At 44.1% G+C, this 57,671-nt stretch carries 41 protein-coding genes (1 of these 41 running past the window's edge); 25 read left to right on the top strand and 16 right to left on the bottom strand.

The window, feature by feature from the left end; all coding sequences use genetic code 11:
• Positions 1–101: 101 nt before the first annotated feature.
• From E0E36_RS11460 to E0E36_RS11480, 5 genes are read left to right on the top strand one after another with little or no spacing between them, the layout of a single operon-like run.
• A complete protein-coding gene (locus E0E36_RS11460; protein WP_130856064.1) occupies positions 102–941 on the top strand; it encodes a hypothetical protein in 840 nt (279 codons plus the stop codon).
• 18 nt (positions 942–959) lie between these two features.
• Positions 960–4,340 (top strand): RHS repeat domain-containing protein, encoded by a 3,381-nt coding sequence (locus E0E36_RS11465; RefSeq protein ID WP_130856065.1) that lies wholly within the window; start codon positions 960–962, stop codon positions 4,338–4,340.
• Positions 4,321–5,181 carry a hypothetical protein gene (locus tag E0E36_RS11470; protein ID WP_130856066.1) on the top strand — a complete coding sequence of 287 codons (861 nt, stop codon included), beginning with the start codon at positions 4,321–4,323 and terminating at the stop codon, positions 5,179–5,181. The genes E0E36_RS11465 and E0E36_RS11470 overlap by 20 nt, the downstream gene beginning before the upstream one ends.
• Positions 5,182–5,193: 12 nt before the next feature.
• Entirely contained in the window at positions 5,194–8,745 is a 3,552-nt protein-coding gene (locus tag E0E36_RS11475) for a DUF6443 domain-containing protein (RefSeq protein ID WP_130856067.1), read from the top strand.
• Positions 8,746–8,777: 32 nt separating this feature from the next.
• The gene (locus E0E36_RS11480; protein ID WP_165446968.1) at positions 8,778–9,140 is read left to right on the top strand and encodes a DUF3997 domain-containing protein; all 363 of its coding nucleotides are present in this window, start codon (positions 8,778–8,780) and stop codon (positions 9,138–9,140) included.
• A 179-nt stretch (positions 9,141–9,319) separates the two neighbouring features.
• Here E0E36_RS11480 and E0E36_RS11485 read toward each other — a convergent pair whose 3' ends face one another.
• The gene (locus tag E0E36_RS11485; RefSeq protein WP_130856069.1) at positions 9,320–9,727 is read right to left on the bottom strand and encodes a hypothetical protein; all 408 of its coding nucleotides are present in this window, start codon (positions 9,725–9,727) and stop codon (positions 9,320–9,322) included.
• A gap of 367 nt (positions 9,728–10,094) precedes the next feature.
• Here E0E36_RS11485 and E0E36_RS27740 point away from each other — a divergent pair, with 367 nt between their 5' ends.
• The 4 genes from E0E36_RS27740 (at position 10,095) to E0E36_RS11500 (ending at position 16,730) form a co-directional block, all read left to right on the top strand.
• Positions 10,095–10,235 (top strand): hypothetical protein, encoded by a 141-nt coding sequence (locus E0E36_RS27740; RefSeq protein WP_165446969.1) that lies wholly within the window; start codon positions 10,095–10,097, stop codon positions 10,233–10,235.
• A gap of 283 nt (positions 10,236–10,518) precedes the next feature.
• Complete coding sequence (locus E0E36_RS11490) at positions 10,519–12,168, top strand: TlpA family protein disulfide reductase (RefSeq protein ID WP_130856070.1); 1,650 nt, start codon at positions 10,519–10,521, stop codon at positions 12,166–12,168.
• A gap of 15 nt (positions 12,169–12,183) precedes the next feature.
• Positions 12,184–15,381, top strand: a complete 3,198-nt coding sequence (locus E0E36_RS11495) for a SusC/RagA family TonB-linked outer membrane protein (RefSeq protein WP_130856071.1) — start codon at positions 12,184–12,186, stop codon at positions 15,379–15,381.
• An 11-nt stretch (positions 15,382–15,392) separates the two neighbouring features.
• Positions 15,393–16,730 carry a RagB/SusD family nutrient uptake outer membrane protein gene (locus E0E36_RS11500; protein ID WP_130856072.1) on the top strand — a complete coding sequence of 446 codons (1,338 nt, stop codon included), beginning with the start codon at positions 15,393–15,395 and terminating at the stop codon, positions 16,728–16,730.
• A gap of 34 nt (positions 16,731–16,764) precedes the next feature.
• Here E0E36_RS11500 and E0E36_RS11505 read toward each other — a convergent pair whose 3' ends face one another.
• The 4 genes from E0E36_RS11505 to E0E36_RS11520 form a co-directional block, all read right to left on the bottom strand.
• The gene (locus E0E36_RS11505; protein ID WP_130856073.1) at positions 16,765–17,127 is read right to left on the bottom strand and encodes a hypothetical protein; all 363 of its coding nucleotides are present in this window, start codon (positions 17,125–17,127) and stop codon (positions 16,765–16,767) included.
• Between the two features lie 289 nt (positions 17,128–17,416).
• Positions 17,417–18,412, bottom strand: a complete 996-nt coding sequence (locus E0E36_RS11510) for a helix-turn-helix transcriptional regulator (protein ID WP_130856074.1) — start codon at positions 18,410–18,412, stop codon at positions 17,417–17,419.
• A gap of 442 nt (positions 18,413–18,854) precedes the next feature.
• Positions 18,855–19,268 (bottom strand): putative toxin-antitoxin system toxin component, PIN family, encoded by a 414-nt coding sequence (locus E0E36_RS11515; protein WP_130856075.1) that lies wholly within the window; start codon positions 19,266–19,268, stop codon positions 18,855–18,857.
• Positions 19,255–19,473, bottom strand: a complete 219-nt coding sequence (locus E0E36_RS11520; protein WP_130856076.1) for a hypothetical protein — start codon at positions 19,471–19,473, stop codon at positions 19,255–19,257. Before E0E36_RS11520 ends, E0E36_RS11515 begins: the two co-directional genes overlap by 14 nt.
• Before the next feature lie 832 nt (positions 19,474–20,305).
• On the opposite strand from E0E36_RS11520, the gene E0E36_RS28175 reads away from it, so the two are divergent.
• From E0E36_RS28175 to E0E36_RS11540, 5 genes are all read left to right on the top strand, one after another.
• A complete protein-coding gene (locus E0E36_RS28175; protein ID WP_256377656.1) occupies positions 20,306–20,437 on the top strand; it encodes a hypothetical protein in 132 nt (43 codons plus the stop codon).
• Between the two features lie 57 nt (positions 20,438–20,494).
• On the top strand, positions 20,495–21,514 hold the full coding sequence (locus E0E36_RS11525; protein WP_130856077.1) for a lysophospholipid acyltransferase family protein: 1,020 nt from the start codon (positions 20,495–20,497) through the stop codon (positions 21,512–21,514).
• 68 nt (positions 21,515–21,582) lie between these two features.
• A complete protein-coding gene (locus tag E0E36_RS11530) occupies positions 21,583–22,644 on the top strand; it encodes a histidine kinase (RefSeq protein ID WP_130856078.1) in 1,062 nt (353 codons plus the stop codon).
• A 24-nt stretch (positions 22,645–22,668) separates the two neighbouring features.
• Positions 22,669–23,394: a LytR/AlgR family response regulator transcription factor gene (locus E0E36_RS11535; protein WP_130856079.1), complete on the top strand. Its 726-nt coding sequence runs from the start codon at positions 22,669–22,671 to the stop codon at positions 23,392–23,394.
• Positions 23,395–23,434: 40 nt separating this feature from the next.
• Positions 23,435–23,710, top strand: a complete 276-nt coding sequence (locus tag E0E36_RS11540) for a helix-turn-helix transcriptional regulator (protein WP_130856080.1) — start codon at positions 23,435–23,437, stop codon at positions 23,708–23,710.
• 81 nt (positions 23,711–23,791) lie between these two features.
• Here E0E36_RS11540 and E0E36_RS11545 read toward each other — a convergent pair whose 3' ends face one another.
• The gene (locus tag E0E36_RS11545) at positions 23,792–23,986 is read right to left on the bottom strand and encodes a hypothetical protein (RefSeq protein WP_130856081.1); all 195 of its coding nucleotides are present in this window, start codon (positions 23,984–23,986) and stop codon (positions 23,792–23,794) included.
• Between the two features lie 177 nt (positions 23,987–24,163).
• Here E0E36_RS11545 and E0E36_RS11550 point away from each other — a divergent pair, with 177 nt between their 5' ends.
• The 6 genes from E0E36_RS11550 (at position 24,164) to E0E36_RS11575 (ending at position 32,903) form a co-directional block, all read left to right on the top strand.
• Entirely contained in the window at positions 24,164–24,805 is a 642-nt protein-coding gene (locus tag E0E36_RS11550) for a DUF6266 family protein (protein ID WP_130856082.1), read from the top strand.
• A 318-nt stretch (positions 24,806–25,123) separates the two neighbouring features.
• Positions 25,124–25,336: a hypothetical protein gene (locus E0E36_RS11555; protein WP_130856083.1), complete on the top strand. Its 213-nt coding sequence runs from the start codon at positions 25,124–25,126 to the stop codon at positions 25,334–25,336.
• Positions 25,337–25,931: 595 nt separating this feature from the next.
• Positions 25,932–26,567 carry an RNA polymerase sigma-70 factor gene (locus E0E36_RS11560; protein ID WP_130856084.1) on the top strand — a complete coding sequence of 212 codons (636 nt, stop codon included), beginning with the start codon at positions 25,932–25,934 and terminating at the stop codon, positions 26,565–26,567.
• 248 nt (positions 26,568–26,815) lie between these two features.
• Positions 26,816–27,823, top strand: a complete 1,008-nt coding sequence (locus E0E36_RS11565; RefSeq protein ID WP_130856085.1) for a FecR family protein — start codon at positions 26,816–26,818, stop codon at positions 27,821–27,823.
• Positions 27,824–28,038: 215 nt separating this feature from the next.
• Positions 28,039–31,308, top strand: coding sequence for a SusC/RagA family TonB-linked outer membrane protein (locus E0E36_RS11570; protein WP_242627187.1), 3,270 nt, complete (start codon positions 28,039–28,041; stop codon positions 31,306–31,308).
• A gap of 14 nt (positions 31,309–31,322) precedes the next feature.
• Positions 31,323–32,903, top strand: coding sequence for a RagB/SusD family nutrient uptake outer membrane protein (locus E0E36_RS11575; protein ID WP_130856087.1), 1,581 nt, complete (start codon positions 31,323–31,325; stop codon positions 32,901–32,903).
• 66 nt (positions 32,904–32,969) lie between these two features.
• On the opposite strand, the gene E0E36_RS11580 is transcribed toward E0E36_RS11575, so the two are convergent.
• On the bottom strand, positions 32,970–33,971 hold the full coding sequence (locus tag E0E36_RS11580; protein WP_130856088.1) for a FimB/Mfa2 family fimbrial subunit: 1,002 nt from the start codon (positions 33,969–33,971) through the stop codon (positions 32,970–32,972).
• Positions 33,972–34,236: 265 nt separating this feature from the next.
• On the opposite strand from E0E36_RS11580, the gene E0E36_RS11585 reads away from it, so the two are divergent.
• From E0E36_RS11585 to E0E36_RS11600, 4 genes are all read left to right on the top strand, one after another.
• Entirely contained in the window at positions 34,237–38,292 is a 4,056-nt protein-coding gene (locus E0E36_RS11585) for a hybrid sensor histidine kinase/response regulator transcription factor (protein WP_242627188.1), read from the top strand.
• A gap of 380 nt (positions 38,293–38,672) precedes the next feature.
• Positions 38,673–41,699 (top strand): SusC/RagA family TonB-linked outer membrane protein, encoded by a 3,027-nt coding sequence (locus E0E36_RS11590; RefSeq protein ID WP_130856089.1) that lies wholly within the window; start codon positions 38,673–38,675, stop codon positions 41,697–41,699.
• Positions 41,700–41,730: 31 nt separating this feature from the next.
• On the top strand, positions 41,731–43,377 hold the full coding sequence (locus E0E36_RS11595) for a RagB/SusD family nutrient uptake outer membrane protein (RefSeq protein ID WP_207303753.1): 1,647 nt from the start codon (positions 41,731–41,733) through the stop codon (positions 43,375–43,377).
• Between the two features lie 89 nt (positions 43,378–43,466).
• Positions 43,467–45,038 (top strand): DUF4832 domain-containing protein, encoded by a 1,572-nt coding sequence (locus E0E36_RS11600; RefSeq protein WP_130856091.1) that lies wholly within the window; start codon positions 43,467–43,469, stop codon positions 45,036–45,038.
• Between the two features lie 238 nt (positions 45,039–45,276).
• Here E0E36_RS11600 and E0E36_RS11605 read toward each other — a convergent pair whose 3' ends face one another.
• The 6 genes from E0E36_RS11605 to E0E36_RS11630 form a co-directional block, all read right to left on the bottom strand.
• Positions 45,277–46,191, bottom strand: a complete 915-nt coding sequence (locus tag E0E36_RS11605; RefSeq protein ID WP_130856092.1) for a phosphodiester glycosidase family protein — start codon at positions 46,189–46,191, stop codon at positions 45,277–45,279.
• A 19-nt stretch (positions 46,192–46,210) separates the two neighbouring features.
• On the bottom strand, positions 46,211–47,509 hold the full coding sequence (locus E0E36_RS11610; RefSeq protein WP_130856093.1) for a RagB/SusD family nutrient uptake outer membrane protein: 1,299 nt from the start codon (positions 47,507–47,509) through the stop codon (positions 46,211–46,213).
• Positions 47,509–50,808 (bottom strand): TonB-dependent receptor, encoded by a 3,300-nt coding sequence (locus E0E36_RS11615; protein ID WP_242627189.1) that lies wholly within the window; start codon positions 50,806–50,808, stop codon positions 47,509–47,511. The genes E0E36_RS11610 and E0E36_RS11615 overlap by 1 nt, the downstream gene beginning before the upstream one ends.
• A gap of 249 nt (positions 50,809–51,057) precedes the next feature.
• Positions 51,058–52,206, bottom strand: a complete 1,149-nt coding sequence (locus E0E36_RS11620; protein ID WP_130856095.1) for a FecR family protein — start codon at positions 52,204–52,206, stop codon at positions 51,058–51,060.
• A 69-nt stretch (positions 52,207–52,275) separates the two neighbouring features.
• A complete protein-coding gene (locus E0E36_RS11625) occupies positions 52,276–53,118 on the bottom strand; it encodes a phosphodiester glycosidase family protein (RefSeq protein WP_130856096.1) in 843 nt (280 codons plus the stop codon).
• 225 nt (positions 53,119–53,343) lie between these two features.
• Positions 53,344–53,928 (bottom strand): RNA polymerase sigma factor, encoded by a 585-nt coding sequence (locus E0E36_RS11630; protein ID WP_013665173.1) that lies wholly within the window; start codon positions 53,926–53,928, stop codon positions 53,344–53,346.
• 315 nt (positions 53,929–54,243) lie between these two features.
• Here E0E36_RS11630 and E0E36_RS11635 point away from each other — a divergent pair, with 315 nt between their 5' ends.
• The gene (locus E0E36_RS11635) at positions 54,244–55,095 is read left to right on the top strand and encodes an ATP-grasp fold amidoligase family protein (RefSeq protein WP_130856097.1); all 852 of its coding nucleotides are present in this window, start codon (positions 54,244–54,246) and stop codon (positions 55,093–55,095) included.
• A 70-nt stretch (positions 55,096–55,165) separates the two neighbouring features.
• Here E0E36_RS11635 and E0E36_RS11640 read toward each other — a convergent pair whose 3' ends face one another.
• From E0E36_RS11640 to E0E36_RS11650, 3 genes are all read right to left on the bottom strand, one after another.
• Entirely contained in the window at positions 55,166–55,423 is a 258-nt protein-coding gene (locus E0E36_RS11640; protein WP_130856098.1) for a hypothetical protein, read from the bottom strand.
• Positions 55,424–55,732: 309 nt separating this feature from the next.
• The gene (locus tag E0E36_RS11645; RefSeq protein ID WP_242627190.1) at positions 55,733–57,418 is read right to left on the bottom strand and encodes a RagB/SusD family nutrient uptake outer membrane protein; all 1,686 of its coding nucleotides are present in this window, start codon (positions 57,416–57,418) and stop codon (positions 55,733–55,735) included.
• 15 nt (positions 57,419–57,433) lie between these two features.
• Positions 57,434–57,671 carry the final stretch of a SusC/RagA family TonB-linked outer membrane protein gene (locus tag E0E36_RS11650; RefSeq protein ID WP_130856099.1) on the bottom strand. It continues 2,765 nt past the right edge of the window, so the window shows 238 of its 3,003 coding nt (coding positions 2,766–3,003); its start codon lies off the right edge, out of view — the gene reads right to left on this strand; the stop codon is at positions 57,434–57,436.

Here is a 57,671-nt window from a genome sequence, read left to right on the forward strand (position 1 = left end):
ATACCGAAGGTATTTTCACTTATCAATAAGGCTATTCAGTAATCAAAGATTAATTAGCGGATTTGCTTATTAGTAAATAATAGTAATAAATAATTGAAACTATGAGAATGAAATTTCTTGTACTCATCTTATTGATGGGTGCTTCGGGGATATCCTATGCCCAAAATACCTTTCCCTCGACGGGGAATGTGGGGATAGGTACAAGCAGTCCAACGGCTCCTTTGGATATCAAGAAAAGTCCGGAATCCAATAGTGCAGAGCGATTTTTTAAGGCAACCGTTTCAGATGCTGTGGGTGACGAGATAACTATAGAAAATGTAACGGGAATAAATGGCGTTTTCGTGCCGGGAATCAAAGGATTGAGGTCAACAGATAATCGATTCGCATTGACTTTACTGGGTGTACTTGCCGGTTCAGACATTGATGCTGGAACTAATGCAGTAATGGCTTTTGATGCGCGTCTGACTACAAGCAAAATCGTTAACAGGCCTTTATTTGTTTGGAAGAGCTATACAACCGATTACATGACAATGTCAAGTAATGGAAATCTGGGCATTGGCACAGCTACTCCACAGGCCAAACTAGCCGTAAACGGCAATATCCTAGCTAAAGAGATCAAAATAAAAACAGATATATCCGTTCCAGATTATGTTTTCGAACCGGATTATAAAATGCGATCACTTGCCGAAATCGAAAATTATGTAAAGGAACATAAGCACCTTCCGGAAATTCCTTCAGCGAAGGAAATTGGAGAGCAAGGGCTGGATCTGGCAACGATGAACCTGCTTTTATTGAAAAAGGTGGAGGAGCTGACTTTGCATGCAATATATAATGAAAAAGCAAGGGAAGAACAGCAACTTTTGATTAAAAAACAAGAGAAGGCTATTGTTCAATTGACCAAACGTATCGAATACCTGGAATCACCAGAACAAAACAAATAAGTGCAATAAATCTTTTATATGAAGCATTATTATATAAGCGCAATTTTTCTTTTTATTTTTTCCGCATGTGTCTATGGGCAACAAGAAAACGGAGCAAATAGAGTTACCTTACCGTCCATCCAAAATCCGCAGGCGGCAAGTCTAGGAAAATTTGGGATGTACCCGGTGGCTGAATATACCGGTGTAATTCCAATAAATATCCCCCTTTTTGAAATTGATGTAAAAGGCTATAAAATACCTTTTTCCCTTTCTTATCATGCGTCGGGCATTAAGCTGCAGCAAATGGAAACCGAAGTGGGTTTAGGCTGGAGTTTATCGGGCATCGGCGTGATCAGCCGATCCGTTATCGGCGTTCCCGATGAAAAAACAATGGGTAGTTATAATATTGTTCCCAAAACTGCTCCACAGCTAATCAGTGAAGCAAGTGGCGCCACATCTCAGTCTGATATTATGACCAAGAGGGTAAGGCTACGGGCGATTACCGAAGGAAAGGGCGAGGACACACATACAGATATTTATTTTTATAACCTACCTAAAGCGTCGGGCAAATTTATTGTAAATAATAAAAACCAATATTATACGATTCCCTACGCACCTATTAAAATTGATAGGGGCACGGTTTTATCTAATCTTTATAACTCCTATCCTTTTATACTCAAAGACGATGAGGGGGCAGTGTATGAATTTAACAGTTATACTTATTCTGTTCCCGACAATTTTGAACCGTTGCAGGGAAATGCCATCATCAGCAGTTGGTACGTAGATAAAATATCGTTGCCGCATTACAATGAAGTAGTCGATTTTCAATATAATGAGGTTTTTAATTTGGAAGAAACAATGTACCAGGAGCAGAGCATCGGTTATTCCCCCAATGCTGACGGTTCTTTAACGGCACTCGGAGGATCGATTTCTTTATCGCCCGGAAATATCAACCACAAAACCTATTTAGTCAGCCAAATTACATATGGTAATGGTAAAGTAGTTTTTAACTATAAAGATTCTCCCAACCTGACTGTATCCCGCTCAAAATTCTTGGATGAAATCTTGATATACAATAAAGCAAATGAGCTGGTCAAAAAACTGACATTTAAATACGAAATACCGTCTTCCAGAGTGAAATTAACTGCCGTGACTACAGTCGATCTGACTAACCCGACCTTAAGTGGGGTTTATAAAATTTCATATAACAACCTGCATTTTCCAGGTAGAAATAACGGCTATGGATTTCAGAGCGATTACTGGGGGTATTATAATAGCGGTGGAAACACATCTTTCATTCCAAGCGTTCAAGTAAAAAAATCTTCCATCGGCGTATCTTCAGTAGCGCCTTGGGGTTATCAGCAAGAGCAAACCTATTCCGTTGGCAGTGCCAATAGGGCCGTGGACACCAACTTTAACCGGGCGGAGATGATTTCTAAGATCGTCTACCCGACGGGAGGTTATACGGAATTTGTTTTTGAATCCAATCGCATATTCGAGCAGGAAATCATAAGCCCTGACGTAACACATTGGTTTGGTGGGGGAACGAGTGGAAAGGGAAGTGCGACAAAAAGCGAGAACGTTTATTTATTCTCTTATGAAGCCGGGAACGTTGCAAAATATAACACTCAACCTAAACTTAACCTCACATTTGGTCCTCCAACACCAATAAACGGTGCTGTGCGGGACTATACGCAATTGGTAACGTTAAAAGATCTGACCACCAATGCGGTATTGTTAACAAAATGGCATGATGCTAATCCATCGTTACCTCTTCAGTTTTCAAAAGATTTAAGTTTAGAGGTAGGACACAATTATGAGCTAAAGGTAACGATTTATGGTGTAAGCTCTTATACTAATGGCTATATGACATCAACGGTAGACGCCTCTGTTAGCTGGGTCAGTAATGCCAATATCCTGGGTGACGTTGAAAAAATTGTTGGGGGGCAACGAATTAAAAGTATCAAAAGCTACAATCACGATGGTGTTCTTGTCAATAGCGAAGAATATCGGTACGGCACCAATGAAAGCGGTGTCGGAACATCACTTTTTGATCCTAAAATTTTCTATAAGAATTATCTCGATCAAAAAATGTACACCTTTTGGAGTGCGCCTGGTAATATGGCGAATCCAACAAGAAGGGTTGATTACTGGCAACGAAAATATTTTGGAATAAGCGAGTATTCCAGCGTGGGATTGAACGGGTGTCCTGCCTTTTACAGTCAGGTTACTCGATATACCCATTCAAATAATGGTACTTCGAAATTTAAGGAGGTACGAAATTATAAGCTCAATAATAGCAAAACCTATGAATCAGTTGATTACTTAAACTCCAAAAATTACGGTGCTTATTCATTTTTGCTTTTTAATCCTGTTCCCGTTAGCGAAATATCCTATAACAGCCTCAATCAGCCGGTTTTTAAAAAGGAGCGATCGTACTCATATTTCAAAGGGGCAGTTTTTACGCCTACCTTAGTGTTTGAGGATTATTATTTCGAGGTTCCCACCTATGCATTGCCGGGAGGTTATATCTTAGAACCTAATATCTCAACGGAATTTAGGTTTACAGGTTCGAATTTACGAACCGAGGTCCAACTACCGATAAAGGAACTGGAAAAAATGTACACGTTTTCAAATGGAATAATACAGGATAGTATTATTCAAACCAAGGATTTTGAGTATACAGCTGCCTATGTAATTCAGCCATCGTTGATAAAGCAGTCTGACTCTAGGTCAGGGGTTACTCAGATTAGAAACTATTATCCGGACGACATATCGTCTACGACCTTAAATGGGGGCAATTTGACTGCCGAACAGTTAAGTGCGATCCAGCTTTTGAAAAATAATAGCAGTCATCGGGTTGCCATGCCGATTCAGGCGGAAGTATATAACAATAGCAGCTTAGTTTCAATGCAAAGGAATCTTTATGGAAATTTTAGCGGCCAATCTCGCCTCAGTAAGGTAATTGAGAAAAAAGGTCTGTCTTCATCTTTTAATACATTGGCTGATTATCTGTCTTACGATACCTATGGTAATCCACTGGAAATAAAACAAAAAGAAGGAGCTAGTGCCGTCTATCTATGGGGTTATAATGGGCAATACCCGATTGCTAAAATTGAGAATGCGACCTATGCGCAGGTACTGGCTGCTCTGGGTAGTAATAGCAGTACGATTATTTCCCAATTAAATTCTGCGACAGTGTCTGAAGCGCTTGTTCGAAGTACCGTTCAGACTCTTCGCACAGCTTTGACAAATGCACTGGTGACCACTTATACCTATAAGCCACTCGTTGGCATGACTAGCGCAACGGACCCATCGGGCAGGACCACCTATTACAATTACGACGGCTTTGGAAGGTTGAAGGAAACAAAGGATACCCAGAGCAAAACGACCGGTACCTATGAATACCATTACAGATAAAAAAGAGAATAAAATTATGATCAGGTTCTTTATAAAAAGAAAAGCAATATCGCCCGATAAGATTATCGGAAGTGAAAATTCTTCAGGCCATATCCATCAATGCAGGAGGTTCCTGTTTATAGCATTCGCGCTGGGCTGTTCCTTCAGGGTTTCGGCGCAGACCAACAGATTCCCGTCGGACGGCAATACCGGTATCGGTACGGTCAGTCCCGAGGCCAAACTGCACATCGTGGAAGGGAACAATACCTTCAGGTTCAACAGGGGGGCGCTCAATGTAACACCCAATATGTCCATCGGGACCTCGGGAGGTAAATCGCTTGCGGTGCTCTCGGGCCTGAACGGGACAGCCTCTGTTTTTGACAATACGGGCACGTTCATGATCGCCGGCGATACCAGGGCCAATATAGATGGCGGTGGCAGCTCGGGAGGCACGCCCTACCTAACGGTCACGGGAGGCGGGTATGTGGGCATAGGTACGGTGAACCCACAGGAGCTGCTGACGGTGAACGGGATCATAAAGTCCAGGGAGGTAAAGGTGGAGAGCGGGGTATGGCCCGATTACGTGTTCGCGGCGGGCTATAAAATGCCCGGTCTGGCGGAAGTGGAAAAATACATAAGGGAGCATGGGCACCTGCCGGGAATCCCGGGGAAGGAAGAGGTGGCAAGAGAGGGGGTCGGCCTGGCCGAAATGAACCGGAAACTGCTGGAGAAGGTGGAGGAGATTACCCTGCTGCTGATCGAAAACGAGAAGATAAGGGAAAGCCAGGCGAGGGAAATGAAGGAGCAGGCGGCACGGATAGACCGCCTGGAAGACCTGTTAACGACCGGTAAACGAAGATAAGACTTTAGCTATATGAGATCGATCTACAAACTATACGCCGCTTCACTGCTGTTATCATTTACAGCTGTAAAGAGCCGGGCCCAGCTGGTACTGAGCAGCCCGAATACGACGGGGACCTATACGAACGGGGTGAGCATCACGCTGCGGCCGGGTTTCAGCACGACGAGCTTCCATGCCTATATAACGAGCATATTACCGCCCGTGGCGCTGGGCAGCAGCCCCAGCGCGGACCGGAACTACATCCGGACGCGGACGTACCTGAGCCCCGCTGTGTCGGCCACACCGCAGACCAATGAGATCATGGAGGATATAAGCTATTACGACGGGCTCGGACGACCTGTTCTAACAATCGGCACCAAGGCGGGCCCGAGCTACAAGGATATCATCAGTGCCCAGAGCTACGATGCCTTCGGGCGGGAGGACCGGAGCTACCTTCCGTATTCAAGCGGCTCGACGGCGAGCGGGAGCTATAAGGCCTCGGCGGTCACGGACCAGGCCGCCTTCTATAATACACCGCCGGCAGGGGTGGTGGCCATTGGCAGACCGGCAAGCGGTGTTACCCCTTCGTTCAGCCGTCCGGTGTACGAGGCGAGCCCGCTGAACCGGGTGCTGGAACAGGCCTTTCCGGGCGCCACCTGGCAGCCCGCCGCAACACGGGGCACCACTTCGGGGCGTACGGTGGTAACGGAATATACCACCAATAACACAACGGGCATTACCGACCTGGTCAATACCCGGCTGGCCAGGCTGTACACGGTCACCTATGCAGCGGGTATACCCAAGCTGAACCTTGCGGGGAACTACGCAGCGAACCAGCTCTACGTAACGGTGAGGAAGGACGAGAACTGGACCGGGGGCAGCGGCTTTGCCGCCAGGCTGAATACCACGGAAGAGTATACCGACAAGCAGGGCAGAGTGGTGCTCAGACGTACCTTCAATGCCGACGGGAACAACAGCGGCACCCCCAACGAGATCCTGAGCACCTATTACGTGTACGACGATTTCGGCAACCTCTGCTTCGTACTGACGCCGATCTCGAATGCCGATGCGGCACTTCCCGCACAGGCAACGCTGGATGCCTACTGTTACCAGTACCGTTACGACAGACGGAACCGGATGACACATAAAAAGGTGCCCGGCAAGGGGATGGAATATTTCAACTACAATCCCCTTGATCAATTGGTATTCCATATGACGGCCCGTGATTCGACGGAGGAGTACAGCGGGTTCGGCAATGCCGATACCAGCCAGCGCTACCACCGTTTCTACAAATACGACGGCCTTGGCCGGATGATCATCACGGGGTGGGAGAAAGGGCGTGTGGGCCTGCAGTCGCAGATCGACCAGTGGATATCGGCACACCCGACGCATTGGGAGGAGCGCAGCAGTGCCACGGGGAACCTGCACGGTTACACCAACAACGCCATGCCGCAGGATGCCTCGCTTTTCGATATATTGGAGGTTAACTATTACGACCGCTATGACGGTATCGGCCTGCCCGCCAATCTCAATAAGACCACGGCCGCGGGCGTCTCGGCAAAGACCCAGGGTTTATTGGTCGCCAAAAAGACGAAAGTGATCGGCTCGAACAACGTCTACCTGTGGACGGTGTACTACTATGACGAGCGGGGCGACAATATACGGACGCTGAGCCAGCACTATAAGGGCGGGGCCTATAACCTGAACAATTATGACGATGTCATCAACGAATATACCTTCACGCACAAGCTGAGTAAAAGCATCCGCAGCCATTATGCGGGCGCTGTCACGGCAGCGTTGACGGTGACCACGGAGTACCGCTATGACCACCGCGACAGGCTGATCGATACCTGGAAGACGGTAACGGGGGGCCAGCGGACGCTGCTGGCACGCAACGAATACAACGAAATCGGCCAGTTGCGGAAGAAGAACCTGCACGGGGGCACGGACGGGAACGGCTTTGCCCAGAACGTGGCCTACAGCTACAATGCGCGGGGATGGCAGACGATCCGCGAGTCGCACCTGTTCTCGGAGAAGCTGTTCTACGATGACGGTTTTTACCCGCAGTACAACGGGAACATCAGCGCACAGGACTGGTGGCGCAACGGCGGGGTATATTCGGGCAATTATGCCTATGGCTACGATTATACCAACAGATTGATCGAGAGCTTCCTTCCCAATGGCAAATGGCGCGAATGGGTGGTTTATGACAAGGTGGGGAACATCAAAGCGCTGAAACGTTACGACGGCGGGGGCGAGGTGGACAACCTGGCCTATGGCTACAATACATCCGGCAGGCTATCTACGGTGTCGGATGCGAACACGACAACGACGGCGGGGTTCATGCTGCCGGGAACGACCGGCTACACCTACGATGCCAACGGAAACATGACCAAGCGGGTGAACACGGCCAATACGGGGAACAACATCACGGCCACGGTGTACAATTACCTGGACCTTCCGCAGGCGGTGACGACCCCGACGGGCACGGTGAACTACACCTACGACGGTTCGGGCAGGAAACTGCGCAGGGTGACCGGCACGGAGACGGTCGACTATGTCGACGGCATCCAGTACCGGGGCACGGCCATCGACTTTATACAGACGGAGGAGGGACGGATCTACAACAGCAGCGGCACCTATGTGTACGAATATACGCTGACGGACCACCTGGGCAATGCACGGGCGAGCTTCGATATCAATAACGGCTCGGCACGGGAGATCCAGCACGATGACTACTATCCTTTCGGACTTACTTTCAACAGTTATGTATCGGGCGTAAAAAATAACTATCTTTACAACGGAAAGGAATTGCAGGACAGGCTGAAGCAGTACGATTACGGGGCGAGGTTCTATGATCCGATGATCGGCAGGTGGGGCAGCGTGGATCCTTTGGCTGAAAGCTTCGAATCACATTCACCGTACAATTACGGGCTGAACAATCCGATTATAATGATTGACCCTACAGGTATGGCTGCGAGTCCAATTTATGATGAAGAAGGAAAGTTTTTGGGGACAGATGATCAAGGGCTTCAAGGGAAAGCTATTGTAATGAATCAAGAGAACTTCAAACAGGGAATGAGCCATGAAGATGCGCTGAAAAATAATCTGGGAGAAAAAGGCTTGAAAGATGAAGCGGCAAAATCCAATCTTTTAGAGAATTATGCCAGTTTGAAAGATCGACCCGATTATGATGGGCATGTAACCTTAGATGAGGCAAATAAATGGTTCAGAGAGGGGAATGGAGATCCTTTATTTGTCGATTTATCGAAAATCGATTTGTCCGCAATTAGTCAAAGTGATTTCAAAAGAGCTGGTAAGGTGAATTATTTTCAGACATTGTTTAATTCTAAGGACGGGCGTGTATATGGCAATATAGGCTTGAAACTAGAGAATGGGCGTGCCAGAGGGGATTATGATACTTATGACTTCGACATAAAGAGGTTCGATTCTAAGACAACAAAAATGTCGCCAGCACAGCTGATTATCAGAAATGCTGCGACTCAAATAGGCAATGCTTATGCAGGTGAAGGTAAGGCTTATAAGATTTATTTTAATGGTACAGTATCAATCAGAAAAAAATGAAATTGGATAAAATAAAAGTTGTTTTAGGTCTAATGCTACCCGTTGTGGTGTGTTTGTCGTCGTGTTCTTATTCTTCGAGTGATTATACCGACGATTTAGGAGATGATTATTTGTTTGTGAGTGAGAGTAACGCTAATCAGATTATTAGCGGTCCAAATGATACTACTTTTCGCGGATTGATACCTTGTACAGTAATAGCTTATGAGTTCGATGGAAAGAACATTATTGCAAAACAGAAAAATAATCCGGAGTGTGATGACAGGAATCTAACCGATACTTTGATAAGTTATTGGATAATAGATAAAAAGAAAAATATCAGTTATGGCCCTTTGGACTCTATGTCTTATATTCAGAAGAGGCAAGAACTATCGGTTTCCTCATCACTGAACTTTTGATAAAACAAAATGTACAAAAATATAGCCTCGGCAACCGTCGGGGCCATATTTTTATTGCGCATAGGTCTTCCTTAGTAAGAAAGTCTGGCGGGCAATTGCCGGGCCTTCTTATTTAAAATTGCTTGCGTTTGCTTGTTAAATTTTCACTTTTTTGCCAGGATATGCGGCTATTGAGCGAGTTACTTTTGCTTATTTTTATACTCCTTGGCAAATTTCTTTAAAGCTGCAATTAGCATCGGGTTATTAACCATAACGACTTTGCCTTTCTTTTCGTCAAAATGCTCAACTTCGTAAGGTAAGCCCTCAATTTTATGGAGTCTGTTTAGCTCCTCCTCTAGTGCTTTTGCTAACCCTGTATTTATCCGTCCTTGGGGCTCTAGAAGATCCCTATTATCCTTTTCCAGCAATTCGCCAATTTGATTCAAATTATCATCAGTTGGTTGAAAATTGTTTGAGTTCCAGCTACTAACAGTTGTATAGTCTACGTCTACCCATAGCGATATAAGTCGGGATGAAGCCCCCACATCTTTTGCTACTTGTTTGATTCTGTTACTACTTTTCTTATTTGGAGTCTTCTTCTTTGCCATAAAAATCTTCTTTTAAAGTTTGTGTATGACTCAAACTTTTTATATATTTGTTTTGTAATTAGATTATAGCGACAATAGGAGAGAAGTGTTTATAAGCTTCTTTACAACGATGTTACTCACAGTAGAAAACCGCTAAAATTTCCATGTGAGTTGATCGTGGGGTCGCCTTTATTGGAATTTTATATCTTTGTAGATATTATCCAATAGGGCGTTCTCCATGTTAGACTCTGTGGAACCATGATTTCGGTCGTGGGGTTCTTAGCGGTACCACTACCAGAGCTTTGGAGTTCGTCCTATTGGTTGTTAAACCAATAGTCATATTTTCAAAGCTTCGGAGCTGACATCGTTCACATAAACTCTAAGTATTATGAGGACGATACAAACCAAACCGACCAACTATTTAAGCCGCAAATTATTTGTGATGCCAGGCATTAACAATGGCACCTTGCGGCCACGTCCCAAATCCTTACAAAACCACTTAAAGAACATTATCACTTCACCCGAATAAGGCTGTCAAAAGATAAACAGACTGCGGATAGCATAGGGAAGTAGCAAAGAAGCTCAACCCGAAGCAGGCTTTAAAAAGCCATATCCCCGTCTGTTGCCGACCCTATGTTATAAGTAAACCAAGTTTTGCTTAGGTTTTAAGATAGGCCGGTTCTTTTGGTTATCGCAATTAGTCATAAAGATACAGGCTTCCTCTTAAACCGGCAAATTTTTGCGTCTTCTTAAAGACATGTGGGTCGGTTTTTATAAGATTTTAACACCTAAATCGAATTAAATCGACCGAAATGAAAGCATTTTTACGCTTAGTGAGAGAGGTATGTGCTGTTGGGAAACTATCAGTTCAAGCCCTCTCTCGAACATATAAAATAGTAGGTACGGCGCGCAAGCGTTCGCTAATGATGCCTGCCTGCCGTAGGCAGGAGTGTGAGCGATTAGTGATGAGTGCGCTCGTTTCCTTTGGTCGGAGATTTCTCCGTTCCGCTCTGTCCACATCACTTCCCTCAGTCGAAATGACGAGAGGGAAGGTCGGGCTCGGATCTCTCGACAGGTTCGAGGTGACGTTCGGTAAACCGGCAGTGCCGCATAGTGCTAAGGCCCGGCGCGCCCTTAAACCTTACAGCTTACACCTTATACCTCTTAACTACCTTAAGCCCTACACCATATACCTTACAGCCTTAAACGTCTTGTTCTGTGTTTGTTTGGCACACGCCCGGCAGTCCTCCTCCCTGGAGGCTGCCCATGGCGTGGCTTTATCCACGGATACCATTAAACCGCTACAAATAGGAGATACCATTCCGGAAGCGTTATGGCACATGCCCTTACAAACGGTAAAAGCAGGGCGGGCGGGAAGCACTACTATAACACTCAATGATTATAGAGGTAAGCTGATTATACTGGATTTTTGGGCGACTTGGTGTGTTCCTTGTGTTAAATCTCTAAAGAAACTTGATAGTTTAAAAACTATGCTCGGACAAGACGTAATTGTCATACCTACGGGTTATGAATCAGAGGCTAAAGTTTCCAATCTCCTTCAACGGCAACATATTGAATTGCCGTCAGTATATGGAGACACTGTGTTGAAGCGATACTTTCCACATCAGATTGTTCCGCATCAGGTGTGGATAAAAGATAATAAACTCCGTGTTATTTCCGATGCAGATTTTACGAACCTGGCGAATATTAAAAAAGTACTTATGGGTGATTCCATAGAAGGAGATGTAAAGAATGATTTTCTGTATCAGCAAGCTTTCCTGCAGCTTAACAACGCTTATGGTAAAAGATTAGGCAATGCTGTTTATTACACTGCGCTCACGGGATATGTACCTCAAATGAATGCTGTTTCCAATATTGTAACGAACACGATCAATAAAACCCGAAGGATAACGTTTATCAACCATTCGCTTTATACACTCTGTAAGAATGCGCTTTCGCTGGATTGGTTATTGCCCAATCGCATGCTTTTCATCGGTGTAGATAAGAAATCAGCTTTTTATGATGAGAGTTGCGGTTTAACTATTGACGAATGGCGTAAACAGTATGCAGTAAGCTATGAAGGTGCTCTGATTCAAGGCATGGGAGCGAACGAACTGAAAGAGCGCCTGTTTCAAGATCTGCACACCTTTAAGGGAATTGTTGTGAGGATAGAGGAGCGCAAAGAGAATTGTTATCTATTACAAAAATCAAAACCTTTCAACAAAACGAATATTGGTAAAGTAGCCTTCATGACGCAAAAGCGATTGCTCAATTTATTAAATCGGCAAAGTACAGTGCCCATACTGGATGCAACGGAATTGGAGGACGATGCACCCTTCCCCAAGATCAGTGTTAGTGACGTTAAAAGTTTGGAAGATTTTAATAAAGTATTGGCACCCATTGGGCTACGCTTAAAACCGGCTAAAAGGAAACTAAGCTTTCTGATTGTGGAAAAAATCTAATCATACCTAAACCAAATGAAATTAACCTTAACAACTAACCTATGTGCTTTACTCTTGTTTTTTAGTGTCGTTGCGAATGCACAAGTGCTTATCAAGGGTAATGTCTTTTCGACTATGGAAAATGAGCCCCTTATCGGAGCAACCGTAAAAGTGAACGGAAAGGCTGTTGCCGAGACGAAGAGTAGCGACGCTTTCTTTTCATTTATGAGTGATAGCTCGGAAGTCTGGGCGGAAATTTCCTATCTGGGCTACGAGACCAAACGATTAAGTCTTTATGCAAATCAACCTAATCTTGTTACACTTGATCCTATCACAGGAACTTTGGAGGAAGTAACCGTATCCACCGGTTATCAACAAATACCGAAGGAAAGGGCGACGGGCTCTTTTGAAAAATTAAACAACGAGCTCCTGAACCGATCTGTCAGCACAAATGTGCTCGACCGGCTCGAGGGAGTAAGCAATGGCTTGGCATTTGATAACCGAAATTATAATGTGAATCAGTCCGGTGGTAATCCCGCCATACGGATTCGCGGTGTTAGCACCTTGTTTTCTTCTTTAGACCCGTTAATAATTTTGGATAACTTTCCTTATGAAGGTAATATAAGCAATATTAACCCCAATGATGTGGCATCTATTACCGTGCTAAAGGATGCTGCAGCGAGTTCCATCTGGGGAGCGCGGGCAGGTAATGGCGTTATTGTAATAACAACCAAGAAATCTTCCGCTAATCAGCCTTTGCAGGTAAACTTCAATTCGAATGTGACCATTCAGAACAAACCCGATCTTCGTCGATTGCCGCTTATGTCATCTTCGGATTACATCGATGTTGAACAGATGCTGTTTGAAAATGGATACTATAACAATAGTGAACAGAGCCTCTCGAAGCCGGCGTTTACACCTGTAATCGAATATCTGATTGCCAGGCGTGATGGAATTTACACGGAGGAAGAAGCAAAGGTTTTAATTGACGATTTGCGGTCAAAGGATGTAAGGGACGATTTCTTGAAATATGTCTATAGAAATCAGGTAAATCAGCAGTATGCATTGAATGTGAGCGGCGGCAGCGCAAGCTACACCTATATGTTTTCCGCTGGTTACGACCGTAATATCGGGAATCGGTATGGCTTAACCGATACAAGAAGAACATTGCGTTTGGTAAATTCGATCAAACCGTTGAAAGGGATGGAAATCCAAACATCGTTACAGTGGACTTTACTCGACAACGAAAATACCAGTGCATCGGGTTATGGGCAGATTCGGGCAGCGGACAAAGATCTTTACCCTTATGCCCGGTTGGCAGATGGTTTTGGAAGCCCTTTAACTATTGCTAAAGATTATCGGAAAAGTTATACGGATACAGCAGGGAGGAATAGGCTGCTCGATTGGAATTACTTCCCGCTGCTGGAAAAAGGTAGGTCAGAAACTAAAGAGCAGGACTTACTCTTTAACGTAGGGGTAAATTATGAGATTACAGAAGGCTTCAGCGCTGAACTTAAGTATCAGATGGAGCGGGGTACAAACCAGATAGACTATTTCCGTGGACTTGATACCTACTATACGCGCGACCTGATCAATCGGTTTACGCAGATAGATAATGGCGTTATCAGTTATCCGGTGCCGATGGGCGGCATTTTGGAGAATACACAAAGTAGGCTCCAGGCACATTATGCCCGTATGCAACTGAATTACAAAAAGAACTTTGGCAGTTTGCATGAATTGGTGGCTTTGGGAGGCGCTGAGTTGAGGGAGACAAATTCAAGTAGTATGCGAAGTACCATTTATGGCTATAATGATCGCTTGCTTACTTATGCGCGTGTAGATCAGGTAACGAGATTTCCAATCTATGATAACTTAGGCGGTCTCAGTACAATTCCCGGAGAACCCTTTCAGTTCAGCGATAACACCTATCGTTTTGTTTCGGCTTTCTTAAATGCGTCTTATTCCTACAAGGCACGGTATATAATTTCAGCTAGCGCTAGACGGGATGCCTCGAATTTATTTGGAGTAAAGAGTAATCAGAAGGGAGTGCCTTTATGGTCGGTCGGAATGGCCTGGAACATTGCTGACGAACCGTTCTGGCGGGTGAAATGGGTAGATGGCCTGAAGCTCCGGACAACCTACGGATACAGTGGAAATGTAGACAATTCTAAGTCGGCACTCACTACTATTAGCTACGCTCCTTCCAATCCATATAACAACTTGCCTTATGCCAATGTAGTTAACCCGTCTGACCCATCTTTACGTTGGGAGCAAGTCGGTACGTTTAATGCCGGCTTGGATTACTCCTTATTCGGAGGCAGGTTAAACGGAAGTTTTGAGTATTACGGGAAAAATACCAAGGATCTTTTTGCATCTACACCGATAGACCAGACCACCGGTTTTCTCAACTTCGTTCGGAACAGTGCAACAACCCACGGTAAAGGCTTTGATGCCCAAATGAATGGATACGGGAATATAGGCGCCTTTAAGCTAGCGGCAAACTTGTTGTTAAGCTATAACCGAACAAAGGTACTCGAATATTTTTCGGAAAGCGCCCGCGCGAGCTCTTATATTAATAATGGGGTCTTCATTTCGCCTAAGAAAAATGAACCGATCTATATGTTATACAGTTACCGATGGGGAGGTTTGGATAGCGATGGCAATCCGCAAGGGTATGTGGGTGATGAATTAACAACAGATTATCGCAGGATCAGCCGGGAAACTACTTTCGAGGATCTTGTCACAAACGGTTCATCGGTGCCTCTCTATTTTGGTTCTTTCCGACCCAGCATTTCTTGGAGGGCAACTACCTTGTCGGCAAATATTTTATTCAGATGGTCTTATTACTTTCGGAGACAATCGATCAATTACAGTGAGCTCTTTACCAACGGAAAAACGCATGCTGATTACAGTTTGCGGTGGCAACATCCTGGCGATGAGCAGCACACGAATGTGCCCGGCCTGTCTTATCCCGCCAATTCGGCACGCGATGATTTCTACGCCAAATCGGAAATCCTGGTTGATAAAGCCGATCATATCCGTTTAAGGGATATTAGGTTGTCGCAAGACTTTGGCAATCTCCGAAAATGGCATATCCGAAATATCCAGGTTTTTATCTACGCAAATAATCTTGGGATTATTTGGAAAGCTACCAAATCGACGGAAGATCCTGAATATGGTACGGCTCTTGGGCCGCCCAAAAGTCTTGCGTTCGGTATTAATGTCTCTTTGTAAACTTAACGACTATGATAAAAATCAAGCTATTACTCCTTGTTGCTTCTTTTTCAATTTGTGCCTGCAATAAATATCTTGAACTGAAGCCTGATAAAACGATGGTATTGCCTGAGACAGAACAGGATATGCAGGCACTGCTCGATAATGTCAATTTTATGAATGCCGCTGAAAGCTCGCTGGGCGAAATGGCTGCTGACAACTACTACTTGACGGATAATGATTGGCAATCGCTCGACATTAATGATAGGGAACTGTATATATGGGGCAAAGATGTTTTTGGAACGGGATGGGGAAGCAACTATCGGACTATTATGTATGCCAATACGGTACTGGAAACATTGGAAAAGAATCCCTTAATAGATATTACAGCAAGAAATCGGTTAAGAGGTAGTGCGTTGTTTTTTCGCGGTAACACCTTGTTTCAGCTGGCGCAGTTATATATGTTGCCTTACGATAAGCAGATCGCTGCTACAGCACCGGGGCTACCGCTTAAGTTCACCGCGGCAATCGATGATCCTTCGGTTAGATCGAGTATGGAAAAAACCTATGCGCAAATCGAAATGGATTTGAGGGAGGCAGCTGCTTTGTTACCCAAGGAGAAACCACTTTTTCCAACCCGTCCAGGCAAAGCTGCTGCATTTGCCGGGCTTGCTCGTCTCCATCTTGTTATGGCCGATTTTGAGCAGGCAGAGCGTTTTGCTGATTCTAGCTTGATGCTTCATGCAACGTTGATCGATTACAATCAGGTCATGAATTCTGAAACTCCTTTCGCTCCCTTTAATGGGGAAACGATTTTTTATTCACGGTTTTCGGGCGGAGGTACCCTGAGCCAATCTTACCGCAAAGTAGATACAACCTTATATACCATGTATGCAGACGATGATTTGCGCAGGACTTTGTTTTTTCGTGAACAGGATGGCCATGTCTACTTCAAGGGTAATTACGATGGACAAAATACCTCCGCACTTTTTAATGGTATCACATCTGCTGAAATGCTATTGACGAAAGCAGAGTGTTTGGCTAGAAAGGGTAAATCCTCAGAAGCATGGAATGTGTTATCCGAACTCCTTCGCTATCGCTATTCAAATAATAATTTTAACGAATTTATGCCAATTGGAGCCACCAATGTATTAAACTTTGTTTTGAATGAGCGAAGAAAAGAGCTGCTGTTTCGGGGAATTAGGTGGGTTGATCTGCGGCGGTTAAATAAGGAAGAAGATTTAGCAACTGTGTTGACCCGGAACGTTCTTGGCAAAGAATATATAATGTTACCAAACAGTAGCAGATATGTTTTCCTTATACCGGACGATGTAATCCAGCAAAGCGGAATGGAGCAAAACGTACGGTAAGGTTATGCCGGGAAATTTTTCCCGGCATTGATCGCTACTCACGTAATGATACATGAGAAGTTTCCTGTTTGCTTTGGATCGCCTCGTCGATTTCATCCAGTAAAGTAGATGTAATGTCTGGCTGTTTTTGATTGTCCGGAGCATTTGGATTACTGACGTCTGCCTGAACCGCACAAAGGTTGTTTTGACCCGGGCAATTTGGCGCGGATGAACCGATATAAGAATAATTCGTTGGATCATCCATATCCCCGCCGTTGAAGGAAAACCAAGCGGTTACACGGACTTTCTTATCCGCTGTCGGTTTTTCCTTTGCATTTAAACTGAAATATAAGAACAATGCTAAAATAGCTCCGAAGAATGCGACGACAAGTAGTCGCGCGTTAAATATACGTGCCATATGTATACATGCATTTAAGGAAAATGCTACCTTTATTTTATACTTTTATGTTTTAGAATCGGGGCATCTTCAGGTCAGCCAAACCTTTCGGCCTGTTTACTGCAAACGAAGGTCGAAATTATATGAAGTACCGGCCTACCCGGAAATACTGCAAATTTTCTGTTGTGGATGGTTAAGTAGTTCTTCATAATGAATAGTTTTCATTTTTAGGGATAAAATTAGCTTATATCGATACCGGCTGTTTGCGGAAAGCGGCTTTATGAGTTGCGGAAAGTGGCTTCGCGGCTGTCTATCCTTTCTGTATACGGTATGCGCTCGGACTAAGCCCGTAATAGGATTTGAAGGCATTTGTGAAGCTTGCTATACCGGAATAACCTAATAGATGCGCTACTTCCGAAATGGTGTAACGGCTATCGTCAAGAAGTTCCGTCGCGCGCTTCAGCTTTGTTTGCTGAATGTACTGCCCCAACGAGTTACCGTAAATTTCGCAGTGGATTTTTCGTAACCATCTTTCTGATATCTTGTAATGATGTGCCAACTGTTTTATGGTTTGCACCTGTCCATGCTGTATCTGTAGTTCAATAACGCTGCGGATAGCTTCTACTTTTTGATTACTGTATGTTGAGTCGGTCACTATGGACTGCATATCTTCTTGGCTTAGAATGAGCAAATTGAAACAGAGTTCGTATACTTTTAAATCCATAGCCAACCGTTTTAGGGGCGGTAAAGCAAAGAAGTTGAGTAACCGCAGCATAATATGTTCGCTTATGGGGAACTGTTTGTTGTACCTAACATTTCCAGCTTTTTCTTTCCAGTTTCCCAACAGTTTTTCGAAACCGCGCCACTCTTTTTTCCCATGCCGTAGAAGCCAATTTGGCTTAATCACAAAATAGAACAGCTGGTGTTTTCCCTTATCAAAATGGGTAAGGTACCGGCCTTGAGGTACGTATACCTGTGTATAGTGCGCTTCTTGGCTTTGCAGTACTTTTTGTGCCTTATTGGATGTGTGGATGCTGTACGTGCCCTTTAATTGGTAAAGCCAATACAAATCGGATAGCTTGCAATGTATGGGTACTTCTACCGGTGCCTCTGCATGCACATCAGCTAGGCAGATAAGCGCGTCGGGTGCGTCGTAATATTGCTCAAGTACGGAAAATTGATCGCTTTGCCAGTAGTTTACATCGGCTAATGTTAAACGGTACGGGGTGGTGGCGGGCACGCGCTCGCTGTAGAGTAAATATCCTTGGTTGTTGGTTGGTAAATCAATATGTACGGCTTTGAGCATAGGCCTAACGGGTTCTTTTTGATAGGCTTAAGTTCTGAATTATGAATGCTTTTTGGAGAATTAGATATTACTATGCAGAATTTGGGGTTTGGATGGCAACTTTTTTGGGATGGAAGTGTGTTTTTTAGTGATGCCCGCCTGCCGGTAGGCCGGAATGATGAATTATGAACGATGAATTTTCTTAGTTGTGAGTTGCCGGTTGTGAGTTGTGAGAAAGGTTCTTGCGACTGAAAGCTGAAAAGGAGTGATGGATAATGAATAGCTTAAAGCCTAAAGCTGACAGTCTTATTAGTAACAGTGGCCTATGTTTGTAAATGAATGAGCCGATTATTCGTAAGTGGTTGCTTTTTTCGGCACTCATGAGCTCCCTGCGGTCGGTTAGCTAATGTGATAATATAGGTTCTAACGCACAGGTTCACTTTTCACGGATTATACGTTTTTTCTAATTGATTAATAGAAACCCATTCGCATTTATAATCAATATATCGTGATAGGGGTTTAATGTAAGCAGATCTTTATCTCCGGTAATAATTGCTTTCGCCTTTACCGTCAAAGCTAATTCAAGAAATTTATTGTCTTTCTCGTCCCTACAATCGGTTATGGTGTATTTAGGGCTAATATGTTTTACCACAGATTCGAACTCCTCAATAATTTCCAGTCGTAAATCCAAGGGTATATATTTGTCAAACTTTGGCCGTACTAGAACCCCATTAAGTTCGTCTAATGTCTCTTTTGAAACAATAATCTGACCTGATTTTCTAGCTTTATCAAATGCTTTCCGAGCAACGGAATTAGGAAGTATAATGGCACTAATTAATGTATTTGTGTCTAGAATATAAAAATCAGTCTTCTTCATTCAATAAATTGTTCAACTCATCTTCTGTGAGTCCGTTTTTTGCTGCAATTTTTCCAACCTTATTTAAAAGTCTTTCGAACTCAACTTCTTTCATTTCCTTCAATATTGACGCAATCTTTTTTTCATATTTGGCCTTTAAGGATGGAGTAGTGTTTCTCCAAACTTTAGCTAAAGATGAGTCGACTTCTAATACTATCCTATCCATAATCTTCTACTTTTAATATAAACAAACTTAGATAAATTTCCTATTATATGCAATATAATCGTGTTGCATATAATAGGAAATTATCGATCTCTCCTCTGCCATCAAGAACTTCTTTTTATAGAGGAAATATACTCAATTCTTTTTAATAGGTAATAGTTATTCGGGAGTAGTTAATAGTGTCTTGTTCCCAGCTCCCAGGCTCCTATATTCACTGAGGAGTTGTGAGTAGGGAATAGGGAGTAGTGAGTATGACAGGTTCCCATGCTCACAATTTCCCTTGTTCACTATTTAGGGAGTAGTTTTTTAGCGATGCCCGCCTGCCTGTAGGCCGGAATTAGGAATTATGAGCGATGAATTTTCTTAGTTGTGAGTTGCCGGTTGTAGGTTGTGAGAAAGGTTCTTGCGACTGAAAGCTGAAAAGGAGTAATGGGTAATAGCTTAAAGCCTAAAGCTTATGGCCTTATTAGTAGCAGTGGCCTATGTTTGTAAATGATCTAGCTAATGCGATAATGGGGTTCCCAGCTCACAAGTTTCCATGTTCACTATTTGTGAGTAGGGAATAGGGAGTAGTGAGTATGACAGGTTCCCATGCTCACCTGTTCCCCTTTCACTAATTAGTTGACGGTTTTTGCCGATTAGATGGGAGAATTTTGGCCTTTTATGTCAATTGGCTTGCAACAACGGTAAGGTAAAAAAATTCTTTTCGTTTCTTTCTCCGAAGCCTCACTTTTGGATTGTGATCACCAGAAAAACCTTCTGCTTGGCCAGACAAGAGGTCGGAAGTACCCTCATCCGTAAATAGGGTTATGTTTAAAATTTAATGGTAGTTAACATGTCACAGTTACAAATTGAACTGATCAGTCGGGTATTGCCTATTCTAGGAGCACCACTTTCATTAAACCAGCTCATCGAGCGGAATGAGTTGAACGATGATGAAAATAAATGCCCGTTTGAAATTTTTTAACTAAACCGGAGGATGCCCACGCATCCTCCTCTGTTTCAATTTTTAAGAACTAAAATTATGAATACTTATCTGGAAAAAATTCAACCTCTTGTTGCTAAATATGCAAATGAAGAACTATTCAATAATGACGCCATCATTCGTTCTTTTGCTTTCTTCGGTGCGCAATTGCAGGCTTTTGAAGCGGGTGTGGAGCCGAAAAAATTGCTTCAACTGTTCCGTTGTGCACGCCTCCATCAGGCCCTGAATTTGTTTGATCAGGAGAAACGGGAAGCCTTAGCGCTATTTGATCAGCCTGCTTGGCATAAACTGCGTAAGTACCTAGCCAAACCGGGTATTGTAGCAACGTATCATGTTGGTTCTTATCGTTTAATAGGCCGGTGGTTGATGCAACAAAAGCTTCCCTTTGTTTTGCTTGTAGCAACGCGCGTGACTAAGCAAACGGCTTTTTCAACTTACCTGCAAAGGAACAAACGACAGGGTTTTCAATTGCCGCCTATTTTACTGGCGGAAGATCCTCACGTAATCCGTAAAATGTGTAACTATATTAAGCAGGGTTTTTACATACTGACTTATGTGGACGGTGGGCGTGGATGTTTTACGGATATTGACTTGGATAGGCTGGCCCCCGTTCCCTTCTTCAGCGGAAAACTTTATATTCATCGCGGCATCCCCTTGCTGGCCAGACTGGCCGAATGCCCTGTTTATCCCATCGTTGTCCCTAGGACGACGGCACATGTACCAAAACTGATCGCGCATGATCCGATATATGTGGCATGGGATGAGAATACATTGGATCATTTGAATGCCGTTTTATGTAAACTTTTCGGCATATTGCAAGATACGTTAACACAAAGTGTTTATTTACATCAATGGGAGCATTGGCTCTCGGGGCAACCGACGGGAAGATATCGGAGAAATAAGAAATTGAGGATCGAGGAAGGCAACGCCTACCGGTATTTCCCTTATCGCAGCACGAAACAATGTTATATGTTATGCGCCGACACCTTGATGAGCTACCGAATTAGTGAAGATCTGTACCGCGATTTTGTAAATCTCCTCAAATACTTATATATTTAAAGTCCATACTACCTAAATAATTATAGAAGGTTACTGACCTGGGAGCTTAAATCTAACAAACACAGCTTATGATGAAATGGTTACCCAAAGTAAGCGCTAAGACTGTTTATGCTCATATAGCAGCATGGCTCGTTTACGTTCCGATTATGTACCGATATAACCTGAAGGCATATCCTGATCCGTCTATCGGCCGTATCATTGCATTGGTGATTTTGTTGGCGTTCACGTTTTACCTGATCTTGGCGCTGCTCTTTTGGTTGTTTCAACGAACGCGCAAGCGTCTCTTGCTTATGCCGTTGCTGGGTGCTGTTGGCCTGTTTATCTTATTTGCATGGGGCTATATTTATGTATTGGCCCCTGCTTTCGGCTGGAAAATTTATCGTGAGGATATTCCCTACTCACACAAACAGTTTGTGGCTAATGCTGGGCGCGTATTGAAAGAAATGGGTAAGTATGCGGCCATCTACTTTCTGTTTTATCATAATGTGCTAAAGAAAAGAAGATTGACTGCTTTGATGTTGCGGTTACGCAACTTACGTCGTGGTCTGCATCGTTATCGGTTAAAGGGAGAGGTTTCTAGGCTTTCGCCTCATTTTTTAATGAATGCTTTTAACCACTGCTACTCGCTCGTTTGTGATTTGAGTGAGGCCTTGGGCCGTCGGATTTTCTACTTGGCAGAGATTCTTAAATATGGCATGAGCGAACAAAATAGCCGAGTGCTGCAAACGGTTACCTTAGAACGGGAAGTATCGGAGACGGCGAAATTATTGAAGGCTTATTACGGTGATGATAGCAGGAATGCACCAATCCGTTTGCTCTGCGCGGGCAATTATCGTGCTTTTCGCTTGCCTGCTTTTACGTTGATAAACTGTGTGGAGAATTTGCTGAAATATGCCGTACTTGATCACAGCCGACAGCAAGCGGTTCTTCGGGTGGTAACAGCAGGCGATACCTTACTGGTGACGGCAGTCAACGCAGTTAAGCAGGTCGAATCAAAAACGGTATCCAGCGGTTCGGGGCTAATTGACTTGAGAAATCGGTTACGGTACTTGTTGGGGGTGCATTTTACGCTAAGCTATTGGCGCGAAGGTGATCTTTTTATTTTATTTCTTGTTATTGAACGTCATTGATACTAAAGCAAATACAGAACAAACATGGACATCTTAACATGCGGTATTGTGGACGATGATCCCCAAGCGGTACACCTGCTAAATACATACCTCAGCAAAATGCAGAACGTTCGGCTGCTTTTTAAAACGAATGATGCTACGGAAGCTCTTGCTAAACTACGGAAATACCAACCGGATATCTTATTTCTGGATGTGGAAATGCCTGAGTTAACTGCTTTTGATCTGATTAAATGGGTAAATCCGGGTACAAAAGTGGTGCTTTGCACGGCTCATCGACAGTATGCTTACGATGGCTTCGAGCATCGGGTAGCGGACTTTCTGCTTAAGCCGGTCGATTTTGCGCGATTCTTCGACGTGGTTACCCGCTTACGTGAGTCGCAATTTCATGCCATTCTAAACGGTACACGGATTGCACAGGATTATTTTCTCGTGAATGCGAAAGATAAGCTAAAAAACTATAAAATCCTTTTTGAAGATATCCTTTATATGGAAGCCGTTGAGGGTGGGGTAAAACTTGTACTGCGGGAAGAGGAGATTATGGTGAGCGAATCCTTGACGCGGGTTTATCGCGCTTTGCCCAAGAACCTTTTTGTCCGTATTTCCAATGCTTTTGTTATTGGTACGGAATATTATAAAAACTATGCAAATGCTAAGGTTTATTTATATCACGTAGCTGAACCTTTTCCGATTTCTCGGATGAAACATCTTGCAAAAGATTTTTTTGACTGGCTAAATGAGCATAAGCTCTAGCTCCTGGGTTTTGCCTTTCTAATTTTAACCTTAAAACCATATGAATAAGATAGACCTATTGATTCAAAGCGTTGTGCAAATTCATAAGTTTCTGGAAAGCCTCACTGAGCAGTGTTTATCGCCTCGTCAACATTTGCCCGAACGTTTGTTAAGTGCACAGGATGTAATGAATAAATTGAATATCAGTGAAGCTACTTATTATCGCTTTGTGAAGAAGGGGGCGCTTAAACCAAGGATGAAGGGGAGCCGACATTACTTCTATGAAGCCGATTTGGTGGAAGCGTTGGAAGAAAGCAAAAGACGCGGTAGAATTTAGTTCACGGTTCTTCGAGTTGCCGTCGACAGATGGTCGGGACTGCCTCGACACTGGCTTGAGACTGCTTCGGCAATCCGTTGCTTAGGCTTCGGCTACACTTCGCTTTTCCGTTGAATTTGTTCCTTGTGCTGTTCGGCAATTTATTGAGTTTTCTTCGAGCGGTTTCGACAAGGCTTCGGGAGCCTTCGAAGACCTTCGATTTTTTGCCGAACTTGCTTGGTTCCCGTCTGCTCCAAGACCGCCGTTTCTTTGCTTAAAATAAAAAATAAATCCCATTATTAAATGATTGTATGTTGTCATCTACGATCACCTGCTATCAATTCCTGTCATCTCCAATCATTAATTGCCGAGGCTGTTCTGTCGACCTATGTTTGCGTCAAGGATACAGAAATACCGGTATATACATGTGTCTGAATGAGTTGAAAATTTGTAAAACGTTTAAAAAGAAAACAAATGGGAAAATTTTTAAAGGGAATCAATGGTGCTTTTTCAGGTAAGGTAGGTAACAACATCGGCGCGAGATGGCGTTCGGTTGATTACATGCGAAGTTTGCCACGACCTTCGAATAAACCGGCAACGGATGCGCAGTTATCGCAACGAGCGAAATTTGGGATGGCGGTCGCTTTCTTAAGTCCGATTAAGGACCTGCTGAACATCGGCTTCAGCGATTTGCAGCAGACGAAGGCGACCGGTTACAACGTTGCCCTTAGGCAAATGTTGCAACACGGGGTAGTAGGAGATTATCCGAATTTGGAAATTGCCTATGAGCAAGTGAATTTGAGTCGTGGACGTCTGGCACCTCTTTTTGGTCTGGAACTCGCGGAAACAAGCCCTGGCGAAGCTACCTTAACCTGGCAACCTAAAATGAACAGATTCACGGCCTTTGCCGATGATGAGGTGATTGTACTGGTATACAACAAAAACAAAGCTTTTTTTGATATCATGGAGCAGTCCACACGGGCCGATGGCAACCTAAGCATCGAACTGCCAACGGTCTTTTCCGGCGATGAACTCGCTGTGTGGGTAATTATGGCACACCGTGAAGGTATTGTAACGTCCAACAGTCAATACGCAGGATCGATCACTGTGTCCTAAACTGCGCATAAGCGAACCGACCTCGGTCGGTTTGCTTTCGCTGACGAGTTTAGTTGTGCTTTGCGAGCGCCTACCGCTTATAGCCTACCGCATAAGGCTGATAGCTGACATCCGAAAGCCTGAAATAATTAGCCAATGTGATGATGAGCCAATGTGATGGCTGGATAGTAGCAGTGGCAGTAGCAGCAGTGCTTAATAGCGTCTAACGCTTATAGCCTACAGCGTAAAGCCGACAGCTGACATCCGAAAGCCAACAACCAATAACCAACAACCAATAACCAACAACGAACAACCAATAACGAATAACCAATAACGAAAATGGACGAAATAACAAAAAGAATCAAATCCCCAACACCGAAGTTCTTTAAAAAAATTAGAACGATCGGATTAACTTTAGGAGCGATAGGGGGGGCACTATTGGCTGCTCCGATCGCTTTACCGGCAACGGTAACTACCATTGCGGGTTACCTCGCTACGGCCGGTATTGTGGCTTCGGCGGTATCAAGCGTTACAAAAGAAGATAGGCCTTAGAAGTGAACACCCGGTTGCACAACCGGGTGTTTATTTTCTGTCTGGTGGTTATGGTTATATGCCCGCTTTTTAGTTATAAGTTCTAAGTGATACGTTTTAAGTAGGAGCTTGTGCTACTGCAACTGCTTGTGCCACTGTAATAATACATTATTAAAGCTGATAGCTGACTGCTGATAGCTTTTTAGTTATAAGTTTTAAGTGATAGGTTTTAAGTAGGAGCTTGTGCTATTGCGATTGCCCGTGCCACTGTAATAATACATTATTAAAGCTGATGGCTGAAAGCTGACTGCTGATAGCTTTTTAGTTCTAAGTTCTAAGTGATACGTTTTAAGTAGGAGCTTGTGCTATTGCGATTACCCGTGCCACTGTAATAATACATTATTAAAGCTGATGACTGAAAGCTGACTGCTGATAGCTTTTTAGTTATAAGTTTTAAGTGATAGGTTTTAAGTAGGAACTCGTGCTAGTGCAACTGGCGCGTACCACTGTAATGGCTTGTCTTGATGGCTGAATACTGACTGCTGATCGTAACTTAATCTGGAACGAGCGTGATTTTTTCATCATAAAGTGTATCTTTGACGTTCGAGAAGGATGTATGACTGACCAACCTAACGTGCAACTAAAATACTTGTGGGATCAAGTATGCTTTTCGAATGATATTAAATCGTTCGAACTCCTCTTTCATCAGTTGAACCGTAACCTCATCAATTTTTGTCATACCATCATCCATCATGAACATGCTGCGGAAGAAATTGTTTCTGATGTATTTGTTGCCTGCTGGAATAAACGGGCCGAATTGCAGCATGTCACAAACCCGAAAGCCTACCTCTTTATGGCAGTAAAAAACCGGGCGCTGAATCATGTGAAACAATACTCTCATTTGCAATTACAAACCAGTCTAACAGATGAAGTGATATTGGTAGACGCGAGTAATCCGAACAGCGAACTCGAAAAAAAAGAGTTCTTTATGAAAATGGATGGTATCATTGCCCGTTTACCTACACAGACCTTGCTCGTTTTTCGTTTGATTAAGGAAGATGGTATGAAATACCAGGAAGTGGCTGATCTGTTAGATATCTCTCCAAGAACGGTGCAAACTCACATGCGTCGGGCAATTCAAAAATTACGAGAATGGCTACAAGCTTATAATAAACGGGATTACTTTGCTACAAAGAATAAGCTTTTTACATTGCTTTTTTTATTTCTTGCCTCTTGGGGTATTAGGGGTTAGCTGTGAGTAGTTAAATAGTTGGGTCGTTGAATAGTTGAGTCGTTAAATAGTTGAATAGTTGAGTAGTTGAATAGTTGAGTCGTTAAGAAGTATTAAATAGTTGCAGTAGCAGAAATCCTACCTTAGACCTATAACCTATAACATAAAACTTATAACTTTTTTTTTCTTTCTTGTACGCATTTCCTGTCAAAAAACTGTCTGTTAAAATACGGACCGATTTTTTATTTGAATCTCTTCCATTTAATTTTATGCTGCATCAACGATTTGAGTATTTATTAGCAAAGGAACTGAGTGATCAACTGACTGTGGAAGAAGCAGCTGAGCTTAAGGGTTTATTGGAAAGTAGCAGCGAGCTGAAGGCGGAATATCAACTGCTACATCAGTATTGGAATCGTAAGGAAACGTCTAGTGATCGCGATAAAGACTTGTTTAATAAAGTACTGAGTAAGATAGAGTTGCCAGCTGCTCCTAAAAAGCTAATCCCGAGTTTTTTATGGCGTTTAACGGCAGCGGCAGCCGTGCTCGTTCTGGTTTCTTTAGCCTTTTGGTTCTATCAGATGGGGCGGAATCCGGATCAGGAGGTTTCTACAGCGAATCAGCAACGGACCTGGGTGTTGGAAGATGGCACGAGCGTTACCTTGAATGCGGCGAGCAGCTTAACTTATCCAAAGACTTTCGATTCGCTCACGCGCGAAGTTTACTTAGTAGGTGAAGCTTTCTTCAAAGTGGCGAAAGATGAGAAACGTCCCTTTATTGTGCGTACACACCATGCATATTTGAAAGTTTTGGGCACTTCCTTCAATCTGCGGGCTTATCCCGATGAAAATAAAACGGAAACCAGCTTGATTGAAGGGGTTGTAGAAGTGTCCTTGAAAGGTGAGGCAGAGAAAACGGTTCGTCTACAACCGTCGGAAAAGTTAACGATCTATAACCCGGTAGCCAAGGAGGCTGCTCCCTCCAAGCAGAAAATCGAACGGTCGAGCATCTCTTTTTTTCATCCAAAAGACACGCTTTCTGTGGAGACCAGTTGGCTGGATAATAAATTGGTGTTCAAGGATACGCCCTTTGAAGAGCTGGCCCGTACATTGGAAAGAAAATATGGTGTCGAAATTGAATTTCAGGGAAAGCGGGCGCCTGCCTTGCGCTTTAATGCCGTCTTTGAGAAAGAAGATATTGGCCAGATCTTAAGAGCGCTGAAAATGGCCAGTAATTTTAGCTATCAACAAGCATCGGATAAAATAATGATATATGACTAATTTTTAACAACCACCTAAGTATGAACGGAACGATACCCCCAACCTAAAAGTGAAAGCTGCCCCAGGCAGCTTCCACAAGATGTACAATTAAATCAAAATCGCGCCAGCTTTTTGGCGAAAGCTGGCTTTAACTTAATTCTAGTAAAAATATGATTTTTTTTTCGCACCTAAGCGGTGTTATTAGAAAGCGTATGCTTTTTCAAATCCTAATAACCATGAAACTTACTTTGATCCTGTTGCTGCTGGTGCAGCTTCAGGCATACTCAGCGGTGAAAGCGCAAAGCAGGGTATCGCTGAAGCTGAAATCGGTCAGTATTGCCGATCTGCTGAATGAACTGGAAACGAAAACGGATTTTCGTTTTGTCTTTAACCAACAGGCGATCTTCACCAAAAATGATATCAATATAACAGCCGAACAAGAGTCGGTTTTGAAAATATTGGATCGGGTGCTAGCTAAGAAGGGGATTTCTTATACCTTGTTGGAGAATAATCTGATCGTTATTAACGATCCCATGCAGCAACAAACGGTAAGCGGTGTGGTGGTAGATGAAGCGGGGAACCCGTTGCCGGGCGTGAGCGTACGTGTTAAGGGGATAAACAGGGGAGCGGTGACGGACGCTAATGGCCGTTATCAGGTCAACATAGCGAATGGTGAGGTGTTGGTGTTTTCGTATGTGGGCTATGAAACGACTGAATTGGCTTATACCGGGCAAAAGGAACTGAGAACAGGGCTGCAACTGGCAGCCGAGGGCTTAGATGAGGTAGTAGTTGTTGGCTATGGCACGCAGAAGAAAGTGAATCTGACGGGTTCGGTTGCAACCATTAAACAAGAGGATATCAGCAGACAACCCGTTGGGCAAGCATCTCAAGCCTTGCAAGGTTTGTCGGCTGGTTTAACAGTTACCACCAGTAGCGGGCAACCGGGGCGCGACCAAGGTGCATTGCGTATACGTGGCTTGGGAACCTTAAATGATAATAGTCCTTTGGTGTTAATCGATGGAGTCCGTTATGATAATACCATCAGCTTGAATGACATTGATGCCAACGATATTGAGTCGGTATCTGTTTTGAAAGACGCCGCCGCAGCTTCTATCTATGGCGTACGTGCAGCAAATGGGGTGATTTTGGTGACGACTAAAAGAGGAGCTGCGAACAAGCCTCAAGTTAGTTATGGTAATTATTTTGGATGGCAAGAGGCCATTCGCACGCCGGATTTTGTAGGTGCGCAGGATTATATGCGGTTGGTGAATCTTATGTATACAAATTCCGGTGGCTCCGAACAGTTTACGCAAGACCGTATTAATGCCTATAATGATCCTAATCGGGATCCGATTGTTTATCCGGACAATAATTGGTACCGAGATGTCTTGTCGGGCTCAGGCTTTCAACAACAACATAATGTATCGCTCAGCGGGGGAAGCGAAAAAACGAAATATCGATTTTCGGGGAATTATTTTGACCAAGCCGGGTTGGTGAAAAGCATGAATTTCGATCGCCTTACCTTGCGCCTGAATACCGATTTTCAAATTTCGGATAAGCTCGACTTCAATGCAGATCTTTCTGCCCGTATTGCCAATAGGGATGAACCGCAGGCACCTAGCGGAGATGCTGCTTGGTTTCAGTTTGGCCAGGCTTATTTAGTGACGCCGATCCAATCGAGTAAAGACGAAAATGGAAATTGGCGGGCTTTGCGGGGCGAAAATAATATGCTGCGTCTACAGGAAGAGGGTGGTTTGTATAGTTTAAAAGACCAACTTTATACCAGTAATCTTCGGCTTAACTATCGTCCCATTGAAGGCATGACGCTAAGTGCTATTGCATCGAATAATATGCAGACGATGTATAATAGCCAACATACAAAGCAGTTTACCTATGTTAATTTGGATGCACCGATCGGTCGGAACGACATCCGTAAGATTTATACGGGATACCGCAACGAGAACTACCAGGCTTTGGCCAATTATGAAAGAACCTTCTCTAAACATTATATCAAATTACTCGGTGGAGCTTCATATTTAAATCAATATACGGACAATTTGAGTGGTATGCGACTCAATTTACCGAATGGCAACTTAAGTCAGATTGATGCCGGTGCCGCCGATGGTCAGGTAGCTACCGGTAGTGCGGAGCAATATACCTTGATCTCTTATTTCGGTAGGGTCAATTATACGTTTAACGATAAGTATCTTTTTGAGGCAAACATTCGTCGGGATGGTTCTTCGCGCTTTTCGGATGGTGAACGCTGGGGATGGTTCCCTTCTGCTTCTGCCGGTTGGCGGATATCGCAGGAGAATTTCATGAAAAATGTTTCTTTTGTGCAGGATCTCAAGCTGAGAGCGTCGTATGGTATCTTGGGTAATGATGCACTCGGCGGTGGAGCCTTAGGAAGCAATATTGATGGTAATTATCCGTATCAATCCAACTACTTTTTAAATAGTTATCCGATAGGTGGTGTGCTTTATCAAACCGCGGGTTTGCGGAATTATCCGAACAGTGGGCTTACCTGGGAAACCACCAATATTGCCAACTTTGGATTGGACTTTACCTTGTTCAAAAAACTGAATGTTACCTTCGATTACTTCGATAAGAGAACAAAGGACATTTTGTTCAACTTGCCCATTCCTTCGTCGGTAGGCTTGGAGCCAACGGTACAAAACGCAGTTTCTGTCAAGAATTCGGGATGGGAGCTTGCTATGAATTATCAAGACCAGTTGGGTGATGAATTTAAATACAGCATCGGTTTGAACGTTTCGGATGTGCGTAATGAGATTACGGATCTGAAAGGGGCTGACCAAGTGACAATCAATAGCAATAATATTGCGACAGGTAATTTCGTCGGTAGGCCTATCAGTGCCTTTTACGGATATCAGGTGGCTGGCATTTACCAAACGGCTGAACAGGTCGCGCAGCATGCGGTTATTTCTCCGTCCGTTGGGCCGGGCGATTTGATCTACGAGGACCTGAATAATGATGGAGTTTTTGATATTGTGAATGACTTTACTTATTTGGGTAGCAATATTCCTCGTTATAATTACGGAATTAACTTGGGCGCGTCGTATAAGAATTTTGATTTCAGTGCCTTTCTACAAGGGGTAGGAAAGGTAGACGTCAATACCTTGAATATTGAGAAAGCCCGAGAAAACCTGGACGGTAATATTCGCAGTAATTGGTTAGATAGCTGGACACCGGAAAATACGGATGCGGCCTTCCCCCGGTTGATTACCTCTGCGGTAAACTATCAACCTTCGTCGTTCTGGGTTAAAAGTGGCGCCTATCTGCGGCTTAAGAATGTGTCGATTGGCTATCGGTTGCCTAAATCCATTTTAGCAAAAACATTTATCAGCAACTTGCGGATTTTCGCTACCGGCCAGAACCTGTTAACTTTTTCTTCTTTACCGAAAGATGTGGATCCGGAAGCACCGAATGATATTCGGTACTATCCGCAGGTACGAACAATCACTTTTGGTTTAAACGCAAACTTTTAATATCCAGCAATAACATGATACATAAAAGCTATATAAAAATACTGACAGCGGCCATTTTGTTTTGCATGGCCGGCTGTTCGAAAGACTTGGACAGACAGCCCCTGGATAACCTGGGGAATACAACCTATTGGTCGTCACAAGAAGACGCGGAACGCGCGGTAACCGAAATTTATCGCTATTTAGGTTCGAACGAACGTTTTTTTATTTCTTGTGCCACTGATGACAGTTACTCGTGGAGTAATTGGCCGGTGGATATTCAGTTTGTTGCCAATGGCAGCGCCACGCCGGGTACCGGTACCTTCGGCAATTTCTGGAAAAATCTGTATCAACAGGTGGCCCGGGCTAATGATGTGACCGACAATATTGACCGTGTACCGAATCTCGATCCGGCCATCAAGGCACGTCTGCTGGGCGAAGCAAGATTTTTACGAGCCTACGCGTATCAACAGCTGACGGGTTTATTTGGAGATGTACCCTTGATAACCCACATCCAAGCACCGGAGGAGTTTGATATCGAAAAAACACCGAAGGCTGAAGTTGTTCAATTTATATTGGATGAACTCAGTGCTATTAGTAATGATTTACCGGAAACTTATGCAGCGAGCGAGTACGGACGGATTACCAAGGGCGCGGCATTGGCCTTAAAAGCACGGGTGGAGCTTTATAACGAACGTTGGCAGGAGGCGGCTGAAACGGCCAAGCAGGTGATGGATTTAAGTGTCTATCAAATCGACAATAATTACCTAAGTTTGTTTAACGGTGATAATAAGCAAAGTAGAGAAATTATTGTCTCTGCACAGTACCTACCCAATGTGTACCCTAACCCCAATGCCACTTGGATCGGTGCACCTAGTCTTGCCGGCTGGGGGCAGATTGTGCCGTTAAAATCACTGGTAGATGCTTATGAGTGTGTGGATGGGTTGCCGATTGATGAATCACCCTTGTATGATGCCAACCGTCCTTTTGCAAATCGCGATCCTCGTTTAACGTTAACCATTGTGGTCCCCGGTACACAGGTTAACAATACGGTAATTGATATTACCAAACGGGGATCGCCGGACGCACTCGGACAGTCCAATGCTTCTTTCTCAGGCTACTACTATAAAAAATACGTGCCTACCACCATCAGTGGGGGATGGGAAACAAGCTCAGCGGCAGACGTCATGATCTTGCGCTATGCGGAAGTGCTGCTAACCTATGCGGAAGCAAAAATCGAAAGCGGCCAGATCGATCAATCGGTTTATGACGCAATTAACCAGGTAAGGCAACGGAATGGCGTTAACATGCCAGCGGCTACAACCGCTACGCATCCCGATCAAAACGCGTTAAGGGAGCTTGTTAGGAGGGAACGCCATGTAGAATTCCCTGTCGAGGATAACCGGCTATTTGACATTCGCAGGTGGCGGATTGCGGAGCAAGTTATGCCAGGTAGGGCTTTAGGAATCTTCAATAACTTCGATAGCAGTCGCAGTGATTATAATAATTATGTGTTGGTCGAAACAAGAAATTTCAACCCTTCCCGAGATTATTTATGGCCTATTCCAGCTAACGAAATTTCGTTGAATAGTGGCATCACGCAAAATCCGGGGTGGTAGTTAATTGCTATAAATTAATGTTTTTGGTGGGGTGTCTAGTAATGCCCCACCAGTTTAACTTGAGCGCTAAAATTCTTGTCTTACCGTTTCTGCCCAAACTGAATCAGCAGTGATTATAGTAAATTCACCACCTTGCGAAGCATAGCCCCCACCGGTAAGGATTACCTTAACATTGGGCTTTATCGTCACATCACCCAGGTCAGGTTCGGTGATGTCCCCCGAACGACTGGCTGGTATCTCCATTACCGGATCGCAATTAAATTGCCCACTTCTGTTTGGCAATATAAAACCGCGATAAACAACATCAACGGGACGCCCAAATTCAAGTTCTCCGGAAATTTTCGGCAATAAATAGCCAGGGTAGTTCATTCCATCAGCTGGAAATTCACTATACAGATATTGATAGCTGCCATTCGGATCAAAGGGAAAGCGACTTACGGAGTTTGCGAAAATATAAGGGAGACCAGCTTGGACATTCCTTATTGGATAGGTCCTATACCTGACTTCCAGACTGCCCACTATTCGCTCTAAATTAATCATGTTTGTGTTTACATCCGTTTCGTTCACAGTGAATTTATATTCTTTATAAAAAACATCTTCGATTTCCTGCTTGGGCTGTAAGTAAGCTGTTGCATACTTCGTAGTATCTCCATAGGTCAGTCCTCCCATTGATCCAACAACAATCATCGTATAGCTGCCTGCCTCCAGCTCGAAATAACGTTCATTGTATTTGCCTGTTAATGAGTATTCATTTGGGCTGATTAATCGCTCAACTAATTCACCTTGGCTATTATAAATAAAAAAATCTAACCGTCGGATATAGTTTTCAATCGCGTCGTCGAGCTCAGGGTTATCGGAAGCAGCCGCTACTTTGTTTTTTTTTGTTGATGCAACCTTTGGTGGTAATGGTTCTTCCTCTTGTGTGAAAGCCGTTACTTTAAACGATATTTCGTACTTTTTACCCTCTGCTTCAGGCAAGACCTCGTCTCTTCCTGAATTTTTTTCACAGCTGCTCCAAAGAACTATTAAGGACAGCGTGACTAAAAATAGTAGACTTTTTTTGTTCATAATTTTTGTTTTAGTTTCTTCTGCAATTTAATTATAGCTAAAGTTGTTTTGGTGAACAATTATATATGCATAATTGGTTATTAATGGGAAATTTAATTGCTGTTGTAAGTTATACGCAATAAGTATGGGTGCCTGCTACTGCTCCTGTAATCATTTGCGCTGATATCTGAAAGCTGACTGCTGATAGCTAATAGCTAACCGTAATATGCTATCTTTGCTTTACGTAGTCGCTACGTTTGCTAAAATAAACCTAATTGTTTCGTTTATGAGGTTGTTGATCTTCCTATTCTTCTTCTTACTGCCGTGGACCGGTTTTGCCGTTTCTCTTTCGGATTATCGATTTCATGCCATGCCGGAGACTTCTTACTACGGAGGTATCCATAGCATTACCAAAGACAGTATAGGTAGAATATGGTTTAGCGGATATGACGCCTTGTTTGTATATAATGGTCATTCTTTTATACAGATGAATGACCTCGTTACAAGCTATTCGCCTGGCGAATACTGGAACTACGGGCAAGTAATTACCGATCAGGCTAAAAGATTATACGTGGCTACAAACCACGGACTGCTACGCTTCAATTACCGAAGCCAACGGTTTGACCGCATATTGGAAGGTAATATCGGTACCTTGCTGGTTGCTGAAGATGGGATGATCTGGTTGGTCAGAAATAATAAAATCGAATCGTTCCATCCGGATCGTTTAGCTGAAATAACCGAATATCCGCTCGTATCAAAGCTCGCCATATCGGCTTTAATAAACACCGAAAATAACACCTATGTTGCTTCAAAAGGAAAAGTGTACCGGGTAAATAAAGAGACTAAACGATACCATTTATTTGCTGATCTGGGAAACACAGAGTATGTAATAAGGGATTTAATCGTGCATCAGGGGCAGACGTATATACTGACGCATAGCCACGGATTATTTGAGTGCGACCGGGAAGGGAAGGTAAAAAAACAGTACACACTCGCTCTCGGTGACGGAAAGTCAGCCACAACTAAGAGCCTTTACTTGGATGCATCAAATATTGTATGGGTCGCCACGCAATCCGGTCTCTTCTTGGTAGACCCGCTTAAAAAAGAGACACGTTTGCTTCGATCCAACTTGCATTATCCGCACTCGCTTCCAAATAATTCGGTTTGGTCTATTTATCCGGATCCGGATGGGGGTATATGGATCGGTATGTATGGAGGGAAATTGGCTTACATGACTTTTTTCGATAATGATCTCAATTATTTCAAACCGACTTTAGGAGGTTTAAATCATCCGATCGTCAGCTGCTTTGAAGAAGATACGCAGGGTAATTTATGGATCGGTACAGAAGGTGGGGGCGTAAATTACTGGAATAGAAAAACAGACCATTTTTCATATTACACGCAGGAAAATAAAAGTGGTATACGATCGAATATGATTAAAAGCCTGCACTACGACAAAAATAGTATGAGCTTGCAAAGCTCAGCATTTAACGGGGGAGTGGCCCATTTTGATGAGCACCGACATCGTTTTGTGGAATTGCCGATTAATCATCCGATAAGCTCACAACCTCTTAATGTCTACGATTTCGCCATGGAAGCTGATTCGGGTATTTGGATGACGGATCCGGATGCGGAATTGATATACAAGAATACAAAAAATGGAAAGATAGAAGTCGTCTCGCTCGTTGATGCCAAGGGGAAGGCGATGCGATTGCGGATTGAAACTCTTTTTCGGGATAAAGGTGATCAGCTATGGCTCATAACACATAGCGGATTGTATATTGTACATGTTCGCACCAGACGCATTTTAAAACACTACTATATAGCTAACGCACCTTATGCTGTAAATAATCTTTGTTCTTATGCCGTTACATCAGATTCGGTTATTTGGCTTGGAACACGTGGGGGAGGGGTTAACCGGTTGGACAGCAACGGAAGCTATGTCAATTTTGGCGAAAAGGAAGGCTTATCGGCAAAAACCGTTTTTGGCATACTGGAAGATAGCGATTCAAAGGATGTCTGGTTCGGTACCAATGACGGATTATACTGTTATGAAGACGGTAACAAACGGATTAGCAAATTTCCGGTTGATATTACAAATCTTTGCGGTACATTTTATGCACGTTCGTGTTTTAAAACCTCGACAGGCGAAATGTTATTTGGTGGAACCAATGGGTTCATTATGTTTACACCCCGCAAGATCACACGAAATAACCAAAAACCGAAAGTCTTTTTTACCGATCTATTGATTAATAACAAAAAGGCAGTTCCGGGAGACAAAAATGCACTGCTAAAGCAAGACATTGCTACCCTTTCTTATGCAGATGATAGGGACAACAAAATCGTGCTTTCTCATAAACAGTCGAATATAGAAATACGGGTTTCCACTAATAGTTACCTGCAAGCCGAAAAAAACCGATATGCTTATCGGATGTTGGGTCTTTCGGATAAATGGTTCACGCTCGCCCGAGGTCAGAAGTCGGTTCAATTTTTTAATTTACCTTCGGGAAGCTATATTTTCCAAATAAAAGCTGCCAATAACGACGGTTTATGGGGCGATGATGTGGCTGTTTTGTATTTCCGGATAAAGCCGTCTCCATTTTTGTCTGTCTGGGCGTACATCGCCTATATGTTACTCGTACTATTCATTATCTATTTTATCTGGAGGTATTTCACCAATAAAAAGATATTCGAGCATCGGCTTGAAATGGAGCAACTCAAAGAACAAAATATGAAAGAACTGACGCAGGCGCGGATTAATTTCTTTACCCATATTTCGCATGATCTGAAAACACCGCTCACCTTAGTAGTCGACCCCTTGAAACAATTGAAAGAAACCTTACAAGAAAATCGATCTGCGGCGACTTATGTACAGCTTATCGAAAAGAACGTAAATCGCATTCAACGAATGATCAGCCAATTGCTCCAGTTCAGAGAAATAGAAAGTCAAAAAATTACGGTTAATCAGCAACTGGGCGATATTATCCGGTACATTGGCGATATTTTCTCGTTGTTCGAACTTTATGCCAATAAAAAGGGAATCGAAACAGATTTGAAATCCGAAATGGAGAGTTTCTATACGAAATTTGACTACGATGTAATCGAAAAGATATTCACTAATTTATTCTCTAACGCTATAAAATACACAACCGAAAATGGCTTTGTTGGTGTAAAAATAAAGAGAGCGGGACGGGAAGAACTTGCAGCGTACGGACTAACTCCGCCATTGCACGGCGATTATATTTCAGTTGCTATTACCAATACCGGCGCGACGATTCCGGACGATAAGAAAGACGTGATATTTGAATCTTTCAACCGGTTGTCTATCGGAAGGCCGGCTTTTGAAAAAAGTACCGGATTAGGTCTGTCCATTGTAAAAGAATTGGTTAGCTATTTAGCGGGGAAAGTCAGCTTATACTCGGCCGATTCTACCGTTACTTTTACGGTGATTTTGCCATTTACTGCTAATACCGAGGAAACGGGAGATAAGCCGGGATCATATGAATATACGATAGCAGAAATAGACAATATGTTGGTTGAATCGGCAGAGACACAAGCGGTTGATAAATCAAGGCGTAAAGCGAATAGTATCGTTGTCATTGAAGATGACCCCAGCCTACGCTCTTATATGGAGCAACGATTATCGGAGCATTATAATGTATATGCTACCTGCAATGGTTATGAGGGCATCGCAAAAACCGAACGGATATTTCCGCAAATGGTGATTACCGATTTGATGATGCCCGAAGCCGATGGCTTTGCTGTCTGCCGAAAACTCCGTTCCAACATCAAAACGAGTCATATCCCGATCATTGTACTATCGGCGTTGGGTAAGCATGCGGAAAACAAAATTAAAGCACTGGAAAGTGGAGCGAATGTATTTATAGATAAACCCTTTGATATGGATTATCTGCTTAAGCAGGTAGATAACCTGATAAAAAACCAAAATGAACTGAAGGCGTCCTATAGTAAAAAATATATTGCCGAACCTGCAAACATTACCATTTCTTCAGCCGACGAAGACTTGCTTCGACGGGCGATGGAACACATCGAAAAAAATATGAGTAACATGGATTATCATGTCGAATCCTTTGTGTCTGATATGGGAATCGGACGCACGCTCTTATACCAAAAAATAAACGACATACTCGGCATGTCGATTAAGGAGTTTATTTTGGATATACGACTTAAACGCAGCGCGCAATTATTAGAACAATCCGATCTTACCATATCCGAAATTTCTTATTTGACAGGTTTTAATAGTCCCAAGTATTTCAGCATCTGCTTTAAAAAGCAATTTGAAGTGACCCCAACGGAGTTTAGGAAGAAAGTTGAGTTGTGAGATTAGTTGATTAGTTGAATCGTTGAGTAGGGGAATAGTGATGAATGATGGGTGATGAGTGATGAATTTTGTGGAGAATGTAGCACAAGCCCCACTTAAAACCTAAAACTTAAAACTTAAAACTGCCCCGTACAAAATAGAACCATTTCCGTACAAATCAATACCATCCCTATTAAGGGCTTCGCTTAGTTTTGCAGCGTAAGCCAATTATCGTAGTACCTAAACAGGTGCCGATAGTAAATTAAGTTTAACCATAAAATCTATTTGCCTATAGAAAATAATATCCAACAAAATAAACGGTCATCACGTACCTAAATATATAGGATGACATAAGAAGTAACTGCTTTTTTAACGTTAACCTTTTCTAAATCTAAATTTACATGATTAAAAAAAATCGCATCAAGCTGAAAGGCTTCTGGGCGATACTTGCTCTCTTTTTGCTGTCAGGTACGCCTCTCTATTCGCAACAACAACTGATTAAAATTACAGGACAAGTGGTTGATGAAAGCGGTGAAGCCCTTGTAGGTGTTTCCGTTCGGGTTAAAGACCAGCGTACAGGCACCGTAACGGATACAGATGGAAACTATAGGCTTCAAGCTTCGCCATCCTCCACGCTGATTTTCTCTTATATCGGCTATATCAACCAAGAAGTGGCAGTAAATCCGTCCGGCATAATGAATATAACGATGGCGGGCGAGCAGCAACTTAATGAAGTGGTGGTGGTGGGCTATGGCAGCATGAAGAAGAAAGACGTGACGGGCGGTCTTTCAGTGGTTGGCAAGGAACAATTGGAAATGGTTTCTACCAACAATTTAATGGACCGATTGGTGGGGCAGGTAGCCGGGTTTAGCATTACCACCACCAATGCTGCACCGGGGCAAGACCAAACGCTGCTCATCCGCGGAGAGAATTCACTATCAGCAAGTAATTCGCCTTTAATTGTACTGGATGGAATTCCCTATAGTGGCTCCTTAACGGATCTCGATCCCAATAACATTGAAAACCTGACGGTATTAAAGGATGCCTCGGCGGTGGCAATTTATGGGTCGAGGGGCTCTAATGGAGTTATACTGATTCAGACTAAAAGAGGTATGGAAGGAAAGCCGCAAGTGGCTTACCGAGCGCAGCTTGGAATGGCCGAACCGATGCAACGGATTGACGTGATGGGGCCGGAGGAATACATCAAACTGCAACAGGATATCGGTCGTTTAAGAGAGGGTTATACCGGCGAGCTGCTCGATCCGGTGAGCGGAAATATCATCAGTCTTACGGAGCGGGAGAACTACATCAAAGGCATTACTCACGATTGGCAGGATTACATTTTCCGGAAGGCACTGACCACTGATCACCAGCTCAGCATATCGGGTGGAACAGAAAAAACGAAGTACATGGCCGCGGCAGCTTACCTGAGTCAGGAAGGTGTAGTTTATAATTCAAAACTTACGCGCTATAACCTCTCTACAAATATCGACCAAACGTTCAACGATTGGTTGACAACCGGCATAGGTGTTCAGTTTGTACAAAGAGAGGATGGTGGTGTTACGCCGAATATCGAACATGCTATCAAGCAGAGCCCTTACGGAAAATACAAAGATGACGCGGGTAATTATGTGTACGAGCCGATGGAGTATTCACTGATCACCAACCCCATGCTCAACGTAAATGCGGATCAAGACCGAACGAATCGGAATTTTTTCCTCAGTGCCTATGCGAATATTCGTTTACCGATAGAGGGTTTGTCATTCCGTTCCAATTACGGATACAATTACCGAAGCAATTTTACAGGCACCTATTATGGACGTAATACCTTTATCGGGAGGGAGCAAGCGGGACAAGTGGGTGGAAGCGCCCGTATTAGCAATGGGCATACAACCAATTATACTTGGGAGAATCTGCTCAAATATGAACGCGAAATCAATAATCATCGTTTTGACGCAACCGCGCTGTTTAGTATACAGGAGAATAAAAGCATCAGCGCTGCCCAGAGTGGGGATGGATTCGTGACTGACAATACGAGCTATTATATGATGAATACCGCCGAACGCAATATAACCATGTCGTCCGGGTTGTCTGAAACAGCAATGTTGTCGTATATGTTCCGACTGAATTACGCCTATAAAGGTAAATATATGGCCACCTTAACGGGCCGCTCCGATGGTGCCTCGGTCTTCGGCGTGAATAATAAATACGCTTTTTTTCCTTCTGCTGCCCTGGCATGGCATATGGGCGAAGAGCATTTCATAAAGGACAATCTTGATTGGGTGAGCATGTTAAAATTGCGGGCTTCTTATGGAGCTAATGGGAATCAGGCAATCACGGCTTATCGAACGCTGGATCGCCTTTATTCGAACGTGAAATACATCTGGGGCGATGGTGGTACGGCGGTGAATACGGCGTATCTGGCGGGTGATGGGGTTGGTAACCCGAACCTGAAATGGGAAACGACTTATACGGCTAATATCGGTCTGGATTTTCAGTTATTTAACAATCGCCTAGGGGGCACTATTAACCTCTACCGATCTAAAACCAAAGACTTGCTGATGATGCGGACGGTGCCAATTATGAATGGTTATAACCGAATCTGGGACAATGTAGGGGAAACCCGCAATAAAGGAATTGAAATAGCTTTGAACTCGGTGAATATCGAAAAAAAAGATTTTCAATGGAGTTCTAATGTTAATTTTTCGCTAAACCGCGATAAAATCGTTGAACTACGGGGCGACCATTTAGATGATATTGCCAATAACTGGTTTATCGATAAACCTTTACGGGTTTTTTATGATTACAACATGGTGGGAATCTGGCAAGCAGGTGATACGTATTCTTTCACCGACGCGAACGGAAAGGAGCGCGAAATCCAGACGGGTGCGGAGCCGGGATCTGCCAGGTTGGAGGACGTAGATGGTAATGGATACATTGACGCGAATGATCGGAAAATTATCGGATCCAAAATGCCAAGCTTCACCGGTTCAATAGGTAATCGGATAAACTACAAGAATTTTTACTTTTCATGTCTGATAAACGGTGTGTTTGGTGTTTGGCGCGATGATAACCTGGCTAATTTTGGCTCGTGGACTTTTGGAATAACCAATTATGTACATGGTGCCAATTATTGGACACCTGAAAACCCAACAGCCGGCATCGTTTCTCCGGGCTATACCAATAGCTTTGGGCATGGCTATTATAAAAAGGTTTCCTATGTAGAGATTAAGAACATGACGTTCGGTTACCGGATCGGGCAAAAAACCGCTCGTAAGGTGGGCTTAAACGCCATTGATGTGAATGTGAGTGTCAATAACCTACATACCTTCTCGAATATCAGACAGGTGCTCAATTACGATAACAGTTGGATGGCCTCTTTTCCGATGGCTCGGTCGTATATGCTCGGACTGAATTTAACTTTCTAATCAATAGGAATACGGAATTAAACATATGCAAATGAAGACTTTTATAAAAATAAGCTTAGCTTTTATAACACTCATTTCCCTGAATGGGTGTAAAGATTTTCTTGAAGAAGACTTGAAGACAGAGCTGGCACCTACTAACACCTTTACCGGTACGTATGGCTTTGAGGTGGGCAGTGCGGGACTATATGCATTGACCCGTTCGGAGTATAATACCTATGGAGAAGGGGGCGCTTATATCCACAATGGTGCTTGTCCGTATGAAGCCTTGCAGGCGGCAACGGATATTGTGGATGTCATCAACAGCGACGCTTCGTTGATGCCTTTTGCTAACCTGACCTTGACGCCCTCCCAGCAGTTTGTAACAACCTATTGGAATTGGGCTTATCACCTGATCTCTTCGGCAAATGAAATACTGGTATATGCGGATCAAAACACAAACTGGGATGCGCCGACGGATAAAGCACGTTTTCAGGCTGAGGCCCGATTCTTTCGCGCTTACGCTTACCGTACGCTGGTGTACCTCTATGGAGATGTACCGTATGTAGAAACTATTTTATATGATTTTCAGCTGAATTTTACCCGGACACCCAAAGCTGAAGTGCTGGAGCATATTGTGGCTGACCTGCAATTTGCAGCGGAACATCTTCCGGAAAATCCGGATCAGGTTAAAGATGGTAAATTGACGAAATGGGCGGCTTATCACTTATTGAGTGAAATGTACCTATTACAGGGCGAATACCAACTGGCTGAACAAGCTGCCTTAGCCGTTATTAATAGCGGACGCTATGAGTTGATGAAAAATCGTTTCGGAGCCAAACAAAATACGGCCGGGGATGTATTTAGCGACCTGTTTATCGAAAATAATCAAAATAGGCAATCAAGTGGCAACCGGGAAAGCATCTGGGTATTGCAGTTTGAATTTAACACGGTAGGTGGGGGCACCAACTCGGATGATTGGACACGCAGGGCGTGGAATCCCAAGTATCAGGATGTGTTAGGTTTTGTGCTGGCCGACACCTTAGGTGGACGTGGCCTGGCGCAAATCGTTCCGATGAAATGGTGGGTAGGCACTCAAGGAACCAATGCTACAGGTAATGTTGCCGGTATTTTTGATGCAACAGACATACGCAACTCGAACTATAATATTAAACGCAATTGGTATTATAACAACGTAAATGAGGCCTCCTTGTACGGTAAAAAAGCGACTATCACGGAACAAACCTGGTTCACAACCAAGTCCTTATTCCCTGCGGTAACGAAGTTTTTCTATGGCCGGGCTGAGAACCTAAGCCTCACCGGCAGTTATAAAGACCGCATGAAATTTCGTTTAGCGGAAACCTACTTGTTGCTTGCAGAAGCTTACCTAGGGCAAAATAACCCGGCCAAAGCAGCCGAGGCGGTCAATGTAATACGGGCACGTGCGGGGGCGTCTTTAATCGACGCCGGTGCGATGACGATGGACTTTCTGTTGGATGAGCGTATCCGGGAATTAGTAGGAGAGGAAAGTAGACGATTTACCTTGGTGCGTACCAAGAAGCTGGTTGACCGCGTAAGGATGTACAACAATGCCATCAAAGGTAAAATACAGGATTATCATGCGCTGTGGCCGATACCACAGGTGATTATCGATGCGAACCGTGATGCTGAATTCCCACAGAATCCCGGATATGGCCAATAGACGCGGATAGCGAATGATACACACTTATGACGATTCGTAAATATGCTATTTCCATAAATCAATTTAATATAAATCTTTAAGTAAAAATTATGACAAAATTAGATGGTAAGACGGTCATCAAATCTGCGTTGATGCTGATTCTCGGTTTTCAGTCATTTGGCTGCTCGAAAGAAATTACTAATTATGCAACAAGCGATCATGGAGACAATACGCTTGTACAACCTAGCTATAACGACAGTTCGGTGTTGCGCAATCCCTTAAATGGTTGGGTGATGTACGCGGCGCGTACCGCCGATGAATCGTATTGGGATACGGAATTTTATGTACCGGACTTAGGTAAAAAAGTAAAGGCCATCGACTACGCCTCGGCCTGTTATGTCCGTACCAGCTGGGCATCCCTGAACCCGAGCGACGGAGTTTATGCCTGGAATGATTCTACTTCCAGAATTGCAAAATTAATCAAAGGAGCGGAAAAGCGGGGTGTGCCCATCGCTTTCCGTATTGTAGTAGATGGACGTGATCAGGGCGCCAATACACCACAGTTTGTCTTCGACGCCGGTGCGAAATATTATTTAGAGAACGCACGATTTCCTGATCGGAAAACCCCCATACCTCAGGATCCTGTTTTCCAACGATATTATGCCAAGTTTATCGAAGCTTTAGCCACCGAATTTAACGATCCGGATCGTACGGCATTTATTGATGCTTATGGTTTAGGCAAATGGGGAGAGGCGCATAATGTGATCTATGAAGATCCTGCGACTTCTACGGGTGAAAATACAGAAAGACTTAAAGAGGAGGTTTTTAATTGGGTGACCGACTTGTACGCGCGAACCTTTACCAAGGTTCCCTTGGTGATTAATTACCACCGATTGGTTGGGCATCCGGCGAGTTGGGGAGCCCCCAATGCGAATAGCGACAAATTATTAGCGAGTGCGATTAACAAAGGATACAGCTTGCGGCACGATGCTTTCGGTATGACTGATTATTATCAAAGCTGGGAAAAGCAGTTTGCTAAAACATGGAATTATAAACGACCAATTATTATGGAGGGCGGTTGGATTACCACGGGCACACACCGCTATTGGATTGACCCAAGTGGTAAATACCGCGAGGGGCATCCCGAAGATGTAAGACAGGGAGAGTTTGACGCATCGGCCGAAGCACATGTCAACATGATGGATTTTCGTGTTGGTGGGGAAACCGCTTCCTGGTTTGAGAAAGCCTTCACATTGGTCCGGCGTTTTGTGTCTGAAGGTGGTTACCGATTATATCCCGATGAGCTATACCTACCTGAAAATGTCAATCGTGGAGCGGAGGTAACTATTAGCCATCGTTGGAAAAATATGGGCTGGGGTTATTTTCCCAATAATATCCCGCAATGGAACTACAAGTATAAGGTTGCTTTTGCACTTTTGGACGGGAATAACCAGGTGAAAAAGGTGTTTGTAGATACCAACAGCGAACCTTCCAATTGGTTAATCGGAAATCCGGTGTCTTATGATTTCAAACCAACGGTAGATTTGCCCGCCGGCACTTATGCCTGGGCTGTAGCGATAGTGGATACGTCCAAAGGGAATAAACCGGCCATAGAGCTTCCGGTTGACGATGAGGTGACAACGGAGGGATGGTTAAAGTTACTGGATGTACGGGTGAATTAGCCAATTAACCAATTAGCCAATTGGTTAATTGGCTAATTGGTTAACGGCTACCGTTAATCCGTTAAGTTGTTAAATCGTTGAGACGTTGAGTTGTTAAGTAGTTGAAACGTTAAGTAGGTTTTTTTCTATGAGCGTTTCTTCTCAAAACCCACAACCGGCAACTCATAACCAATAACCAACAACTAACAACCGGTAACTAATAACCAACAACTAACAACCGGTAACTAAAAACCAACAACTAATTTCCGGTAGCCACAATAGCCCATCCATTGGCAACTGCCCGCGGCGTTCCGTCCGATGGGCGGTTTCTGATCTCGTATGATGTACTTGATGGATTGTTTATGAGAAAGGTGGACGAACCGCCACCATCGAGGTTGATCGACTCCTTGACGCCTAAGGCATGCATGAGCTTGCCTAGATCGGTGAAATTGATGCCGTAAGAATAGTCGTATTTCCTTCCGTCTACCACCATAAAGTATAACTTATTGTCTGCCGTAAATCCTACAGCGGTACGAGGTTCTACGGAAGCGTCGGTGTGGCTTACCGGTTCACCGTCTTTTACTACGCGTTGATGACCACCAAGTGCATGGAAGATCTCGGCTTTTTGTGCTTTATAATCGCTGTCATCCCCCAGCATTAATTGACCTGATTTGCTGACACCGAAAAAGGTCCAGCCCGCCGGGATGGTGCTACGAATGGCTTGCCCCGATAAGTATACAATGCCACGCGGCTCGCCTGTTGTGGCGTTGAAGAAGTCGGCATTGGAAGCAAAAAGCACCTTGGATGTCGAATCTACATGTTTTACCATTTCTGGAACGGATTGACGGCCATAGGCGGTTGCGCCGTTGGGTGTTAAGGGATGTAATTGAATAGTGGACTGATTCATGTCGGCCTCTACTATAAATATCCGCATGGTATGGCCGTTTATATCTTGGTAGTGAATGTCCGTCTCCTGCACGCCCGGGTATAATTCTAAGGTCGTATCGCTATATACGCGATGAATCAGCGTGCTGTTTTCTTGCAGGCGAAGGGTCAGTTCGCTTCGTGTGTGATCCAACACCCGGATGGTGCCCTTTTCGTCTTTTTCGCAACTTGCGAGGGAGCTAAGGGCGAGAATAAACCATAGTGCCTGTTGCTTTATGTTCAATTTCATGTTTGATGCTGTTAATGGGTTAGTAACCTTCGTTCTGTGTGAGATTCGGATTCACCTCACGCTCGTAATCGGGTATCGGAAATTTGGTTCGATAATCTTCAATACCCAACACCTCCACGGCTTTACCCGTGCGGACCAAATCGAACCAACGAAAACCTTCTGCGAGTAGCTCCCGTCGCCGCTCGAGGGCTACGGCTGCTTGGTATTCGGCCTCGTTGGAAGGATTGATGGCCGAGAGGTTTCTTGCGGCTCTCAATGCGTTTAACTGCGGCAGTCCTGCCAAACCTTTCCCCTCGGCTGCAATTAAATACATTTCGCCTAGGCGGATAACCGGAATGGGGTCGGTTCCTGTTTGGCCGCTGGGGTATTTATTGATTACATTCAGTGAACTCACCGTTGCGATGCTCATGTCTTTGCGGTTGTCGCCCTCCTCAAATAGGTTCATCACTTCATCGGTTGGTTTATAAACGTATGAGCCGCTTACGTCATGCGCATAAGTATAAAATAAAGTGCTTAGGGTAATGCTCGATTCTTCGGTTAGATTTTTAAAGGAGAATATTTCTTCGGTGTTTTCCGTATGCCTGAATATTTTGTCGAACCGATCCAATGAAAAGCTCCCGGAGGCAATCAACTCTTCTGCCACTTGGGCCGCTTCTGCCAGTTTGTTTTGTCCGAGCAGGACGCGAGCTAGCAAAGCCTTTGCTGCTTGCTGCGATACGTAGTAATAGTCACCTTCGAAAGCCGGTGCTTTTTCCAGGGCTATCGCTAAGTCGGCCTCGATCTGGCTCCACACAGCGCTCGAAGGATCGCGCGATACGCGTTCAGTGGTGTTTTCCAAGATCAAGGGCACGTCGCCCCATCGGCTTACCAAATTATAATAGATATAAGCACGGAAGAAGTGGGCGGTACCTTCAATCCGCGTGCGTTTGTCAGATTGCGGCAAACCGGCCATGATATGGAGGACGTTGTTGACCTGGTACAGCGATTGGTATAGGCCACTCCAGTTGTTGTTGACCAAATTATAGTCGGTACGCAGGATGTTACGGATAAAAGCGAGCTCGCTTCCGCCCGAAGCATTAATCAGGTTGCCGCCTACTAAATCGAACATAATGTAGGATTCTCTTCCTTGATTGTTTTGCACGGCATTATACATACCGTTTAACAAGGCATCCATGTCGCGCTCGTTTACCGTTTCAGGTGCTACTGAAGTTTGCGGATAGAAGTCGAGTTTTGTACAGGAAGAGAAGGATACCAGCATCAAGACTGCCAGGATGTTGGTAATTGCTGTTGTTTTATACATGCTTAATTTTTTCTTCATTAAAATCCAATATTAACACCAACATTGAAGCTGCGCAGTTGCGGTAAGATCAAGTTATCCTGTCCGATAAACTGCGGATCGAAGTCATTGGTTACTTCCGGATCGAAGCCGCGGTATTTGGTCCACAGGTGCAGGTTATCACCCTGTACATATACCCGTAGTCGTTTCATGCCGATTTTATTTGCAACCTGTGTTGGCAAGGTGTAACCAAAATTTAATGCCCGTAAGCGGATGTATGAACCATCCTCTAAGAAGCGGGAAGAATTTTGGGTATTCCAACTATTGCCGTAAATGGCACGCGGGGTTGTATTGCTGGTTCCAGGTCCGGTCCAACGCTCATTAGCTACTCGCTCGGTCATGTTCATGAAACCGCTACCCAAGCGGTCGGTGTTGACCCGATAACTTGCATACACCTTGTTACCGTAAGAATAGGTGAAAAAGATGTTGAAGTCGAAGTTCTTAAAGCGGAAACTGTTGTTCCATCCACCGTAGAAATCCGGGTTGGCAGTGCCCACAATTTGTCGGTCAGACACATTGATGGCTCCGTTACCATCCAAATCTTCATACATCACATCGCCCGCACGTACCCCATTTTTATAGAGTGATTCCGGCACTTCCTGGTCCGACTGGTAAATTCCGAGCTGTTTATACATATAGAAGCTACCTACTTCCTGCCCGACCTGCAGGGTCATGTTAGCGCCGATTAACAGCGCTTCGTCACCAATCAGGGAGGTCAGCTTGTTTTTGATAAAGGAGATGTTGAAGTCGGATGACCATTGGACGGGTCCTAGCGGGACCTGTGCGTTCAGCAAAAACTCCCAACCCTTGTTTTCCATTGAGCCGATATTGCTGATGATCGAAGTAAACCCGGAAGTGGAAGGCTCGGGTTTGCTGTATAATAAGTTATCTGTTTTCTTGATAAAATAATCGGCCGTCAGATTCAGTTTGCCACCGAGCAAACCAAGGTCAAAGCCAGCTCCATATTGTCGGGCCGTTTCCCATGTCAGATCGCGGTTACCATTAGTGCTGACACCGATACCGCTTTGATTATTGTAATTGCGTCCTCCGCTCATTTGGGCATGGTAAGCGTAGCTGCTGATACCATCTTGATTACCCGTTTCACCATAACTGCCGCGAATTTTGGCTGTTGTACCGGCAAGCGACCAGAACGGTTCGCTGGAGATATTCCAGCCGGCGGATACCGATGGGAAGTAGCCCCAACGCTTATCCGGATGGAACTTGGACGAACCGTCCGCACGTAAGGATAGGCTCAGTAAGTATTTATCATCCCAAGATAGATTGGAACGACCGAATATCGACATCAAAGCACTTTCCGTCAAGCTAGTCCCTGCCGAAAGAATGGAGGCAGCTACCGAAAGCTGTTGGAAGGAAGGAGAAGGAAAACCGCTACCTTCTATGTTGGAGCTGGACAGGTTGAGGCGCTGATAGGAGTAACCCAATAATCCTTCCACACTAAGTTTATCGAAGGTTTTATTGTAATTCAAGGTGTTCTCCCATAAGATATTGGGTGTAAAGCGACGATTGTCGTATTTTACGCCGATGCCCGTTCCATAAGGATGGTCTTCGGCATAGTAAATATTGTCGAGGGTATAAGTTAGATCGGTACCCAGCATGGTCTTGAATTTCAGTCCATCCGTAATGGTGGCCGTACCGAAGAAAGATCCCAAAAATCGGTAATTATCCAGCGATACGTTTTGCTCATTGATAATCTGGAAAGGATTGTGATAGATCAATTCGTCGGTACCGCCTAAATAATATTCGCCATTTGGCTTAAAAGGACGATCGAAGGGACGTTGGAGCAAAGAACGCCCCATCATGGTGGTTCCTAGGTTCGATCCCGGCACGCGTTTATTCTTGGAATAACTATAGCTGGTGTTTGCCCCGAATTCGAGCCAGTTATAAAGCTTATGCGTTAAATTGAGTTTACCGGTATAACGCGTAAACTTTTGGTCGATAAAGGCTCCTTCCTGACTGAGGTAATTGCCGGATAAGTATACGCTGGTTTTATCGGTACCACCGGTAAAGGATAAGGACAAACTGGTGGTATGGGCCGGACGTGTAATCAGATCAAACCAATCGGTGCCCGGTTCGCCCGGAAAGGGGTTTTCCTTGCGCTCCATGTAATTTTTAGCACCGGGGGTGTAATCGTACTGTGTATTAAAATTGTCGATCGCCTCATTGATGACCGACAGGTATAGATCCGGATCGGCCATTTTCATTTTATCCGTATTGGGCACTACCGATACACCGGTAAAAGCGTCAACGCCAAACTTGGTTTGATTGGCCTTGCCTGATTTGGTGGTAATGAGGATGACGCCGTTGGTGGCGCGACTTCCGTAGATGGCTGCCGAGGCTGCATCCTTCAGCACTTCCACCGATTCGATGTCGCTCGGATTCAACAGCGCGAGCGGATTCATGTTTTCACCAAAATTCAGTAAAGCAGCATTTTGGTTCACGACGGGTATTCCGTCGATTACATAGAGCGGCTCGTTCGTTGCACTCAAAGAGCCGATACCACGGATGGATACCCGATTTACCGTACCCGGGCTACCGGAACCGGCGCTCACCTGGACGCCGGGCATGCGCCCTTGTATCAGTTGGTCCGGACTTAATGCAGGTCTCGCATTTTCTTCGGTCGGTTTGAAAGATGATACTGCCGCTGTGAGGTCGCGCTTTTTCTGCTGACCATAACCAATAACAACCACTTCCTCTAAATCCGACAAATCGATTTTCAAGACTACCTGCAGCTGGTTTTGGCCTGTCATCTTAAGCTCCTGCTTTTGATAGCCGATCAAACTAAAAACCAGCACATCGCCTGTGCTTACCGGTAACTGAAAACGTCCTTGTGTATCACTTGTTACGCCGCGTGTGCTTCCTTTTACGATAATGCTGACCCCCGTCAGTGGATTGCCTGTCGTATCCCTTACCTGTCCGCTAACTGGCTGCGGTTGGAGGCTTGGCTTCCTGGGTTCGACTTGCCTTTCATCTCGTTTAAAGAGAATATTGCGATCGACAATTTTATAAGAGATGGGTAAGTTCTTTAAGCAGGCTTCCAATACTTCTTCTATGGGTCTTTGCTGCAGGTTTAAACTCACCTTCTCGGTAGTGAAACTCGGATCATCGTAAAGGAATACATATTCCGTTTGATTTTCGACCAATTTGAATACTTGGTCTAAGGGCATGTTCGTTACTTTCAACGACACATTTTGTGCATAAGTCGATGCACTCACTTGGATAAATACCGAAAGTAGTAAACCGACAATTAGTTGAAATCTCATGATGAATTTCAGTTGATTAAATGTTCGTGGAGGCGGCCACCGTAATGACGTAGCCGTTGCATGAAATACTAATTTCATTAACTTTGTAAGGTTTGAGTTTAATTTAATTTGTTTAAGTTCTTCGAATCATTGGCTCAAGCATGTGCGTCTTCTGACTGCCATCAGAAGACGCTTTTTTATGAAGCCTTTCTAGGTAATCTTTACGGTTTCATCGTGTTCATTTTTTTGTTTAACATCGGTTTCTTTGTTTTATTGAATGATAATTTGTTTGACACCGTTAACAGTCTCGATCCGGCAATTGAGCTTATAGAAGGATAGAATCTCCAAAACCTTGGACGCATGTGTATTGCGGTATACCTCGCCTGATAAGGTAATTTCCGGCTTTTTGCCTTTAAAGACGACTTCTACATCATACCAACGGGATAGCTGCCGCATCACCATGCCGATATCTGCCCGGTTAAAGCTGAATTTGCCGTTCTTCCAAGCTACCGCATCCGAAACATCTGCTTGTTTTACGGATAAGTGGCTTTGGCGGTCGAGCGCTGCCTGTTGCCCGGGCCGGAGCATGACAGTCTTGTGCTCGGCGGTTTCGGCTACGCGAACAGAACCTTCTATTAATGTGGTTTTCACCACCGGTTCATCCAGGTAGCTGTTGATATTAAATTGCGTACCTAAGACTTCGACGATTTGCCCTTTGGATTCGACGCGAAAGGGACGTGTCGCATCTTTCGCCACCTCAAAATAGGCTTCGCCTTCTAACTTTACCAGTCGCTCTCCCAAGTTGCCGTTAATGGCGTAGGTTATGCTGGAAGCCGCATTTAGCCACACCTTGGTACCATCAGGCAGCACTAAATGATATTGCCCGCCCCGTGGGGTACGCATGGTATTGAACCGGGGTATGGTTGCGTCGCTTGTATTGGCTCCGCCGAGTTGATAAACCAATTCCCCATCCACATTTTTGAAGATGGCATGTGTACCCTCTTGCGCAATTTCCCCATTCGGACTGCCGTCTAATATGATTTCTTTGCCATTGGCTAGCTTAAGGATGGCCCGGTTTCTGCCCGGTGCGATATCGGGTTGACTTGCTATGGTAGCGGTTTTGCTACTACTTTTAAATCGGTCAGATGGCTTAAATTGATAATACATACCCACTGTTAGTAGCAGCACAGCGGCAACGGCTGCGGCATAGCGATACCAAGGGGCTATTCGCCGAATCGGGGATCTCCTCAAGCGATTTCTTATGTCGATTATATCTTCTTCTACCTGCTCTTTAGCAGGTTCTTCTGCTTGGATATCCAATTGCCCATACCATTGTTCCACCCGCATACGCTCCTCCGGCGTGCATTCGCCGGCGAGGTAGCGTTTCAACAGTTTCTTAATGTCTTCGTGTTCCTCCATGTGTACTGCGGGGTTGCTTTTAGGGGATAGTACCTTAAGTCTTCCCTTGGGCGTAAGAGAAAATTAATTTTATTCTTTCAAGTAAATAATGTTGGCTACGGGGCGTTGCCCCTCATGGTCGAACTGCTTGTTATCACTGGGATGATTGACGACACCATTTGCCGTTGCTCCTTTCACGTAGAGCGTGCTGCTTCCTCCGCCATCTACGTTCATCGCATGTTTTGCGCCTAACCAGCGTAGCGTTTGGGTTAATTCGCTCAAATTCATGCCCGCGGCTTGGTTGTTTCGACCGTCTACTACCAGAAAGATTAGTTTGTTCTTGCGGGTAATGGCTACCGCGCTACGGGGATGACGGTTGGTGTTAAAGGGATTGTTGGCAAGTGCCGCATCCTGTCCGCGGTGGATTAATAGAGGTCCGGATAGGAGGATATTCGGTTTACTGCTCTGTTCATAGTTTACGGCTGAATCTGGTTGTATTTCAATGGCTTTTTTATCGATCAATAGGATCGCATTGGCACGGTCCGTTTTCTTTTTGGTGGTATTTACCACGTGGTTATCCACCTTTACATAATCCCAGGAACCGCCATTTTTCATATCAAAAAAACCACCATTGATAGCCACCAAAGCGCCCGCTTCCGTGGCAAATTCGGAGGTTTTTTTCAGCTCTTTTGGATCAGCTGCGAGGTGGATGTTCTTTCGGTGTTTTTTCAGGTCGATCTCCACGAGGTTGATTTCCTGCTGGCTTCCAAAGAGTTTTTCAAAATGGCCCTGTTTCCAGGTGACGCCTTTTTTGATGGGAATAATTTTCCATTCTTTATTAAGTACGGCAACGGAATCTGCGGATTGTCCGAAGACGAGAAGTTGGCTAAGGAGCAGGAAGCTGAGTAGGATAGGTGCTGTTTTTTTGTTCATATCGCGTTTTTATAGAGATAGTACTGCAACAGCGCCTTAGGGCGTAAAAGAAAATAAAAAATTTAAGAGCCTGTTTAAATTTGTATTATAAAATTTGTTATAGGCTATTTTTGAGTGAACCAAGGCAAATTTAGCAGGGATAGCAGGAAGCCTATCTCGATAAATTTAACGCAGGTGCAGCCAAAAAGGGCATAAGAAAATGATTAGATAAATTCTAAACGGGCTCTAAGGAAGGAGGAAATAGGCGAGGGAGAGCAGGGTTCCAAATTTGGGTCGGAGTACCTTTAGCGCATTGTTCACATGTTTTTTTACGGTGGTTTCTGAAAGGCCGAGTTCCTGGGCAATTTCCTTGTGGGAGAGATGGGATTGACGGCTCATACGAAAGACTTCCTGCATTTTTTCGGGTAAGCGTACGATTTCGTTTTCGATCAATTGGCCGAGTTCTTTCTCCCGTACCAGGTAGTCTGCCGTGGTATTGTCGTGTGTATTCACCGCTGCGAGGGATTCAAAATAAACCGATTCCACTTTTTTATGAGCGATTAATTTAATAACGCGGTATCGCAGGGTGGCATAGAGATAGCCGGCTAAGGGGCTCTGGGGGCTTAGTGAGCTGCGGTTTTGCCAGAGTGCCGCGAAGACCTCTTGCAGCAGATCTTTGACTTCGTCCCGATTGTTCAATTTTTTACAGGCATGTGCATAAAGTGGCCGGGAGTAGCGTTCATAGATTTCTAAATAAGCCGCGTAGTCGTCTCGCAGCATGAGCCGTATCAATTCATGTTCATCATACGATTTATAAGACAGCTTCGCCATAGCAAGACTATAGATAACGGAGCCAAAATTATCAAAAGGCTATCAAGTTTATAGTTATGGCAATATTAATAAAACTTTAAAGTTTTTTAAATTTTCTTTTCAAGATGTAGGAAAGTATTAGCTATACAGTTGGGTCGTTTTTGCCATGGCTTCGTGTAAAGTGTGTCTTATGACGATTGACAATGTGTATTTTTAATATGAAAAATCGTGCGTGCGATTGTTCTTTTGTTGCCTATTTACAGTAGGACTAAACAAGCTATATTTATAACATGATACAGAATTAAAAGTCACTCTAAATTATAAACCGTTTAAATTATGTTAGGTCGCATTAAACTTCATTTGTATAGCGGTGAATTCTCAAACCGACTCAGACGTAGACATCAAGTTTTATGGCAGGAGGCGGAGCCGCTCAAAAAATTATGGTTAACAAAGAACAATTCTATTGATGATTGGCGTGATGAGAACTTGTGGCAAAGACGACTAAGTAATAAACTCAATGCTAAAGAATTTGCACAACTACATGGAGCTAAGACATCAGCTCTTTATTGGAAAGGCCGTGATGTTGAACGCATAGACTTTGCTTCACTTCCTGCTCAATATGTGATCCGTCCTACTTTCGGGAGTGGGTGCACGGGAGTCTTTTTAATGGATAATGGATTCAATTTATTTGATAACAAGTATTATTCTGAACAGGAAATTGTTGCTATACTGAGGAAAAATGTAAAAGAGCTACCCAATCAATGCATTTTAGTTGAAGAGTTTTTAACGAACGAAGCAGGAAAACATGTCATCCCGACCGATTATAAATTTTTTTGCTTTAATGGAAAAATTGCTGGCTTGAGCGTTATCAATCGGCAAGGGCCTCACGATGGAACAAGTGCTTTTTTTAACGAACATTGGATTCCGATGGAGCCACTAACTATATCTTACCCATATCCTTATAAGTTCGGACAAAGCAAACCAAAATGCTTCGAAGAAATGGTTGAGCAAGTGAAAAAACTGAGTAAGCTCTACGGAATATTTGTACGGATAGACTTTTACGCGACTTCAAATGGCCCTGTATTCGGTGAGTTTACGCCGACACCGGGCTTAGGGAGGGGATTCACCAAATATGCCGAAAAATTGTTCACGTTATATTGGGACGAGCACTGCCCAGGTCAAATTTAATATAGGCGATTGATAAGTACCGGCTCTTTTGCACCGGGCATCGTAGATATTAAGTGTGGAGTTAGAAAGTTTATGACACTTTTTCATGAAACTCCGGTGCTCCCTTTCCCATTGATAGAGGCTCCCCATGAAAGATACCTTTTAAATGCTTCAGCGACAAGGATTCCCATTCGTATACTTGTAAGTTGTTGACTTCAAGTTCCTTTGTGATGGGATTTTCGGAAATAATATGATCGTTTTCTAATGCAATATATCTAAAAGTTCCTGTACAGTCAGTCTGCACATCGGTTTCCAGTAGGAAACCTAATGATTCTAACGTTAAACACATAAGGGGCGGTATTGATAACTAGTTAGTTACAAAAGCTATACCAAGCTTCGCTCTTTCCTATGGATTTAACAATTTTTATGTTTTTAAAAGAACGTTTTTGGTTTGTTCGAAAGAAAAAAGCTCCAGTTTTCACTAGAGCTCTGAACAATTAGACTAATATGAAGTATGTACATTAAAGTGAACACTTGTACACGATGAATGTTTGGAAAAATAATTGTTTTTTTTACGTTTTTATCGGTCTGCTGATAACGAGAAAAAACCTTGAAGAAAGGCTATGTAGCCTCTTCAAGGTTTTCGAAATCTGAAATATTAATATCCCGGATTTTGGGTTAAATTATTGTTTCCGGAAATAGCCTGTGTGGGTACCGGGAACCGTTTCAGGTGATCAGATTGCGAGGCTTGATGATCCCACCAGTTTTCGGTGGTGAACATATTCCAACGGATCAGATCTGTACGTCTGCGACCTTCGCCCAGAAACTCGATACTCCACTCATCTAAAAAGCGGTATTTATCGAAATTATCGACACGTACCGGATTGGGATCCACCCCGTTCTCGAAGTTGCGCCTCCGTACGGTATTGATGAGTTCGGCAGCACCGGCCAGATCTCCGCTGCGCCATTTGCATTCGGCCAGTATATAATACACTTCGGTCAGTCGCAAAACCGGATTATCCGCTCCCCAACGCAAGGTGTTTTCGGCTAAAGTGGGAATGGGCACTTTTACTAATCGAATACCGGTATTCTCCTCGCCCTCCGACATTTTAGAAGGAAGCTGAGAAATACCGCTGTACTTTTTGCCTGGACCAACCTCGCTGAAACGCCCCACTTGGTCGCGTAGCACCAGTGCTTTATCTTTATACTCCTGGGTACCGACAATTACACCGCCATCAGGTTTCAGTTGCGGCCCGTTCAGAAACATTCCTTCGTAATTGCCGCTCCCTAAGTAATGGTAGGGTCTTTTGCGAAGATCAGCTGCATCAAATTTTTCAAATGGTGAACCCAGTTTCCACTCATTTTTATATAAGCTGGAATCGGGGCGCCGGGACGGGCTTAAATGCGTGCCGTTGTCGGCCCCCATATCCTGATCAAAATATTGTCGGCTGTTATAATGATAGAAATTGCCGTAAAACCAATCGTACTGTAGCTTGTTGAACTCGGAAGGGATGGACCAGATGATTTCAGGCGATTCATTGTTTTTAAAGCTGTGTGGGCCATACCAGGTCGGATCGAGCTGGTAAGAGCCGTATTGACCATCGATAATAGCCTGTGCTAGTTGCTGGGCTTCGGCGTACATAGGTTTACCAATGTAGGCCTCGGCGTTAAAATAGAGTTGGGTTAGCATCATGGCTGCGGCCGCTTGCTTCAACTCACCTGCTTCCTTCTGTCCGGCTTCCTTCTTGGGCAAAGTCTCCATAGCCGTTTTTAATAATTGTTCAATGTGATTGAAGACCTCCTGATCGGTATTGCGCGGTAAACTCTCTCCTTCCAGGTTATTGAAGATAGGCATTCCTCCAAAATAGTCTAGGCCGCGTAAGTAGAAATAGGCAATCAGCGTATTAAGCTGGTTTACGTGGGATGTCTGATCTTCCGGTGTCAAAGCAAATTTGGTATAGTCCAACTTCTCCAAATCGCTGCGTGCATCCAACGCCAAGGCGATGCCCATCAATGTACCACGCCAGGTTCCCCAGATCCATCCTTCATCAGGCGTCCACGTGTGGTAATGAAAACGTTCATTCGTACCGCCATTGTACCAGTGGGGTCCTTTCGTTGTAATGGCAAAATTGTCAGCTGTTTGTTCCTGTAACTGCCAGCGGTCTTCACCCATATACCAGCGGGCGTGGGTAAACGGACGGTTGAGGGCGGCCAGAATGTCCTTTTCACTCTTGAAAAAGGTTTCAGGAGTGACCTGGCTATAAAATTCCTGATCGAGCTTGGTGCAACTGCCTAGCAGTACCAACAGCGATAATAAGGTATATGTGAAAAGCTTGTTCATCATTGCATTTGTTAAAGGTTAAAAACTCGCCTGTAAACCGAACATAAAGGTGCGCGTGCGTGGGTACACATCGAGCTCCTCAAATCCGGGTGCTAAGCCGTTGATATTGATTTCGGGATCAAGACCGCTGTATTTGGTGAAAACGAAGAGATCTCGTCCGGTTGCATACACACGGATATTTTTAAATGGGCCGATCCATTTTTTATTAAAAGTATAACCCAAACTAATGGCATCTACCTTTAGGAAGTTTCCGTTT

This window comes from Olivibacter jilunii (genome assembly GCF_900607235.1).
In the GTDB taxonomy this organism is placed as follows: domain Bacteria; phylum Bacteroidota; class Bacteroidia; order Sphingobacteriales; family Sphingobacteriaceae; genus Olivibacter; species Olivibacter oleidegradans.

Bases quoted from the DNA above. Each gene is read 5' to 3' on its own strand.
- E0E36_RS11460 (WP_130856064.1), top strand. From the start codon at position 102: ATGAGAATGAAATTTCTTGTACTCATCTTATTGATGGGTGCTTCGGGG.
- E0E36_RS11465 (WP_130856065.1), top strand. From the start codon at position 960: ATGAAGCATTATTATATAAGCGCAATTTTTCTTTTTATTTTTTCCGCA.
- E0E36_RS11470 (WP_130856066.1), top strand. From the start codon at position 4,321: ATGAATACCATTACAGATAAAAAAGAGAATAAAATTATGATCAGGTTC.
- E0E36_RS11475 (WP_130856067.1), top strand. From the start codon at position 5,194: ATGAGATCGATCTACAAACTATACGCCGCTTCACTGCTGTTATCATTT.
- E0E36_RS11480 (WP_165446968.1), top strand. From the start codon at position 8,778: ATGCTACCCGTTGTGGTGTGTTTGTCGTCGTGTTCTTATTCTTCGAGT.
- E0E36_RS11485 (WP_130856069.1), bottom strand. From the start codon at position 9,727: ATGGCAAAGAAGAAGACTCCAAATAAGAAAAGTAGTAACAGAATCAAA.
- E0E36_RS27740 (WP_165446969.1), top strand. From the start codon at position 10,095: ATGAGGACGATACAAACCAAACCGACCAACTATTTAAGCCGCAAATTA.
- E0E36_RS11490 (WP_130856070.1), top strand. From the start codon at position 10,519: ATGAAAGCATTTTTACGCTTAGTGAGAGAGGTATGTGCTGTTGGGAAA.
- E0E36_RS11495 (WP_130856071.1), top strand. From the start codon at position 12,184: ATGAAATTAACCTTAACAACTAACCTATGTGCTTTACTCTTGTTTTTT.
- E0E36_RS11500 (WP_130856072.1), top strand. From the start codon at position 15,393: ATGATAAAAATCAAGCTATTACTCCTTGTTGCTTCTTTTTCAATTTGT.
- E0E36_RS11505 (WP_130856073.1), bottom strand. From the start codon at position 17,127: ATGGCACGTATATTTAACGCGCGACTACTTGTCGTCGCATTCTTCGGA.
- E0E36_RS11510 (WP_130856074.1), bottom strand. From the start codon at position 18,412: ATGCTCAAAGCCGTACATATTGATTTACCAACCAACAACCAAGGATAT.
- E0E36_RS11515 (WP_130856075.1), bottom strand. From the start codon at position 19,268: ATGAAGAAGACTGATTTTTATATTCTAGACACAAATACATTAATTAGT.
- E0E36_RS11520 (WP_130856076.1), bottom strand. From the start codon at position 19,473: ATGGATAGGATAGTATTAGAAGTCGACTCATCTTTAGCTAAAGTTTGG.
- E0E36_RS28175 (WP_256377656.1), top strand. From the start codon at position 20,306: ATGTCACAGTTACAAATTGAACTGATCAGTCGGGTATTGCCTATTCTA.
- E0E36_RS11525 (WP_130856077.1), top strand. From the start codon at position 20,495: ATGAATACTTATCTGGAAAAAATTCAACCTCTTGTTGCTAAATATGCA.
- E0E36_RS11530 (WP_130856078.1), top strand. From the start codon at position 21,583: ATGATGAAATGGTTACCCAAAGTAAGCGCTAAGACTGTTTATGCTCAT.
- E0E36_RS11535 (WP_130856079.1), top strand. From the start codon at position 22,669: ATGGACATCTTAACATGCGGTATTGTGGACGATGATCCCCAAGCGGTA.
- E0E36_RS11540 (WP_130856080.1), top strand. From the start codon at position 23,435: ATGAATAAGATAGACCTATTGATTCAAAGCGTTGTGCAAATTCATAAG.
- E0E36_RS11545 (WP_130856081.1), bottom strand. From the start codon at position 23,986: ATGGGATTTATTTTTTATTTTAAGCAAAGAAACGGCGGTCTTGGAGCA.
- E0E36_RS11550 (WP_130856082.1), top strand. From the start codon at position 24,164: ATGGGAAAATTTTTAAAGGGAATCAATGGTGCTTTTTCAGGTAAGGTA.
- E0E36_RS11555 (WP_130856083.1), top strand. From the start codon at position 25,124: ATGGACGAAATAACAAAAAGAATCAAATCCCCAACACCGAAGTTCTTT.
- E0E36_RS11560 (WP_130856084.1), top strand. From the start codon at position 25,932: ATGACTGACCAACCTAACGTGCAACTAAAATACTTGTGGGATCAAGTA.
- E0E36_RS11565 (WP_130856085.1), top strand. From the start codon at position 26,816: ATGCTGCATCAACGATTTGAGTATTTATTAGCAAAGGAACTGAGTGAT.
- E0E36_RS11570 (WP_242627187.1), top strand. From the start codon at position 28,039: ATGAAACTTACTTTGATCCTGTTGCTGCTGGTGCAGCTTCAGGCATAC.
- E0E36_RS11575 (WP_130856087.1), top strand. From the start codon at position 31,323: ATGATACATAAAAGCTATATAAAAATACTGACAGCGGCCATTTTGTTT.
- E0E36_RS11580 (WP_130856088.1), bottom strand. From the start codon at position 33,971: ATGAACAAAAAAAGTCTACTATTTTTAGTCACGCTGTCCTTAATAGTT.
- E0E36_RS11585 (WP_242627188.1), top strand. From the start codon at position 34,237: ATGAGGTTGTTGATCTTCCTATTCTTCTTCTTACTGCCGTGGACCGGT.
- E0E36_RS11590 (WP_130856089.1), top strand. From the start codon at position 38,673: ATGATTAAAAAAAATCGCATCAAGCTGAAAGGCTTCTGGGCGATACTT.
- E0E36_RS11595 (WP_207303753.1), top strand. From the start codon at position 41,731: ATGAAGACTTTTATAAAAATAAGCTTAGCTTTTATAACACTCATTTCC.
- E0E36_RS11600 (WP_130856091.1), top strand. From the start codon at position 43,467: ATGACAAAATTAGATGGTAAGACGGTCATCAAATCTGCGTTGATGCTG.
- E0E36_RS11605 (WP_130856092.1), bottom strand. From the start codon at position 46,191: ATGAAATTGAACATAAAGCAACAGGCACTATGGTTTATTCTCGCCCTT.
- E0E36_RS11610 (WP_130856093.1), bottom strand. From the start codon at position 47,509: ATGAAGAAAAAATTAAGCATGTATAAAACAACAGCAATTACCAACATC.
- E0E36_RS11615 (WP_242627189.1), bottom strand. From the start codon at position 50,808: ATGAGATTTCAACTAATTGTCGGTTTACTACTTTCGGTATTTATCCAA.
- E0E36_RS11620 (WP_130856095.1), bottom strand. From the start codon at position 52,206: ATGGAGGAACACGAAGACATTAAGAAACTGTTGAAACGCTACCTCGCC.
- E0E36_RS11625 (WP_130856096.1), bottom strand. From the start codon at position 53,118: ATGAACAAAAAAACAGCACCTATCCTACTCAGCTTCCTGCTCCTTAGC.
- E0E36_RS11630 (WP_013665173.1), bottom strand. From the start codon at position 53,928: ATGGCGAAGCTGTCTTATAAATCGTATGATGAACATGAATTGATACGG.
- E0E36_RS11635 (WP_130856097.1), top strand. From the start codon at position 54,244: ATGTTAGGTCGCATTAAACTTCATTTGTATAGCGGTGAATTCTCAAAC.
- E0E36_RS11640 (WP_130856098.1), bottom strand. From the start codon at position 55,423: ATGTGTTTAACGTTAGAATCATTAGGTTTCCTACTGGAAACCGATGTG.
- E0E36_RS11645 (WP_242627190.1), bottom strand. From the start codon at position 57,418: ATGATGAACAAGCTTTTCACATATACCTTATTATCGCTGTTGGTACTG.